46 protein-coding genes (1 of these 46 running past the window's edge) are annotated in these 57,671 nt (G+C 41.4%); 25 read left to right on the top strand and 21 right to left on the bottom strand.

Going from position 1 to position 57,671, the window contains the following annotated elements:
• Positions 1–289: the 3' portion of a VOC family protein gene (locus AABI99_RS04055; RefSeq protein WP_338363581.1), read on the top strand. 185 nt of this gene lie to the left of the window's left edge; 289 of the gene's 474 nt are visible here — the last part of the coding sequence; its start codon lies off the left edge, out of view; its stop codon occupies positions 287–289.
• A 30-nt stretch (positions 290–319) separates the two neighbouring features.
• Here AABI99_RS04055 and AABI99_RS04050 read toward each other — a convergent pair whose 3' ends face one another.
• Both AABI99_RS04050 and AABI99_RS04045 read right to left on the bottom strand, forming a co-directional pair.
• Positions 320–1,087, bottom strand: a complete 768-nt coding sequence (locus tag AABI99_RS04050; protein ID WP_338363579.1) for a DUF6515 family protein — start codon at positions 1,085–1,087, stop codon at positions 320–322.
• A gap of 287 nt (positions 1,088–1,374) precedes the next feature.
• The gene (locus AABI99_RS04045) at positions 1,375–2,670 is read right to left on the bottom strand and encodes a YHYH protein (protein ID WP_338363577.1); all 1,296 of its coding nucleotides are present in this window, start codon (positions 2,668–2,670) and stop codon (positions 1,375–1,377) included.
• A 306-nt stretch (positions 2,671–2,976) separates the two neighbouring features.
• Between AABI99_RS04045 and AABI99_RS04040 the strand changes: the two genes are divergently transcribed.
• From AABI99_RS04040 to AABI99_RS04025, 4 genes are all read left to right on the top strand, one after another.
• Complete coding sequence (locus tag AABI99_RS04040; RefSeq protein ID WP_338363575.1) at positions 2,977–3,822, top strand: enoyl-CoA hydratase/isomerase family protein; 846 nt, start codon at positions 2,977–2,979, stop codon at positions 3,820–3,822.
• Between the two features lie 94 nt (positions 3,823–3,916).
• A complete protein-coding gene (locus AABI99_RS04035; protein WP_338363573.1) occupies positions 3,917–4,525 on the top strand; it encodes an NAD(P)H-dependent oxidoreductase in 609 nt (202 codons plus the stop codon).
• Positions 4,526–4,527: 2 nt separating this feature from the next.
• Positions 4,528–6,375, top strand: coding sequence for a monovalent cation:proton antiporter-2 (CPA2) family protein (locus AABI99_RS04030; protein WP_338363571.1), 1,848 nt, complete (start codon positions 4,528–4,530; stop codon positions 6,373–6,375).
• Between the two features lie 135 nt (positions 6,376–6,510).
• Entirely contained in the window at positions 6,511–6,750 is a 240-nt protein-coding gene (locus AABI99_RS04025; protein ID WP_338363569.1) for a YdcH family protein, read from the top strand.
• A gap of 87 nt (positions 6,751–6,837) precedes the next feature.
• Here AABI99_RS04025 and AABI99_RS04020 read toward each other — a convergent pair whose 3' ends face one another.
• Positions 6,838–7,734: a LysR family transcriptional regulator gene (locus AABI99_RS04020; protein ID WP_338363567.1), complete on the bottom strand. Its 897-nt coding sequence runs from the start codon at positions 7,732–7,734 to the stop codon at positions 6,838–6,840.
• A 165-nt stretch (positions 7,735–7,899) separates the two neighbouring features.
• On the opposite strand from AABI99_RS04020, the gene AABI99_RS04015 reads away from it, so the two are divergent.
• Both AABI99_RS04015 and AABI99_RS04010 read left to right on the top strand, forming a co-directional pair.
• Positions 7,900–9,237, top strand: a complete 1,338-nt coding sequence (locus tag AABI99_RS04015) for an MATE family efflux transporter (protein ID WP_338363565.1) — start codon at positions 7,900–7,902, stop codon at positions 9,235–9,237.
• Between the two features lie 156 nt (positions 9,238–9,393).
• Complete coding sequence (locus AABI99_RS04010; protein WP_338363563.1) at positions 9,394–9,921, top strand: acyloxyacyl hydrolase; 528 nt, start codon at positions 9,394–9,396, stop codon at positions 9,919–9,921.
• A gap of 16 nt (positions 9,922–9,937) precedes the next feature.
• Here AABI99_RS04010 and AABI99_RS04005 read toward each other — a convergent pair whose 3' ends face one another.
• The 4 genes from AABI99_RS04005 to AABI99_RS03990 all read right to left on the bottom strand — a co-directional run bounded on the left by AABI99_RS04005 (position 9,938) and on the right by AABI99_RS03990 (position 17,324).
• The gene (locus AABI99_RS04005) at positions 9,938–11,005 is read right to left on the bottom strand and encodes a cytochrome c peroxidase (protein WP_338363562.1); all 1,068 of its coding nucleotides are present in this window, start codon (positions 11,003–11,005) and stop codon (positions 9,938–9,940) included.
• Positions 10,998–13,676 carry a porin gene (locus AABI99_RS04000; RefSeq protein WP_338363560.1) on the bottom strand — a complete coding sequence of 893 codons (2,679 nt, stop codon included), beginning with the start codon at positions 13,674–13,676 and terminating at the stop codon, positions 10,998–11,000. Before AABI99_RS04000 ends, AABI99_RS04005 begins: the two co-directional genes overlap by 8 nt.
• Before the next feature lie 16 nt (positions 13,677–13,692).
• On the bottom strand, positions 13,693–16,437 hold the full coding sequence (locus tag AABI99_RS03995; protein ID WP_338363559.1) for a cadherin-like domain-containing protein: 2,745 nt from the start codon (positions 16,435–16,437) through the stop codon (positions 13,693–13,695).
• Positions 16,438–16,631: 194 nt separating this feature from the next.
• Positions 16,632–17,324 (bottom strand): hypothetical protein, encoded by a 693-nt coding sequence (locus AABI99_RS03990; RefSeq protein ID WP_082422740.1) that lies wholly within the window; start codon positions 17,322–17,324, stop codon positions 16,632–16,634.
• 152 nt (positions 17,325–17,476) lie between these two features.
• On the opposite strand from AABI99_RS03990, the gene AABI99_RS03985 reads away from it, so the two are divergent.
• From AABI99_RS03985 to AABI99_RS03965, 5 genes are read left to right on the top strand one after another with little or no spacing between them, the layout of a single operon-like run.
• A complete protein-coding gene (locus AABI99_RS03985; RefSeq protein WP_338363557.1) occupies positions 17,477–18,838 on the top strand; it encodes a TolC family protein in 1,362 nt (453 codons plus the stop codon).
• Positions 18,835–19,980, top strand: coding sequence for an efflux RND transporter periplasmic adaptor subunit (locus AABI99_RS03980; RefSeq protein ID WP_338363555.1), 1,146 nt, complete (start codon positions 18,835–18,837; stop codon positions 19,978–19,980). Before AABI99_RS03985 ends, AABI99_RS03980 begins: the two co-directional genes overlap by 4 nt.
• Positions 19,980–23,165 (top strand): efflux RND transporter permease subunit, encoded by a 3,186-nt coding sequence (locus AABI99_RS03975; RefSeq protein WP_338363553.1) that lies wholly within the window; start codon positions 19,980–19,982, stop codon positions 23,163–23,165. The genes AABI99_RS03980 and AABI99_RS03975 overlap by 1 nt, the downstream gene beginning before the upstream one ends.
• Positions 23,165–23,848 (top strand): response regulator transcription factor, encoded by a 684-nt coding sequence (locus tag AABI99_RS03970; RefSeq protein WP_338363551.1) that lies wholly within the window; start codon positions 23,165–23,167, stop codon positions 23,846–23,848. Before AABI99_RS03975 ends, AABI99_RS03970 begins: the two co-directional genes overlap by 1 nt.
• Positions 23,845–25,131, top strand: a complete 1,287-nt coding sequence (locus tag AABI99_RS03965) for a HAMP domain-containing sensor histidine kinase (RefSeq protein WP_338363548.1) — start codon at positions 23,845–23,847, stop codon at positions 25,129–25,131. Before AABI99_RS03970 ends, AABI99_RS03965 begins: the two co-directional genes overlap by 4 nt.
• An 89-nt stretch (positions 25,132–25,220) precedes the next feature.
• Here AABI99_RS03965 and AABI99_RS03960 read toward each other — a convergent pair whose 3' ends face one another.
• Both AABI99_RS03960 and AABI99_RS03955 read right to left on the bottom strand, forming a co-directional pair.
• On the bottom strand, positions 25,221–26,168 hold the full coding sequence (locus AABI99_RS03960; RefSeq protein ID WP_338363547.1) for an alpha/beta fold hydrolase: 948 nt from the start codon (positions 26,166–26,168) through the stop codon (positions 25,221–25,223).
• A gap of 203 nt (positions 26,169–26,371) precedes the next feature.
• Positions 26,372–28,255 carry a propionyl-CoA synthetase gene (locus AABI99_RS03955; RefSeq protein ID WP_338363545.1) on the bottom strand — a complete coding sequence of 628 codons (1,884 nt, stop codon included), beginning with the start codon at positions 28,253–28,255 and terminating at the stop codon, positions 26,372–26,374.
• A gap of 185 nt (positions 28,256–28,440) precedes the next feature.
• Between AABI99_RS03955 and AABI99_RS03950 the strand changes: the two genes are divergently transcribed.
• Positions 28,441–28,845, top strand: coding sequence for an NUDIX hydrolase (locus AABI99_RS03950; protein WP_338363542.1), 405 nt, complete (start codon positions 28,441–28,443; stop codon positions 28,843–28,845).
• On the opposite strand, the gene AABI99_RS03945 is transcribed toward AABI99_RS03950, so the two are convergent.
• The 4 genes from AABI99_RS03945 to AABI99_RS03930 all read right to left on the bottom strand — a co-directional run bounded on the left by AABI99_RS03945 (position 28,835) and on the right by AABI99_RS03930 (position 32,907).
• Positions 28,835–29,923 carry a polysaccharide lyase family 7 protein gene (locus AABI99_RS03945; protein ID WP_338363541.1) on the bottom strand — a complete coding sequence of 363 codons (1,089 nt, stop codon included), beginning with the start codon at positions 29,921–29,923 and terminating at the stop codon, positions 28,835–28,837. The genes AABI99_RS03950 and AABI99_RS03945 overlap by 11 nt on opposite strands.
• Positions 29,924–30,050: 127 nt before the next feature.
• A complete protein-coding gene (locus AABI99_RS03940) occupies positions 30,051–31,001 on the bottom strand; it encodes an alpha/beta hydrolase (protein ID WP_338363539.1) in 951 nt (316 codons plus the stop codon).
• Positions 31,002–31,047: 46 nt separating this feature from the next.
• Positions 31,048–31,782, bottom strand: a complete 735-nt coding sequence (locus AABI99_RS03935) for a transporter substrate-binding domain-containing protein (protein ID WP_338363618.1) — start codon at positions 31,780–31,782, stop codon at positions 31,048–31,050.
• A 129-nt stretch (positions 31,783–31,911) separates the two neighbouring features.
• Complete coding sequence (locus AABI99_RS03930) at positions 31,912–32,907, bottom strand: AraC family transcriptional regulator ligand-binding domain-containing protein (protein WP_338363537.1); 996 nt, start codon at positions 32,905–32,907, stop codon at positions 31,912–31,914.
• 97 nt (positions 32,908–33,004) lie between these two features.
• Between AABI99_RS03930 and AABI99_RS03925 the strand changes: the two genes are divergently transcribed.
• Positions 33,005–33,451, top strand: a complete 447-nt coding sequence (locus AABI99_RS03925) for an SRPBCC family protein (RefSeq protein WP_338363535.1) — start codon at positions 33,005–33,007, stop codon at positions 33,449–33,451.
• Positions 33,448–34,293 carry a sterol desaturase family protein gene (locus AABI99_RS03920; protein ID WP_338363534.1) on the top strand — a complete coding sequence of 282 codons (846 nt, stop codon included), beginning with the start codon at positions 33,448–33,450 and terminating at the stop codon, positions 34,291–34,293. The genes AABI99_RS03925 and AABI99_RS03920 overlap by 4 nt, the downstream gene beginning before the upstream one ends.
• 41 nt (positions 34,294–34,334) lie before the next feature.
• On the opposite strand, the gene AABI99_RS03915 is transcribed toward AABI99_RS03920, so the two are convergent.
• The 3 genes from AABI99_RS03915 to AABI99_RS03905 form a co-directional block, all read right to left on the bottom strand.
• The gene (locus AABI99_RS03915) at positions 34,335–36,524 is read right to left on the bottom strand and encodes a fasciclin domain-containing protein (protein WP_338363532.1); all 2,190 of its coding nucleotides are present in this window, start codon (positions 36,522–36,524) and stop codon (positions 34,335–34,337) included.
• A gap of 129 nt (positions 36,525–36,653) precedes the next feature.
• Positions 36,654–37,028, bottom strand: a complete 375-nt coding sequence (locus AABI99_RS03910) for a hypothetical protein (RefSeq protein ID WP_338363530.1) — start codon at positions 37,026–37,028, stop codon at positions 36,654–36,656.
• On the bottom strand, positions 37,025–37,330 hold the full coding sequence (locus AABI99_RS03905; RefSeq protein WP_338363616.1) for a hypothetical protein: 306 nt from the start codon (positions 37,328–37,330) through the stop codon (positions 37,025–37,027). Before AABI99_RS03905 ends, AABI99_RS03910 begins: the two co-directional genes overlap by 4 nt.
• Before the next feature lie 236 nt (positions 37,331–37,566).
• Here AABI99_RS03905 and AABI99_RS03900 point away from each other — a divergent pair, with 236 nt between their 5' ends.
• Both AABI99_RS03900 and AABI99_RS03895 read left to right on the top strand, forming a co-directional pair.
• Positions 37,567–37,986, top strand: coding sequence for a VOC family protein (locus AABI99_RS03900; RefSeq protein ID WP_338363528.1), 420 nt, complete (start codon positions 37,567–37,569; stop codon positions 37,984–37,986).
• Positions 37,987–38,139: 153 nt separating this feature from the next.
• Positions 38,140–38,925, top strand: coding sequence for a hypothetical protein (locus AABI99_RS03895; RefSeq protein WP_338363526.1), 786 nt, complete (start codon positions 38,140–38,142; stop codon positions 38,923–38,925).
• Between the two features lie 25 nt (positions 38,926–38,950).
• On the opposite strand, the gene AABI99_RS03890 is transcribed toward AABI99_RS03895, so the two are convergent.
• Positions 38,951–39,481 carry a GGDEF domain-containing protein gene (locus tag AABI99_RS03890; protein ID WP_338363524.1) on the bottom strand — a complete coding sequence of 177 codons (531 nt, stop codon included), beginning with the start codon at positions 39,479–39,481 and terminating at the stop codon, positions 38,951–38,953.
• Between the two features lie 29 nt (positions 39,482–39,510).
• A complete protein-coding gene (locus tag AABI99_RS03885; protein ID WP_338363522.1) occupies positions 39,511–40,557 on the bottom strand; it encodes a 7TM-DISM domain-containing protein in 1,047 nt (348 codons plus the stop codon).
• Between the two features lie 278 nt (positions 40,558–40,835).
• Here AABI99_RS03885 and AABI99_RS03880 point away from each other — a divergent pair, with 278 nt between their 5' ends.
• Positions 40,836–41,291: a DoxX family protein gene (locus tag AABI99_RS03880; protein ID WP_338363520.1), complete on the top strand. Its 456-nt coding sequence runs from the start codon at positions 40,836–40,838 to the stop codon at positions 41,289–41,291.
• Between the two features lie 77 nt (positions 41,292–41,368).
• Here the strand turns inward: AABI99_RS03880 and AABI99_RS03875 are convergent, their stop codons facing one another.
• On the bottom strand, positions 41,369–44,467 hold the full coding sequence (locus AABI99_RS03875; RefSeq protein ID WP_338363518.1) for a beta-galactosidase: 3,099 nt from the start codon (positions 44,465–44,467) through the stop codon (positions 41,369–41,371).
• Between the two features lie 112 nt (positions 44,468–44,579).
• On the opposite strand from AABI99_RS03875, the gene AABI99_RS03870 reads away from it, so the two are divergent.
• The gene (locus AABI99_RS03870) at positions 44,580–45,407 is read left to right on the top strand and encodes a helix-turn-helix transcriptional regulator (protein WP_338363516.1); all 828 of its coding nucleotides are present in this window, start codon (positions 44,580–44,582) and stop codon (positions 45,405–45,407) included.
• Here the strand turns inward: AABI99_RS03870 and AABI99_RS03865 are convergent.
• Positions 45,404–46,372: a permease gene (locus AABI99_RS03865; protein WP_338363514.1), complete on the bottom strand. Its 969-nt coding sequence runs from the start codon at positions 46,370–46,372 to the stop codon at positions 45,404–45,406. The two genes, AABI99_RS03870 and AABI99_RS03865, sit on opposite strands and share 4 nt — an antisense overlap.
• Positions 46,373–46,614: 242 nt before the next feature.
• Here AABI99_RS03865 and AABI99_RS03860 point away from each other — a divergent pair, with 242 nt between their 5' ends.
• The 5 genes from AABI99_RS03860 to AABI99_RS03840 all read left to right on the top strand — a co-directional run bounded on the left by AABI99_RS03860 (position 46,615) and on the right by AABI99_RS03840 (position 53,131).
• Positions 46,615–46,908: a metalloregulator ArsR/SmtB family transcription factor gene (locus AABI99_RS03860; RefSeq protein ID WP_338363513.1), complete on the top strand. Its 294-nt coding sequence runs from the start codon at positions 46,615–46,617 to the stop codon at positions 46,906–46,908.
• A 116-nt stretch (positions 46,909–47,024) separates the two neighbouring features.
• Entirely contained in the window at positions 47,025–47,333 is a 309-nt protein-coding gene (locus tag AABI99_RS03855; RefSeq protein WP_338363511.1) for a hypothetical protein, read from the top strand.
• 148 nt (positions 47,334–47,481) lie between these two features.
• The gene (locus AABI99_RS03850; protein WP_338363509.1) at positions 47,482–48,738 is read left to right on the top strand and encodes a TolC family protein; all 1,257 of its coding nucleotides are present in this window, start codon (positions 47,482–47,484) and stop codon (positions 48,736–48,738) included.
• A gap of 2 nt (positions 48,739–48,740) precedes the next feature.
• Positions 48,741–49,988, top strand: coding sequence for an efflux RND transporter periplasmic adaptor subunit (locus tag AABI99_RS03845; protein WP_338363507.1), 1,248 nt, complete (start codon positions 48,741–48,743; stop codon positions 49,986–49,988).
• Between the two features lie 8 nt (positions 49,989–49,996).
• Positions 49,997–53,131 (top strand): CusA/CzcA family heavy metal efflux RND transporter, encoded by a 3,135-nt coding sequence (locus AABI99_RS03840; RefSeq protein ID WP_338363505.1) that lies wholly within the window; start codon positions 49,997–49,999, stop codon positions 53,129–53,131.
• 75 nt (positions 53,132–53,206) lie between these two features.
• Here the strand turns inward: AABI99_RS03840 and AABI99_RS03835 are convergent, their stop codons facing one another.
• On the bottom strand, positions 53,207–54,442 hold the full coding sequence (locus AABI99_RS03835; protein ID WP_338363503.1) for a TMEM143 family protein: 1,236 nt from the start codon (positions 54,440–54,442) through the stop codon (positions 53,207–53,209).
• A gap of 347 nt (positions 54,443–54,789) precedes the next feature.
• On the opposite strand from AABI99_RS03835, the gene AABI99_RS03830 reads away from it, so the two are divergent.
• A partial coding sequence (locus tag AABI99_RS03830) for an Ig-like domain-containing protein (protein ID WP_338363500.1) occupies positions 54,790–57,671 on the top strand: 2,882 nt, incomplete at its 3' end.

Raw genomic sequence — 57,671 nt, 5'->3', positions numbered from 1 at the left:
TTCGGACTCATGTCCAGATGAGTCTTTTAAAAGCCCACAAAAACTTGGTGGAACGCCGGTAAGTTTAATGCTTTATGTAGAGGATGTAGATAGCGTATTTAAAAAGGCCATTGAACTGGGCGCTACAGAAGTACGCCCAGTGCACGACCAGTTTTATGGTGATAGAGCCGGCACCCTACAAGACCCATTCGGGCATGTTTGGACCATAGGCACCCACAAAGAAGATTTAAGCGAGCAAGAAATTAACAAGAGAATGGCCGACTTAATGTCAAAAGAGCAAGATGCATAAAGCCGCTTGCTCTTTAGTTGTGGGGGCGGGTTAACCTAAATTTATCGCTAAATATTTTATTTCGTCACCATTTATTTGCGGTAAAAAATAAATATCTTGGTACTTAAAATATTGTTGCTCGTTAATCGTGACAGCCTCTGCCGAAATAGGGAGGGTGTCGTAGGTTTGGCCTAACTCATAATTTTTAGCACTGCCTACCTTTATAGCTTTGTTAACCACTATTTTAGGCTCATCAACTACTCGGTAACCGTTATTATCTGCCACGTAATATACATTTTGGTAGGTATAATAAGTGGTATTATGGCGTTTAAAGTGTGAATAATGCCTTGGTAGAGAGCGTATTCTTAAGCCTCTAGGTGGCTTAACGACGTGGTAGCCTCTTTTTGCTTTTCTGTAGTAAATACCATCACTAAAAGTAAACGTAACGCCATTAAATCTGATTGAAGCACTATTGCGTGGTAAGTGATTAAAATAATGCCCAGGCCGGTAGGTTACTACGTTGTGGCGATTATGTTTAAAATAATTACGAGTGCGTTGCTGTTGTTTGTAGTGGGCAATTTTGCGCTTTTGCTCTTTGCGGTGCTCGCGTTTGGCTTGTTTGCGCTCTTTACGGTCGTTTTTTTTATATTCTATACGCTGTTTTTTGTCATCGCGGCGCTCATCTCGTTTATATTCGATGCGTTTTGCACGCTCATTATTAAAACTTTTTGCGTGTTCTCGCTCACTGGGTGCTGCATATGCAGCGCCAGATACTGCACTTATGGCAAGTAGAGTGGGGAGTAATTGAGTTAGTTTCATACTAGTGCCTCGTGTATGTAGATACATAACTGGGTTTAATACTAGCGCTTTAAGCTGAATGGTAACTGACATGTAACCGATAACGCGGCCATGTTTACAGCTTTTTACTAACAATTACTGTTGTTGACACAAGCCAACGTTTTCTCACATTTTTGACGATTTTAGGAACTTTTATAAGGCTGTAAGCAGTGTAACTAATTGTTACGGCAAGTGCTGTTAACACTTGCCGTAATTTATGTTTAGCCAGAACTTTGGATAATAAACCTTTTAACCAAAGTTCAGGTTAATTAGCGTTTTGGTTTTTCGGGTAAGGCGGCTTTTAATTGCTCTGGTGTCACGTTAAGTGCTTTTGCTACAACTGTTAAATCGACATTAGGGCCGCCGGCATCTTGCATTGCTTGCATGAGTGCCTTTTCGCTAACGCCTAGCTTTTTAGCAGCCTCAGCAAACCCAGGTGGTGACATGCCGCCATTAGGGCCCTGCGCTTTTGGGCCACCGCCACCAGGTGGCTCATGGCGTGTTATTTTTGTACCTTCGGGCGGTTTAGCCCCTACACCCGCTTGTGCAGTAGTCATAAAGTTGTTTTGCGCAACCACGCCTTTTAAGCATTTAGGTAAGTTAGGGAATGTATTACTTGCATGGTAGTGGTAAGTAAATGTTCCGCTTTCACCTGTAGGGCCGGTGTGGCCATTACAGTTATCAAGCTCGACAGGGGTTGTACCATCAATTTCTTGGCTTCCGTAAATTGGATAACCATCAAAGGCATAACCAAATAGGGCGCTTGGCTTTTGCGTTAAATTATTACAGTTGGCGTTTACATGTTCGTGTTTATATACGCTGTCTATATCACTGGCGGTACCGTGGTAATGGTACCAACCACCTGGATCAATATGGCCTGCGCACGTATCTAGCGCGGGTAAATGCCCTGTATGTTGCACGCTTGGCGCATCCGAAAATATAGGCACGCCAGCAAGCGCTATACCCACTTTAGATACTGTGCCCAACGCTGTTGATTGCTCAGACATTACAGGGTGCAGTGGTAAAAGGGCAGTAATTTCTACGCTTTTATCTACCGATACATTAATACATGCATGATCAACGGTAGGGCGAATGGTTGCGTTATCAACAATATGTACGTTGCCGTTTTCATCGTAAAAGGTAAAACCTTGCTCGTTAAGCATGGTTAAAAACGCTTTATCTAATCTATATAGGCCTGCATCGGTGCCATCCCAATCCCAAATTCCGCCAGTGTCGTCGAGTGTTTTTGGGCAAAAAGGACCGACTTCAATATTGTCGGGCTGATATTTTAAAACCACTTGAGCGCACTGGGTTTGTATGCCGTTTTCAAGCGTGCAATCTACAGTTTGTGGCAGCTTTACCATGGCTTTAATATTAAATGTATCGGTATTAATAAGCGTGTTTTTGGCCGTTATTTCTTGAGAGGTAGCTGCCGTATCGTCGTTTTTATCGTGTTCACCACATGCAGATAAAAGTAGCGTGGCACCAAGCAAACAAAATGCGAGCTTAGTCTTTGTCGTGTTAACGCTAGGCGCTTTTAAGCGACTTCGTGTTATTGATTTCATACTTACCCCAGAACGATTTATATACGTAGGTTTTAGTATGGCAATAAATTGTGCAAATAAAATGAAAGTTTTATTTACTGGTTTAAATCAGCTCGCAAAAAAGTAGTGGTTTAAAAATTATACAGATCTAATTGCTAATGAGATGGTAGTAATACCAATTATTATCAAAAATAACAGTAAACTAATTCGTTTAATATCAATATTATCAAATTTATCTTTAGTTACTAGAATGTAAATCGTTCATTTGATTGTTGCTAACAACATTTAACGTTTATTGATTTACACAAAACAACAAAGGATAACTCTATGAAATACGAAGGGTTTACTACATTCAATACCATTGCAGATAATGGAATTTTAACGGTTACTTTTGACTATGCACCGGTAAATGTTCAAGGTTTACCAATGCTTGCAGATTTAACAATGTTGGCACAAAAGTTAGAAGCCGATAAACAAATTAAAGTGGTGGTATTTCAATCGGCTCACCCAGAAATATTTGTTTCGCATGCCGATACCGACTTTTTAAAGGACATGTCTGATAAGGCTGTTCCACGAAATGAAGTAAAACTGCTCGACCTTCAGGTTGTGCTAGAGCGCATTAGTAGATTACCGCAAGCAACCATTGCAAAAATAGAAGGCTTTGCCCGAGGCGGCGGCCATGAGTTTGCTCTTGCATGCGATATGCGCTTTGCTGCACGCGGTAAAGCTAAGTTTATGCAAATGGAAGTGGGCATGGGTATTTTACCTTGTGGTGGTGGTGCATCGCGTATGGCCCGCCAAACTGGTTTAGGCCGAGCGCTTGAAATAGTACTGAGTGCCGATGACTTTGACGCAGACCAAGCCGAATTTTACGGCACCGTTAACCGCGCACTAAACCCAGACGAAATAGGCCCATACGTTGATAAACTTGCAAAACGCATTGCGCTTTGGCCAAGCGAGTCGATTAATGCCACTAAACAAGCGGTATACGAGTCAATCGACCTACCTATTCAAGAAGCGCTACGCGCAGAAGCTTACTGGTTATACCAAGCGACAAGCCAAACACCTGCGTTAAGACGTTTTAAATACGCCGATGAGCAAGGTGCAGAGTACAGCATGGAAAACCAACGTAATTGGCCCGACATGGTGGTTTCAATTCAAGACGTTAAATAACGGCTTTAACTAAGGCGCAGTGCATAGCAGTGCGCCTTATTTTATTTAACTTCAGCTGTAGGCTTTGCTTGTACAGCGCAATAGGCGATAAACTATGAAAAAAGTACTCATTATTTTTGCTCACCCAGCAGCTGCCCGCTCAAATATAAATAAAGGGTTACGCAGCGCCGTAGAAGGCCTTGAAGGCGTTACTGTTAATGACTTATACGCACATTACCCTGATCTGATGATTGATGTGCAACGCGAGCAAGCACTGTGCGAAGCACACGACATTATTGTTTTTCAGCATCCTTTTTACTGGTACTCAAGCCCTGCCATTATTAAACAGTGGTTTGACCTAGTACTTGAGCACGATTGGGCGTACGGCTCAAAAGGAGATGCGTTAAAAAATAAATTGGCGCTACAGGCCATTACAACCGGGGGCGATGCCGACACCTACACGCCCACGGGTATAAATAAATTTACTATTGAGCAGCTCACTTCGCCTTTTAAAGCCACGGTTAATTTATGCAAAATGCAGTGCTTACCGCCGTTTGTAATTAATGGTGTGCACCGTGGTTTAGCTCCAGAGCAGGTACATAATTATGCTCAGCAATATCGCCGCGCTATTTTAGCACTGCGAGATAGCAAATTAGATGCAGTGCAGTTGGCGCACAGTGAATTTTTAAACTCTGATTTAAATAAACTTATAAGGAGGGATTAGCTATGGAAGGTTTTTTACTTCAAGTATTTATATTTTTAGCCGCTGCAGCCATTGCGGTTCCCATAGCTAAAAAATTAGGCCTAGGGTCAGTGCTGGGTTATTTAATTGCCGGTATTATTATTGGCCCTTTTGGCGCCTCGTTAATTGGTGATGTAGAAGCCATTATGCACTTTACTGAATTTGGCGTAGTAATGATGCTATTTTTAGTTGGGCTTGAACTTAAACCGTCTTTATTGTGGCAATTAAAGCTGCCTATTTTAGGTATTGGTGGCTCGCAGGTAATTGTTACAAGCATTATTATTAGTGCTATTTCGCTAATATTTTTACCGTGGCAGCAAGCATTAGCGGTTGGTTTAATCGTGTCGTTATCGTCTACCGCTATTGTGCTACAAACCCTTCAAGAAAAAGGCCAAATGAATACCGAAGCAGGACGCAGTGTGTTTGCTGTATTGTTGTTTCAAGATTTAGCGGTTATTCCTATGCTTGCAGCATTGCCGTTACTGGCAACATTTGCTATAGCGGGCGGCTCGCACCACAGCTCTGTGCTTTTTGATATAACAACGTTGCCTAATTATTTGCGAGTGATACTGACTCTTGCGGCTATTTTTGCGGTATTTTTAATTGGTAAATTTGCCAGCCAGCCTATATTTAGAGCCATAGCAAAAACCGGTATTCGCGAAGTGTTTGTTGCTGCTGCGCTTGCTTTGGTTATTGGTACCTCTTTGTTAATGCTGGCGGTAGGGTTATCGCCGGCGCTTGGGGCTTTTTTAGCTGGTGTGGTACTTGCCGACAGCGAATTTAGACACGAACTTGAAAGTGACATAGAACCCTTTAAAGGCTTGCTACTGGGTATATTTTTTATCTCCATTGGGGCGAGTTTAAACTTTGCGTTAATTGGCGCTAATCTATTACTAATCCTTGGTTTAACAACAGGCTTAATTGCCATAAAGTGGTTGGTATTAGTAATTGTTGGCAAGTTATTTAAAATTAGCTCGGGGGCGCGCTCGTTATTTGCCATTGCCTTAGCGCAAGGTGGGGAGTTTGCGTTTGTGTTATTTCAATTTGCAAAAAATAACGGTGTATTAGCTAATAACGTGATTGACCCGCTTATATCAGCGGTGGCTATTTCAATGTTTTTAGCGCCGTTGTTATTTATTTTTCATGATAAGTTTTTAGCACAAAACCAAGCAATACCGGCACAAAGCTCAGAGCCCGATACCATAGCACAGCAAAATCATCGTGTTATTTTGGCAGGCTTTGGCCGTTTAGGCACAGACCTTGGCCGCTTTTTAATATCTTCAGGTATTAAGCCCGTTATTTTAGATAACGATGCTAACAACGTTAACCTACTCAGAAAACTCGGCTTTGAGGTTTATTATGGCGATGCCACGCGATTAGATTTACTTCATGCAGCAGGGGCGGCATCGGCAGAACTACTGGTCATTACCATGAGCAATACTCAGCAAGCCAAACATTTGGCTGAGCTGGCTAAAAAGCATTTTCCGTGGCTTAAAATAGTAATTAGTGCATACAACCGCGAAGCAGAGTTTGAACTGATGGATAGCAGCCTTAATAGCATTCACCGAGAAACATTTGGTAGCGCACTAGAAATGGGGCAAGCCGCTTTAGAAGCATTAGGCGTAGAGCCCTATGAGGCTTTCCGGTTACAACGCTTGTTTAAACAAAAAGATGCCTATGTAATGCCTGAGCTTTATAAAAGTCGCAACGAGCAAGAAAGCTATATATCGGCGTATAAGCAGCATCATCAGCATCTTGAGCAAGTAATGAGTATAGATAGCGAAAACCTAAGAGCGACGGATAACGCCTGGAGGGCTAAAAATCCAACTTAGCGTTAGTTTATATCAAGCTATTATCAAATTATTCAATAAAGTAACTCTTTTATAATGGGTATTATAAAAATAAAGGTTAGTTGCTACTATTTTATATGCCCAAGGGGTTACCTATTAAAACAACGGAGCACAATTATGTTAGGCGAAAACCACTCAGTAGCGAACGAATTTCCACAGTACACAGACACACTCACATCGCTTATTAAAAGTGATGCAAAATTTGCACAGCAAGTTGAAAAATACAACGCATTGGATACACAAATTCGCGAGTTAGAACTTGAAAATGCGCCAATTGATGACGAAGCAATGCATCAGTTAAAGCATGATCGTGCAGTACTAAAAGACATCATTTATAAGCGTTTAATTAGTAAATAATCGTTTTGTTTGAAACTTGAAGATTAAAGCGCAAAACGTAAAAAGCACAAACCTAGGTTTGTGCTTTTATATTTTACGGCTAAATATTTATATTTTTTCCCAGTAGGGTTCGTCACCAAAGTAGCCACTAAAGTAGTCTATAAAGGCCCTTACTTTTGGCGCTAACAAACGCGAACTTGGGTAAACACTCCAAATAGCAGTGTCGGATGCAAGTGGGTAGTCTTGTAAAATTTGTACCAGCTCGCCGCTTTGTAATTTTTTATACGCACACCAGCTCGACATTAAGGTAATACCTAAGCCTTGCACACACGCATCGCGCACCGCTTCACCGTTGTCGGCTTGTAATACATTATTGGTTTTAATGTTTTGTGTGCCCTCGGGTGTAATGAACGACCATGTAGTTAACCCATGTAAATTAACGCAAGTATGACCTTTTAAATCTTGCGGCGTTTTTGGCGTGCCATGTTTTGCAAGGTAATTAGGCGATGCGCAAATTAAGCGTTTATCGCGGGCAACTTTTCGAGCTATAAGGGTTGAATCATTTAAGGAAGCATCGCGTATTGCTATATCAAAACCACCGCCGACCATATCAATAATGCTGTCGCTTAGGCGCAAATCAATGGTGAGGTCAGGGTATTGTTCAATAAATCCAGCCAATGCAGGAATAATATGCATGCGCCCGAACGAAGCGGGGGCGGTAATGCGTAATTTACCTTGTGGTGTTACGCTGCCAATCCCTACCGAGGCACGTGCCATTTCAATATTGGCAAGGACTTCTTCGGCGTGGGGTAAAAAAGCTTGGCCTTCTTCGGTTAACGACACTTTTCGGGTTGTACGGTGAATAAGTTTAACGCCGAGCGTTTCTTCAAGCTTATTAATTTGTGCACTCGAAACCGCAGCCGATAACCCTAACTCCTTGCCAGCTAAGCTAATATTGTGTGTTGTTGCGATTCTGACAAACAGATTTAAATGAGCAATGTTCATTATCAAATTTTTCAATAAACTGATTATTTAAATAACTATATTATCAATAATTAGTTGTGTAAATATACTAATTACTTATTCATTGTGACTTTTCCTGTGGCGCTTACCATGAGCGCCTTTTTTTTTCGATATTTTCTCGTTTTAATTTTTAAGTGAGCCTGCCTTATGAGCCGTAATACAGTATTACTTTTAAAGCATTTATTTAAGCAAACTTGGCCTATGTTGGTTGGGTTATTTTCTATTATGGGAAGCCAGCTGATCGATAGCATTTTTATAGCTAAGCTAGGCGCTGACCCACTTGCTGTTGTTGCCTTTAGTATTGCTATTTTTCAGGTTATTGTGGGAGTACAAGTCGGCTTAGGTATTGCTGCAACCGCGACTATCTCTACTGCACTAGGGGAAAATAAAGTTAACTATGCACGCTACTTAGGCAGCCTAATCGTGCTGATTGGCACTGTAATAGTAACGCTATTGTGCTTGGCGCTGTGGCTTTTTCAGCAGTCTATTATTTTAGCGCTGGGTGCAACGCCTTCTTTATTTAATTTAACCGAGCTTTACTGGCTACCTTGGCTAACAAGCTGCTGGCTTGGCGCGCTGCTTTATTTTGGTTACAGTATTTGCCGTGCCCATAACGAAACCTTATTGCCTGGGCGAATTATGGTGCTAACCAGTGTGTTAAATATAGCGCTCGACCCACTTTTTATGTTTACTTTTAATATGGGGTTAGCGGGTGCTGCGTGGGCCAGTTGTATTGCATTTGCAATAGGTTTGGTCGTTGTGTTTTACACACTTATAAAGCGAGAACTTATAACTTTTGGTGTTTTAAAAAACCGCACCGAGCAAGCAATGAAAGCCATTGCAAAAATGACGGCACCGGCTTTACTTTCTCAGTTTATTCCGCCTATTTCAGCCATGATAGTCACCGCACTTATTGCCGCGTATGGTGGGTTTGCTGTAGCAGCTTGGGGACTTGCAAACCGTATTGAATACATCGCAATTATTTTAATTTTAGCGCTTACCATGGCACTGCCGCCCATTGTGGGCAATTTAAAAGGGCGTGGCGAGCTTAAGCAAATAATGAACGTTGTAAAACTTGCTTGCGGCTTTGTGATTGGCATACAAATTTTACTCGCGGTTATTATGCTGTGTGTAGCTGACCCGCTTGCAAGTGCACTGAGTAATAACGGTGAGATTGTTGCTAACCTGGCAAACTACTTTGCATTTGTCCCCCTGAGCTACGCAGCTTTAGGAGTGTGTATGATCACGGTATCGGTATGTAACGCCTTAGGGTTTCCGACTACTGCGCTATTTATTTCAATATTGCGATTATTTTTGTGTTACTTACCACTACTTTGGTTAGGCTCGTATTTTTATGGCTTAACAGGGCTGTTTATTGGTATGGCCTGCGGTAATGTTATATCTGGTTATGTGGGCTGGCAACTATTTATGCGCCAATATAAACGATTAACAACGCAAGTTAATGCCGCTAACATCGATGTTTAGTATTATCAAAATTATAAAGAAAGTTATTCCACTATAATTGCAATTATCAAAACAGTTAAGTGCAATTAATATTCACCTTATAGAGTCATTGCTTAATATTTGCTGTGTTTAGATCAAGCAATGGCAATAAAAGTAGAGCTGCTTGAGGTGAATAACATGAAACTTTATAAATTGTTTTTAATAGCTATAACGCTACACGCAGGCGCTGCAACGGCTGCACAAGATTACTTTTCGATGAGCTATATTCAAGGTGAAGGAGACGTGCGAGGGGTTAAAGTGGCTTATCAATATGCCTTAGATTACCAAATAGAAGGCTTTGAAGAGCTCGAGATTTACCTAGAAGCCAATGCCAACTTTTTTGAATATGATGACCCAAAACGCTACGATGCTAATTTAGGCTTATCGCTCTCACCAGTTATTTTTTATCCTATTGGTAGCATTGCAGGGAACCGCGTTTTCGCCGAATTTGGGGTTGGTTTAAGCTTATTAGACGACACCAAATTTGCAGGTAAAAATATTAGCACCCATTACCAGTTTGAAGACCGCATCGGCATCACCATGAAATTTGGTGATAGTGAGCAACACAGCGTGTCGCTTAAATATTTTCATTATTCAAACGCAGGTATAAAAAAGCCCAACCCAGGCCTTGATTTTATCTCGCTAAGCTACTCACGCGCACTTTAAGTGAGTAGCCCAGCGTTTATAATATACGTAAAAATGCTACTAGGTCGGCTTGCTCTTGCTTTGTTAGATTAAGCTTTATAAGCAGGTCGGTGGTTTTGGGAAAATGTGGATCGTTTAGTTGATTTTTTCGTGGTCTGGGCCTTACTCCACCATGATTGTATAAGGCGACAATACCGGCTAAATCGTCAAATAAGCCGTTATGCATCCACGGAAATGTTTGCATTAACCCTAAAAGCGATGGCGTTCTAAATTGGCCAATATGCGCTGGATTTTGGGTAGCGTCAAAGCGCCCTTTATCTTCAAAACGGCGGCCGTAATAATGTAAACCTGTACCATGGAATTGGTTGTCGCTGAGCAAGGCTCCGTTATGGCAAGTCATACATTTGGCTTTAGTTCTAAATAAGTGAAGGCCGTTTAGTTCACTATCACTTAAGCTGCTAACAGCGTGTTGTGGGTTTTTATTAAGCTGCGTTAAAAACGTTTTATAGCGGCTATTTGGTGCGGCTAAGGTGCGCTCAAAGGCAACTAAGGCTTTTGCCATTTGCTCTGAAGTGAGGGTATTGCTATTAAAAGCGCGTTGATTTAATACACGGTAGCTTTTATCTTGATTTACCCGCGCTAAGGCTATCTCAGGGTCTAAGTCCATTTCAATTGGGTTTGCTATGGGCATGAGTGCTTGTTGCTCTGCGGTGCTTGCGCGGCCATCCCAAAAAAAGCTTTGCCACTGATCAATACCAAAAATAGCAGGGGTGTTACGTGTGCCTATTTTCCCATCAATTCCCACTGCGGTTGCGCGGCCATCATGAAAGCCTTTATCGCGTTCATGGCAGGTGGCACAGCTAACGGTATTATTACGCGAGAGCTGCACATCATGAAAAAGCTTGTCACCTAAAGCAACATGCTCAGGTTTAGGCGAGGCTACAGGCAAAAGCGACATGGGCTCTACACTTCTGCCGTCACTGGTCTGTATAGCAGGCCAATGTGCTTGGCCTTTGCTATACAGTGAACGTAAATCGTTACTACTTGTTGATTTGGCGTTTAAGCTAAATGAGCACAGTACAAAAATGCTTAATAACCTAATCATAGTTATAGCTCACTCCTAGCCAAAACATACGCCCAGGCTCAATACCCGATGCGCCTTCGTTTACTGTGTAAGTACGTGCATTCAGCAAGTTAGAAATATCTGCTCTTATTTCAACTGACTGGGTTTTTGTCAGGTTGTGGTTATAGCGCAGGCTAAGGCCTAGCATAGTTCTGGCACGAACTTCTTGTTCTTCGTATACATCAACAAGCGTTGACTCTACAGGGCAATTTGCACAGCTTTGTTCAAGGCTTATGCTTTCGCTTGCGCCAGTACTCACTGCGCTGGTGTAGCTATCACTAAAGGTTACGTTAAGGCCGGTGCTTAATGAATTGCTCCAATCAACATTCCAACCTAGCGCACCGGTTATAGGAGTGCCAAAGTTTGTACGAATTTGCTCAAGTTGTCCAAGCGCTACAAGCTCGCCGCTGCCACTTGCATTTACGTAGTAAACGAGTTCGTCAAGAGGGGTATTTTCAGCCGTGGCATTGTAGTCGTCGTTAGAGACTTTGTTTTCAGCGTAGGAGGCGTTAGCCCATAATGAATGGCTACCAAACTGCGCGCTCCACGAAATAGAATAGCGCTCTGAGCTACCATCACCTTCGTTGGTCATACGAATATATTTATAGCCATCGCTAGCAGCTTCTTCATCGGTAACCTGAGAAAATTGCTGATGCTTTTTACGTTTTACATATTTAAGCGATACATTCCCTGCTTTTTCAAATGAATGTGCAATACCTAGTGCGAGTTCGTCATCGTACGGGGTGTTTACATCATCAAAGCGGTATTTAAATGCGCCTGTATAGTTAGAAGGTAGCCACCCTTGCAGGTAACCGTTTTCAATTGGGCGATACTCTCGATATGAAAAACGCTGCTGTTCTTTGACTTTATAACCAATAATGGCAGAGTCGTAATAGCGATTAACGCCTGCGCTAATAATAGTGCGGTTATCGTTAAAAACATCGTAACCAAGTGATATACGTGGCGCAATATTATGATTTGCTAAAAAGTCATCATATTCGTAGCGCATACCTAAGTTTAGGTTTAGCTGCCCTAATGTGATGCTATCGGTTGCATAAAACGAGGCACGACTAAGTGTTACGTTAATGTATTCTGTAGGGGTGACTAAACGGCCATTAAAATACTGTGCTGTAGCGGTTACATTATTTGTATAGGCAGTAATGTGGGCTTGATTATTAAAATCAATTTCGCCGCCTAGTTGCGCTGCTAGCTCATCAATAGAAATAGTGGTTTGCAGCGCTTGGCAGTCCAGTGTGTAACCGCTGCAATTAAGTGGGGTACTCGCGCTAGACCATATAATAGGGGAGTCGTAGCTGTAGCTATTTTGAATACGCTCTCGCTCTACTTCTTGGCGAATAAGTTCAATACCGGCTTTAATGCGGTGCTCAGTGCCAGCAAACTCCAGCGTTTTAAAATCAAGGGTGTTTTTCCAGCTGGTGGTGTATTGGGTATTATCTAGGGCGCCATATCCCCCTTGGCGAGAATAACGTGTTTGAGCATCGCCTTGGTCGGCGTATTGCCCCCAATCTTTCCCTTTAGCTTGTAGCCAGCTATAAAAGTGCGCAGGGCCTTCTCGGCTGCTGTCACTCATACTAAAATTAAGATTACTGTGCCACGATGCAAAGTCAAAATGCTCGGTTAATGCCGCAACGGCGCCAATAGCACCGCCTTCTAAATGAAAGTCACTGTCTTTGGCATCTGTAATAAAATTATCAACTTCGTAGGGGGAGTACATGAGTGTTAAATCGAGTGCATCTACCCAGCCATTTCGGTAGCCATACTTCACAATCGCATTTATGTTTGTTCTGCTTTGGGTTTTTACTTCCCCTAGCGATAAATCACTGATGTCGCTGGTTAAGTAATTAACGCTCATCATTAAGCCATGGCGCTCATTAATTTGTTTATTAGCACGCAGGTTATAGCTAATTTTTTCGTACTTGGGCTCTTCAAGCGTACTTTGATCAACATTTTGCTGTGAACTGTCTTGATCGGCCTCTATAAAATGGTAACTCCCCCAGCTACTTTGATTCCCCCGCACGCCAAAACTAAAGCTGTCGTTTGCAAATACGCTTTTGGTTTTACTATCAACAATACCACCTGAAAAACCACCAAATTCAGCCGGAATGTTATGGTCGTAAACAGTAATAGATTCAACTATATCGGAGTTCACGTTCATACTTTGTACGCCACCCGACACATCGTCTGATGAAGAGCTTAATCGGCTGCTACTGGCTGGGTCTATGCGGTTATTGTAGTTTAATCCATCTAACGAAAACCCTGTTTGCCAAGGTTGCGCCCCTGAGATTGATATTTCTGGCGCGCTGATCTCAGCTAAGCTACCAATAGAGTAGGCTTCGTTACTTAGCTGTACGCCAGGGAGCAATGCAATTAGCTCATTTATATCGCCATTGCCTTTAGGTGTGGCGTTTATAAAATCACGATTTAAGTAAGAACGCCCAATAACTTCGGGTACTTCAATGCCTATGTACTGGCCTTTTACTTCAATGTGCTCAAGTGCTTCACAGCGCTCTTTTTGCTCATCTTTAAGTTCGTTACATGGCTGTGGTTTTGGCTCGGTCTGCTGTTGCTGCTCTGCGGCGTATACACCCTGAGAAAGCAAAAGCAGACACGCGAGGGTAGTCGGTGTCTGCATTTATTACGGCTCTTAGTTAAATACCTAGTGGGGTAGTGTCTTCGCTATCAATTACGCCATCGTTATCGGCGTCTTGGTCGGCAATTAACCCAGCTAAGGCTATGTCTTCATCGCTGGCGTTAGGTAAAAAGAAGTTAGGTAGGCCGTCGTGGTCGGTATCTACGCTTGCTATCGCTATGCCTTTAAAGTCATCGCGAGAGGCGACTAAGTTAGTCATGCCTATGTAAAGCTCAAGCTGATCGGCCTCGCCATTAACCCCGTTACTAATTAAGCTTTGTGCTTTGCTAATATCGTTAATTAACGTAAAACTGTTAACTAAGTCTTCCATATTGTCGGCAATAATTGTATCGGCAAAGCCCAAAATAAGAGGCTCAAGCGTATTTAAAAGCGTGCTAGCTTGTGTTTTTGCATTACTATAATTTGCTGAAAAGTCGCTAATGTTCGCTGCGTTTGAACCCATACTTGAAAGCATAGAATAACGTTCAAATTCACCTGTTTGCGCTTCTTCTAAGCCAATTACTTCGGCTTTAACAGTGGCTAAAATAGTTTCTAGCTGATCGCTTTTTAATGCATTTAGCTCAGGGGTTATTTCAGTAATCGCATCATTTAAAGTGGTATTTGCCAGTGATGTTTGGTTTGCATTAACTAAGTAACCTAAAGTTTCTAAGCGGGCTTCGAATCTGTCTTCGGTATCTTCATCTAGTGCAATGTAGCTAAGTAGTTGATTGTGTACACCAGCTACTTGCTCCGATAAGCCGCCTTTAATAAGCGATACTATTACTTGGTTATGCGCTGTAATTGATGAGTTATTACTTAGCGTGCGTATATCGCCATCATTAAGCGTACTAAGCATGCTTAAGCATTTATTAGCGGCATTTGCTGTATCGCCACCAACCTGCGCAGTTAAATCAACTAACAATTTACAGCCCTTTGAACCGGTTAAAAATGTGGTTGATGACTCTTTGCTTATGTATTCATCAGAGGCTAAAAAGTCGCCCGCATAGGTAAATATTTGCTGTGCTAAGTCGTTTCTGCCGGCTTCACTTAAAATTAGGCCTGTGCCTGGGACGTTATCAAGTTCGGTAAGTGCTCTAAAAAATTCGTTGTAATCACCATTTTCAGTAAAAAAGCTGCGAGCTTGTGCTGCGGCACTCGTTATATCTTCCCCTGCAAGTAGGCGGTTAGCTATATTAAAACCATACACTTGCTCTTGCGCGTTGTTTATATCGGTTTCGCTGTCTGACAGCGATATTGCAGGGTTTTCGTCGCTTTGGTATAAGCCTTCAATTAAGCCTGCTAAAAATTGAATCGGGTAGGTGTAGTTATCTAAAGTAGCGGCGCTATATGGCGATGCAGAATAGGCATAATTACTATCAAAACCAGTAGAGCCATACATAGCAAGTACTTGGTTAGTGTAATCTTTTGCCGCTTCAAATTCGCCAGCTCTATAAAGATATTGCGCAGCCCATGCCCCGTGCAACGTTTTGTATTGCTCGTATGGTTGGCCTTCGTATTCGCCGCTACGTACCAGCCTGTAACCCGCTTTTAGTGCAAGTTGCGCGTAGTTATTGGCAAGTAATTTAGCTTGTGTTAAATCGCTTTCATCTAGGCTTTGCGCATAGCTTTGTAGGGCATCATCTATTGATAAGCGTACGCCATTTAAAAAGTAGCCATAGCTTGATGTGTATTCGTCTTCGCGTACTTGCTCAGCGTATAACGAAATTGTGTTTAACAAATTACTTGCTTGTGAGACTTGATTAGCGCCTAGATAGCTTTTTACTAAAGAGTAAAGCGCTGATGCGTCTGATGAGGCAATATTATCGAAGCCTTTATCAGCTAAGTATTGGTTGTAGGCCGCCACCGCTTGGTCGCGGTAATCGTTTGCTTGTTCTGTTTGGCCTATTTCATCAAGTGCTTGCGCTACATCTTTTAGTGCCGAAGAACGTGCTGTTTGCTCGTTTATTAGTGCTAAATAGTCGTTAGCGGTATCTAAAAATCCTGCACGCGCATAGGCGGAAGCTTGGGTTGCGTATATATCGTAACGAGACAGTTCATCAGCAATATTGGCGCTTAGCTCATCAGCTTGTTTTAAGTGAGATAGGCTAGAGCTGTAGTAATAATTAAGTTTGTCTTCGTTAGTTACATAAGAAGGGCTTAACGAAATAATTGCAGTTAACGGCTCGCTAATTAGGCCATCGGTGTAACTAATTTCAAATTGCTCATCAATGCTGCTTAGTGTTTGTGCTTCATAGGTAAATTCACCTGTGGTGCTATTTATGCTCATTACGCCATTACTCGGTGGTGTAATTAAGCTAATAGTTACTGTGTCACCATCTAAATCTTGCGTAGTAATAATCCCTTGCGTGGTGGTTGAAGAGGTAACAAACACATTAGTGGTTAGTAGCTGCGGCGCATCATTAACATTTTCTACGCTAAAACGTACCACAACATTTGCGGTTAAGTTGCCATCGCTTGCGCTAATAGTTGCGCTATCTTCGCCATAGTAATTACTAAAAGGCGTATACGTAAATTCACCATTTGCTTCTACTGCTATAGTGCCGTTACTGGGAGCATTAGCCAGTGTGTAGCTAAGAGCATCGTCGTCGGTGGCTGTTACTTGAGCAGTAAGTGAAGTGTCTTCGTTTACAGTAAAGCTTAAATTAGGTTGTGCAAACTGCGGGGCTGTATTGCCAGAGCCGCCTCCACAGCCAGCTAAAGCAAGGGCGCATAGTATTGGGGTAAACTTAATTAGCTTGTTCATTATTGTTAATATAGAAAGTTAATGATGTTGCGAATGATAACGTATATCAATTAGGTTTAAAAGTTTAATCTCTATTTGTATTATAAATAGGTAATATTAGCTGGTGGTTTAAAATGTTCCTAAAAAGCAAAACCCTGTTATTAACAGGGCTTTATTATGAGTAAAAAAGGAGGTTAGTAAGAGAGGAATAGTTATTAGTTTAAGTCGCTAATGATAAGAAGCGGAAAATTTTTAACTGAACGAGGTTGCCAATTATTATAGCTAATATTGCTAATTCCAAAATAGTTAAGCACTTTAGGTGAGTACGTCCAACCACGAGCACGTTGCTTTATGGCAGCACTGCGTAAATTGGGTTTTAACCCAACAGTGAGTAAGTCGTGATTTACGTTTAATTTGTTGTAGAGAGCTTTTTCGCGCAGGCTTGCTTTATTAATGACCTCATCGTAATGAGCACGTAATTCTTTCCATTTTTGGCTTTTTTGAGGCTCTTTTAATTGCTTTACCATGGCATCAATATCACTATCTAACCACTTTGCTGAAGCTGCATCACCATGCCATCCAATAATTGCACCGGGCTCTATTATAGTTGGGTGCCCAGCAAGTAATACATAATTAGCACACGACGAAAAACAAAACTGCTTTATATTTACGGTTAATTTATGCGCCAAAATTAGCTCAGCTAAATCCATCCCTAAATCAATATTTCCGCCACCGCTGGTAATAGTAAAAGTATGAATAGTGGGGTTGTTTTTTAACAACTCAGCTGCCGTATTGTTATTTTGTTGGTTGATTTGACCACTATAAATAAGCGTTTTATCGTTTAAGGTGACTTTAGCCTGTAATAAAGTAGGAAGTATTAAAAAAAGAGTAAAAATTAATTTTAGCATGTGAGATGTGTATAAAGATTTTTGCCAAAGCCTACGTAAATTGGCAGAACGTGGCAAATATTAATTTATCTAAAGTAGTTAACCCCTTTTAACCCATCCTTAACCCTTGCCCTAATACACTGTGTGTAATGATGTAAATTAGGCACAGTTAAATGGTTTATTTTAAAAAGCGCTCAACGGTTTTATTGCTTGCACTTAGCTGCACGCTTGCTGCGTGTAGTAGCCAGCCAAGCTATACAGGTAATAGCACCGAGCAATCGCTAAAGCAGCATGCAAATTGGCAATACACACAAGAAGATGCAACCGAGGTAAGTTATATCACTGATTTAGTGAATATAGCGGGGCTTGATTCCCTTATTAACCAAGCCGTTGCAAATAACCCGTCGTTTAATCAAGTGCATGTGGCGCTAAAACTTGCCTATGCACAGCGCGACGTTACCGCAGCAAGCCAGTGGTTTAGCATCAATGCCGACTTTGACGCTCAGCGCAACGAAACAACTGGCACACAGTACAGCTCATCACTAGGGGTTAGCTGGGAGGTCGACGTATGGCAAAAAATTGCTGATAACGTTGCCGCGCAAGACATGACCATAGCTAGTAATCAGGCCACTTACCAAAGCGCTAAAGACACCTTAGTAGCCAGCGTGATACGCACGTATTTAAATATTATTTTACAGCAAGATTTACTCAACATAGAGCAGCAGCGTTTAACGGTTTTAGAAAATAACGAGCAAAGTATTGTTGAGCGTTACCAATACGGTTTAGGTGATTTAGAAGCCCTTGATACCGCGCGTACAAATACCGCCTCAACTAGAGCCACTATTGCCGATTACCAAGAGCAAATAGCGCAAGCAAAACGCGCTTTAGTATTATTAGTGGGCGTTGATAAACTTGAAAACTTACCATCTAGCGCTGTTTTACCTGAGGTTATGGAGCCGCTAAGTGCATTACCAGAGCAAGATTTAGCGCGTCGCCCCGACTTACAAAGTGCTTATTATAATATTCAATCTAAGCGTTATTTAGTGGATGTAGCTTATAAAGATTTACTCCCTAGCATTACGCTTTCGGCATCACTTAGTGATTTAGCAACCACACCCAGCAAAGCGTTATTAACCAGCCCAGTATGGAACTTACTAGGCAGTTTAAGTGCGCCGTTGTTTCAAGGTGGCGCATTGCGTGCACAAGTTGATATTGCAAAACTAAATGCCGAACAAGCGTTTTGGGAATACCAAGACACCTTATTAAGCGCTGTAAACGAAGTAGAAAACGCACTAGGGCAAGAGCAATCATTAACACAGCAGCAGCTTCAAATCAGTAACGCACTTGCCAGTGCTAAGCGTAGCTATAGCAACTACCAAAGCAAATACCAGCAAGGTTTGGTTGATATTTTAGACCTACTCACTGTGCAACAGCAGGTGTACGACCTACAAGCTCAGCTTAGCCAAATAAATTACACCCTTTTAACTAACCGTATAGATTTAGGCCTTGCTTTGGGCCTTGGAGCATCGTCATGAAAATTTCGCCAGTACCTGTTGTTGTAACTATCGTTGCCATTGTTTGCATAGGGCTTGCTATTTCATATAACGGCCAAAAAATGGCGCAGCAAGCAAATGGCCCTAAGCCTGAGCCGGCTAAATCTGTGGCACCCAATGTATCGGTTATTAACGCTGTGCCAAGTACGTATCAAGCCTATGTTAGCGGCCACGGTGAGGCTAAAGCACACTGGGCACTTAGCTTAAAAGCGCAAGTTAAGGGCGAAATAACGGGTATGAGTGAGCAATTTGCCACAGGTAATGTCGTTAAAAAAGGCCAAGTGCTTGCACAAATAGATAACACCGAATACTTACAAACAGTCGCGAGCGCTAAAGCCACATTGGCAGATGCCAAGCTTGCACTACAAGAGGAGCAAGACTTAGGAAACCAAGCAAAACGTGAATGGCAACGCTCGGGCGTTACCCAAGCGCCTAGCTCACCCTTAGTATTTAGAACGCTTCAGCTAGAAGCCGCTCAAGCAACGGCCGATAATGCGCAATACGCATTACAAACCGCACAGCGTGATGAAAAAAACACCCATATAAGTGCGCCGTTTGATGCTGTTATTTTATCGCGCGATATAGATCTAGGTACATATGTAAGCATTGGCGATACACTGGCTACATTAAATAGCACCGACAAAGTAGAAATTAGTGTGCCGCTTTCGTTAAGCCAGTGGCAAAACTTAGCAAGCGATAAGTCGGGTGAGGTTATTTTAAGTGATGTAACAACACAAAATCAGTGGCAAGGTTATATAGCTCGCTTTGAGCAACACCTTGATGACAGCTCGCGTCAGCGCAGTGTAGTGGTTGCGCTAGACAAACCTTTTGAGCAAGTAACACCGTTATTACCAGGTACTTTTTTAGCGGTGCAAATTGCGGGTAAAACACTTAATAACGTAATTAAATTGCCTGCATCAGCCGTATCGCAAGGTGGCTTAATTTGGTACGTAAATGAGCAAAATACGTTAGTAAGTGTTAAAGCACAAAAACTATTTGAGCGCGGTGATTACGTTTATATCTCACCTATTGAAGGGCATACCAATTTACGCGTTGTTGCACGCCCGTTAGTGAGCTACCTAAACGAAATGTTAGTAAACCCCGTTGTTGAGGAGATGCCATAATGAGCCCGCATCAAGCACCGCAATTACCTAATAATACTAACCCTTTGCACGGCATTATTAGCTGGTTTGCAAATAACTCAGTGGCCGCCAATTTATTACTCATTAGTGTAATAGTAATGGGGATAATGTCCCTCTCTACCTTGCGTAAAGAGGCGTTTCCAAGTCTTGAGCCGGATACTATTTCTGTATCGGTGGTTTACGACAGTGGTGACGCCCTGCAAGCAGAGGAAGGCATTGCGCTGAAAATAGAAGAAGCCCTTGAAACCGTACCGGGTATTAAGCGTATTACCTCTACATCAGATGCCAGCGGCAGCCATGTGAGCATAGAGAAAAAAACCGACTACTCGCTTGATGAGCTACTCACCGACGTTAAAAACCAAGTCGATGCTATAAACAACTTTCCGGCAGATGCCGAAGAGCCGGTGATCGACAAAGCCCGCAGGCAAGATCACGCATTATCTATACAATTATTTGGTGATGCCGATCGCCATACATTGCAAAGCCTTGGTGAGCAATTAAAAGCTGATTTATTAGCTAAATCAGGCATTAGCGATGTAGAGCAATCAGGCGTGCTTGCCCCTATGATGTCGATAGAAATCGACGAAGGTAAATTACAAGCCTACGGCTTAACCATTAGCGATATAAGTGAGGTGATTAACAACGAGTCATCAAGCCCGCTTTCGACTAGCTTACGCGATAGCAATAAGGTTATTCGTTTAAAGGCGGCCGACCAAGCTTATTGGCAGCGCGACTTTGCAAATATTGTGTTACTAACAACGCAAACAGGCACACAAATTAAATTAGGTGATGTAGCAACTGTTACCGACTCGTTCGCTGAAGATACCAACTCATTAAGCCGATATAATCAAAAAAATGCGGTTGGCATTGAAATTTTAATGGATGAAAACAGCGATATAACCACGATTGTTGAGCAAGCACACAGCGTAATTGACTCTTGGCACGAGCGCGGCTTGTTACCTCAAAATGTAGAGCTGGAGAGCTGGCAAGATAAAAGCACCATGATCACCGAGCGCTTATCGCTACTTACTAAAAATGCCGTGACCGGTATTATCATGGTGTTTGTAATTTTAGCGATATTTTTAAATGTACGCGTAGCTTTGTGGGTTGCGGGTGGCTTGCCATTTGTATTTTTTGGCACACTGTATTTTATGACCGACAGCTACACCGCGCTGACCATAAACGAAATGACCACCTTTGGTTTTATTATGGCACTGGGTATTGTCGTTGACGATGCCGTGGTGGTCGGTGAGAGCATTTACACGACCCGCAAAAAACATGGTGATACCCTAAATAACACGATTTTAGGCACCATGAAGGTGGCTGTACCTACCATATTTGGTGTATTGACCACGGTGGCTGCATTTGTGGCGCTTTCAAATGTATCAGGCAACCTAGGTAAAATTTACGCCCAGTTTGCAACCGTAGTGACGATTTGTTTACTGCTTTCGGTTGTTGAATCAAAACTTATTTTACCATCGCATTTAGCTCACATAAGCACTAAACGCCAGCTAAAATCGGGCATAAGCGGCTTGTGGTCAAAAGTACAGCACGGTGCCGACAGCGGTCTAAATTGGTTTAGCGCTAATGTGTATCGCCGCGTTATTGAATACTCGCTACGCTTTAGATATGCCGTAGTTGCGGCATTTATAGCCTTTTTTATATTGGTTGTTGGCATGCCTATGACCGGAGCAGTAAAGGTTGGTTTTTTCCCAAGTATTATCGGTGATACCGTGAATGCTGAGCTGGTGATGCAAAACGATGCAGCGTATGGGCAAACTAATAAAAACTTGTTGGCCCTTGAGCAAAGTGCACTTCAAGCTCAGCAAAATTTAATGGATAAGTACGACTCGCAAGAGAGCGAAATAACCAGCTTACAATTGGTTAGCAGCAGCGATACCAGTGGTACCGTTACGGTTGAATTACTGAACGAAGGCGCCTTTACAGCAAATGAATTTGCACAAGAGTGGCAACGCCTTGCTGGCATGCCTGAGGGCAGTAAAAAGCTACAAATATTGGCTACACGTAAAATGGTTGATAACTTTAAAGTAGAGCTAAAAGCATGGGATGACGAAACCGTTATAGCCGCAGGCGCATTATTTAAAGAGCGCTTGCAAAACACCGCTGGCGTTAATGGTATAGACGACAACTTAAACCCAGGTCAGCCACAGCTTAAATTTACCTTAAGCGCACAGGGGCGTGCTTTAGGTATGGATACGGCGAGCCTATCAGAGCAAGTTTTACAAGCTTTCGGTGGTGCAATTGTACAGCGCTACCAACGAGATAAAGACGAAGTAAAAGTACGTGTACGCTACCCTGAAAATGCCCGTAAAACACCGGCTGATATAATGCAGTCGCGTATTAGATTACCCGATGGCACCGTAGTGCCTTTGGTTAACGTAGCAAATATAAGCAGCGAATATCAACAAGATGAAATAACCCGTATTGATGGCCTACGTGCAATATATTTAAGTGCACAAGTTGATAAAAACGTAGTGGCTTCTAATGAACTGGTTGATAATTTAAGTCGAGATTTAGTACCTGAGATTACTAAGCAGTTCCCTAACTTAAGTATTCACTTTGCTGGTGAAGCCGAAGAGCAAGACGAAACCACAGGCTCAATGGGCACTATGTTTATAGCTGCGTTACTGGTTATTTACGTATTGCTGGCCATTCCGCTTAAATCTTACATTCAACCTATGTTGATTATGGTGGCAATTCCGTTTGGTATTGTGGGGGCTATTTTAGGTCATTGGTGGAACGACTTAACCATAAGCATACTCTCGTTAAATGGTATTTTGGCGCTAAGCGGGGTGGTAGTAAACGACAGCTTATTACTGGTTTCGCGCTTTAACGAGCTTGTAAATGACGAGGATATGAACACGCACGATGCCATTGTAGAGTCGTGTACAAGCCGTTTGCGTGCAGTAATGCTTACCTCAATTACAACGTATGCGGGCTTAGTGCCGCTATTAGGTGAGACCTCAATGCAGGCACAGTTTTTAATCCCTGCTGCGGCATCACTTGGCTATGGTATTTTGTTTGCTACGGTTATTACGTTAATACTTATTCCGGCCTTACTAATGATTCAAGTTGAGATTAAGCGCTTAATTGCCAATGTGGTAGACTTTTTAAGTGGAAAACGCATTCAAGGAGTAACCTCTTAATGATAAACGTACTACTGGTTGAAGACGATATAGACTTGGCAACAACAATTGTTGATTACCTCGATATAGAAGACATTGAGTGTGACCATGCAAGTAATGGCGTTTTGGGCTTAAATTTACTGCAAATTAATGATTATCAAATGATTATTTTAGATGTAAACATGCCCAAAATGGACGGCTTAACAATGTGCAAAACATTGCGAGAACAAGGTAAAGATATTCCGGTATTAATGTTGACCGCACGCGATAGCCTCGATAATAAACTTGAGGGCTTTGCCGCCGGTAGCGACGACTATTTAGTAAAACCCTTTGCCATGAAAGAGCTAGTAGCGCGGGTACAAGTGCTGGCAAAGCGCAAAAGTGGTGAGGCAAAACGCCTTACTTTAGCTAACTTAAATTTAGATTTAGCAAAACGCAGTGCCGATGTAGAGGGGCAAACATTAAAGTTATCGCCCATTGCATTTAAATTGCTAGAAACCCTAGTACGCCATGCGCCGCAGCCTGTTACGCGCAGTAGCATTATACAAGCTATATGGGGTGAAGAGCAGCCCGATAGCAACAGTTTAAAAGTGCATGTGCATCATTTACGTAAGCAATTAGAAGCAACCACACACCAAGTTACACTTGAAACCATTCCTAGTGTGGGCTTTGCAATAACAGCCAATGAAGGGCAGCCACAATGAAAATAAGGCCGAGTCTAAGGCTCTACTTTTTTGCCAGTATGGTGGTGCTTAGCTCTACTATGGCCACTGGCTTTTCGTTTTTAAGTGTCAATTACTTTATTGATGGTCTAGATAAAGGCTTAAACGGGGTAATGCTAAACCTTTCGCAAACTATTGATGTAAAAGCAGGAGAGCGTAAAGAGGTTGTTGGTTTTAATGTAGCGAGCCGCTGGGAAGATATGCCTGAGTCAATTCAGCAGCGTTTTAAAAAACCAACAGAGGTGGGGCTTTTACATAAAAGAAAAGATCAGTCGTCGATGTTTTCTATGCCGGAAAATTTATTTTTTGTGGTGTATTATCCAAACCCCGAAGGCGAGCCGCGTTATATATCGCGCATTATGCTCGAAAAAGACAAACCCCAATTACTCGCTAATATAGAGCCCGAACAACGCATGCTATGGATTGCCATTACAGGCATTGCTGCCATTGTGTTATTTGCGTTTTTTTTGTTTATGGTAATGAAAAAAATAGCCAAGCCAGTGGAGTCGTTAAGGGGTTGGGCTAAATCGTTAAACCAAACTAACCTGCAGCAAACACCGCCTGATTTTACCTATAACGAACTAAATACTTTAGCCACATTAATACGCAGCAGCTTACTTTCGGCGAATGAAAGCGTAGAGCGTGAGCAGCGCTTTTTAAGCTATGCCAGCCACGAGCTGCGTACGCCAATATCGGTTATTCGCAGTAACGTTGAGCTACTCAATCGGCTGAGCGAAAAAGCCCCGTTAAGTGATAAACAACAGCTTACACTTGAGCGTATAGAGCGTGCCGGTTTAACCATGAGCGATTTAACCGATACGTTATTATGGCTAAGCCGCAACGAAGATCAGCAAAGTAGTCCAGAACCTGTAAACCTGAGTGATAAAATAACGGCCCTAAGTAGTGAGCTTAATTACCTGCTTAATGCGAAGCACGTTGAGGTGGTTTTAAGCACCCAGCAAGAGAGCGTTATTACAACCGATGCTACTGCGTGCCACATTGTACTGACTAATTTAATTCGTAATGCCTACCAACATACCCAATTTGGCCAAGTACACATTACGCAGCAAGGCAGTAAAGTCACTATTGTTAATTGTAATAAGCAGGACGATGTCCCTAAAGGGATCTCGCCTTCAGCAAAACCCGCCAGTATAGGGTACGGACTAGGCCTGCAATTAAGCGAAAAAATAATTAAACGCCACGGCTGGGTTTACGATGTAAACGATATGCCAGGGCGCTACGAAGTGGTGGTTGATTTTAGTTAAGTTTGAAAGCGTATGAAAAAAATCGGCTTAACGTAATGAACGTTAAGCTGCTTTTTTGTAATTACTGATAGGATAATACTGGTAAATGATTACTCGGCCTCAGCCTGTTTGGTTTTTCTAAACATAAACTCAAGCGGAATGTGTAAGCGTTTTGCCCATGCATTTTCGGTGTGATCTTCACCCGGAAAGTACTGACTTTGCCAAAGTTTTACCGGATACTTGTGCTCCATAAATAAATCATCAATTTGTGCTTGTAACTTAGGGTACATAGCATCTAAGGTGCTGTCGCCGTAATCAAAGTATACTTTTTGGTTACTTAGATTTGCGATGTTGTTGGCAATGTAGTGCTTAAACTGGGCAAATACTTCGTCGTCGTGGCTAAAAATACCTGGCCAGTGGGTCGACATACAAATAGCGCCGGCAAATTCGTTAGGGTAATTAAGTAGTGTATACCACGATATAAGCCCACCCATGCTAGAGCCACCAATATAGCGGTGCTGCGCGCCTTTGTTTACGTTGTAGTTAGACTCTATATAAGGAATAACTTCTTTAACTAAAAAGCGTGAGTAGTTGTCTGAGTAGACGTTAGAGGCAAATAATTTGTGGCCTGGGTATTTTTCTAACTGGTATAGGGCGTTTTGCTTTTGCTTGCTTAAGGCCTCAAACGGTTGTTGTGGGTAGTATTCGCTGTGGCGGTTTTCTACGGCGTTTGGAATGCCTACCACAATAAAGGGGCGTACTTTGCCTTGCTCTATTAATGAGCCAGCTACTTCATCTACGCGCCACTCTTGCTTGTTCCATGTGCTATTGGCGTCAAACAGCATGCGGCCATCGTGCATGTAGAGCACGTCGTAAGTGGTGTGTTTGTTGTAACCTGGCGGTAGCCAAACATTTAAAAAGCGGTTTTTTACAAACTGTGATTTTATATTGTCGATTACCTCAATGTGGCCTTTGCTTACTTGCACATTGGCGGTGTTTGCATAGCTGGTATGCACTACAAATATTGATAAGCTAAACAGTAAAGCAACTAATTTCATTTTGGCGCCTTAGCATACAAAAAGTGCACTATCACAAGCTTGCGTTGTTAATTCAATGTGAATACGTATGCACGTGTTTTCAAGTACCCTATGCACCTTCATACTACTTTGTTTAATGTTCTTAGTATTGAGTAAGGAATAAATTTCAGCAAAAGTAAAAGCCATTTGATATATAAATATAAAATGGCTTTTTTAGGTTGGATTTAACGCAGGGTGAGCTGTTGATTTATTTCGTCAAAAATACCGGCATCGTCTATGGTGGATGGTATTTGTAGTTCATCGCCATCGACTAATTGGCGCAAATTTTTACGTAGTATTTTACCTGAACGTGTTTTTGGTAATCGCTCTACGCTGACTATTGTTTTAAGGCAGGCTATAGCGCCTATTTGGTTGCGTACTGTTTGCACAAGCGCTTGCTCTACATCGGTAGGGGAGCCGGTAAAGTCGTTTTTAAGTACAATCATGGCCATCGGTAGTTGGCCTTTTAGACTATCAGTAACGCCAAACACGGCACACTCAGCAACGGCGGGGTGCGAGGCGACTATTTCTTCCATTTCGCCGGTTGAAAGCCGATGACCCGCTACGTTTATTACATCATCGGTGCGGCCCATAATAAAAAGATAGCCATCGTCATCTATATAGCCACCATCACCTGATAAGTAATAGCCTGGATATTCGGATAAGTAACCGGCTTTAAAGCGTGCTGTATTTTGCCAAATGGTGGGTAAGCAGCCAGGCGGTAGCGGCAATTTTATAGCTACTACGCCTTGCTCGTTTGGTGCGCATTGCTCGCCTTGCATATTCAATATTTGCACATCAAACCCTGGGGTTGGCACGGTAGAGCTGCCAGGTTTTGTTACTAATTCTTCTATGCCTACGGGGTTGCAGGCTATGGCCCAGCCGGTTTCTGTTTGCCACCAATGATCGAGTATTGGCAAGTTAGTTTTTTCTTTTAGCCAATTGTACGTTGGTGGGTCGAGTCGCTCGCCTGCTAAAAATATGCGTTTTAAACTACTCGTGTTGTATTGTTTAAAGCCCTCGGCGTCTGGGTCTTCTTTTTTGATGGCTCTAAAGGCAGTGGGTGCTGTAAATAATGCATTGACTTGGTATTGTTCTACTACGCGCCAAAATGTACTGGCATCAGGTGTGCGCACTGGTTTGCCTTCAAACAACACGGTTGTACAGCGATAAATTAGCGGGGCATACACTATGTATGAATGCCCAACTACCCAGCCTATGTCTGAGGCTGCCCAGAATACCTCGCCGGGTTTCATGCCATAAACGGTTTCCATACTGTAGTGCATCGCAACGCCATGGCCGCCGTTTTCGCGCACTACGCCTTTGGGCGTACCTGTGGTGCCAGAGGTATACAAAATATAAAGTGGGTCACTGCCACTCACCGGTACGGGGTCTACGGCAATGGCTGTTTGCATTGCCTCATCCCAATTAATATCTCTTGTGGGGATAAGCGTGGCAGCTGTTTGTTCACGCTGGTAAATAATACAGTGATCTATTTTATGATTGGCAAGATCTATAGCATGATCAATCAGTGGTTTATATTCTATGACACTATCTACCTCTACACCACATGAAGCACTGAGGATAAGTTTAGGTTTAGCGTCGTCTATACGTACGGCAAGTTCATGAGCGGCAAAACCACCAAATACCACAGAGTGTATAGCGCCTAATCGAGCACAGGCGAGCATGCCTATGACAGCTTGAGGGATCATAGGCATGTAGATGACCACGCGATCGCCTTTTTGAATACCGAGTGATTGCATAACGCCAGCAAATTTAGCAACTTCTTGCTGTAACTCAAGGTAGTTATAGGTTTGTTGTGTGTTGGTAACGGGGGAGTCGTAAATAAGCGCGGTTTGCTCGCCAAAGCCTGCAATAATGTGTTGATCGAGCGCTAAAAAACAAGTATTTAGTTGGCCGTCATCAAACCAATGGTAAAGGCCGTCAGTGTCTTGTGAGTAGGCGTTTTCGGGCTTTTTATACCAAGGTATGCGCTTTGCTTGCTCAAGCCAAAATTGTGCAGGATTTTGTTTAAAGTTTTCGTATTGTTGTTTATATGGGCCTAACATAATGGGCTCCTAATACTAAATGTGTGTGAGAGACCTTACAAAAGGTAGGCTTTTTTTTAACCGATAGGTATTCGACTATGGTCGGCTAAAAGTTAATCAACACTTTGGATGTTTAAAATACAAAATTGACAATACAAAGCGTGTGGCTCAGCATGGCGAGCAATTAAAATAAGAGAAAACACAATATGAGTAACGTAGTAAGAGTAGGGGTTGCGGTTATTATAATGCGCCAAAACACTATTTTATTAGGTGAGCGAATAGGGTCGCATGGTGCAAATACATGGGCAACGCCTGGCGGACATTTAGAGTTTGGCGAAAGTTTAGAGCAGTGCGCAATACGTGAGGTATTAGAAGAAACGGGGTTAAACGTAAGTAAAATTACTAAGCTTGATTTTACTAATGATATTTTTAGCGCTGACAATAAACACTACATTACTTTATACGTAAAAGCCGATTACGAGGGCGGTGAGCCTGTACTAAACGAGCCTGATAAATGTATGCAGTGGCGTTGGTGCGATATTAATAATTTGCCCTCGCCACTGTTTACATCACTTAAAAACTACTTAACTACAACAACGCTTATGGCTTAGTTGATGGACTTAGCACTAGCTTTTTAAAACTCACTTGGGCGTAATCACCATTTTGTTTGTCGGTTGCCCAATCGCCCGTGCCTAAACAACCTGGGTACCAAATACCTTTAGCGCTTTTGGTGCTACATTGGTTATACGCACCCGCTTTAAAGTAGTGCCAATCGGCAGCATAGCCATTAGGGTGATCTTTTTCATCTACTTCGCCATAGGCATCTACGTTATTACCTAAGTTTATAGCGTAGTTAACGTCTTTTTTTCCTTGGGCGCTAAAGGTTAAGTACATCATGTTTTTATGCACGTTTACTGTGTAGCTAAAGTCTTCACCAAGCGCTATGCCCGCCACACCGGGATCGTCTGGGTTTTCCCAGGTGTTACCCCAAACAGGGTAAGTAATGTCGGTACGGTTAGGATCTTTTTTTGGTAAGTTACGTTCGTAGTTCCAAAATACTGATCCGGTTTTATGCCCAGGCCATTTTTTGTAATAAATTTTAAGCGGTTCGTTGCCCCAGCCAAAACCCAGTTTTGTGTCGATTAAGGCTTGATCTTTACCTGCATGAATTTGCCCAACCACCACAGAATATGCGGCTTTTTTACTCGGATCGTTTGCACGAAGTGCTACATGATCAACTTTGAGTGTGGCTTCCATTTTTCCGCCTACCGAGCCAAAACGCTCCGATAGCGGATGCACGGCTAAGGCAAAGTTATTTTTTGAATTTTTAGTTTTTATTTTGGTATTTGTGCCGCGGATCATTTGTCTCAACTCACTGCGGGTATTAGTAGAGTTGGCGCTGGTAAGTGCCTTATTTGGCGAGGTAAATACCATATAGCCTTGATCATCAAGATAGAAAAAATCAGGGTGAGCGTAAGTTTGAATTTCTTCGACGTCAATTGTATCTATTTTTCCATCGTTATTAAGATCGACAGGTACGTTAATTTTCCATTGTGATAAATCAAATTTTGACGCAGGTACTACGACATTACTATCAACAAGTGTGTTTGTGCTAGCACAGCCCATAAATAGCAAAGGGGTAATAGCAGCCAGTGCTGTGAGTTTAAAAGTAGATGTTAGATTTTTCATTGTTGTCTCTGTGTGATGATTTTAAAATAAACGATATTAACGTCGCTTAACTTTAATCTAACATACCAATTTTAAATATCAATATTACCAATTTTTTTGTTTGTATAATTTTTTAAGTGTTTTTTGGTTATACCAATGTGGTTTTTTGTTGCTGTTGTTTTTTGCGTTTTTTATTAAGGTGTTTACGCTGCGCCTTTTTTACATGCTTAACTATCCACTTTGTCATAAGGGGCATTAGCTCTGGTGCAAAATTATGGCCCATCCCCGGGACTACTCTTAACTTGGCTTTTTTTATTAGGCTTGCCGTTTTTTTACCAGCACTGACGGGGATTACCACATCATCGCTGCCATGAATTACTAATGTGGGCGTTTTAATTTTACGAATTAAATGTTGCCTGTTTTTGCTTGCGGCCATGGCAACAAGTTGACGTTTATACCCATCTGGATTGTGTGAGCGTGTTACCATTTGGGTTGCATGATGCCGCAGTGCATCTTCTGATTGCGGGTAGGCGGGGCTGCCAATAAGTTGATTTAATTTAATATTGTAATTTATAGCCTCATCAAGGTTGGCGGTTTTGGGCTTTAATTTGGCGAGCTTTATAAATACGCCAATGCTTTTTGCACTAAGGCGGGGCAAGCTTGAACTTGACATAATTGTGGTTAAACTGAGCACCTTTTTTTTATGCTGAGCTGCAATGAGTTGAGCAATCATACCGCCCATAGAAGCACCAACAAAATGCGCTTTTTTTATTTTTAGCGCCGCCATAAGCGCTAATACATCGTTTGCCATATCATCAAGTAAATAGGGCGTTTGCGCACGTATGGGCAGGCGTTTACTTAACCATGATTTAAATAAACTCGGGCTAGGGTGATGCTCTAAGTAGGTAGAAAGGCCCGTGTCGCGGTTATCAAAGCGTATAACCCTAAAGCCTTTTTTTACTAAGGTGTAGTAAAGCGAGTCGGGCCACACGGTCATTTGGGCGCCTAAACCCATAATAAGTATGATTGCGGGTGCTTTTTTATCGCCTTCGTCTTGGTAACTGAGTTTTATACCCTGAGGGGTTGTGATAGATCGCATAGCAAAGTAGCAGTGTTTGCGTTGCTAAAATTATAACCCCTATTTATTACAACTTGTTGGCAGTACTTGGTAAGGGCAGTTGCCACTTTTGTAAAATAGCTTGGTATTCGCCGGTTTCTTTTAGGGTGTTAAGTGCTTGAGTGATGGTGCTCGCGCTGTCTTTATCTATATTTATATTAGCGCCAAAATACAATTTTGAAGGGTAGCCGCTTAAATGAATCCGCTTAGTTATTAAATCTGGGTTTAGGCCTGATTGTTTTAATTCATTGTTTAGCGTAAGTGTGTTGGTTAGTACAAAGTCGATACGTTTTTTATAAAGCATTTGCCATAGCTGTTGATAGTAGCTTACAAGAACTAGATTTTTACCTTCTACAAAGCCCGCATTTTTTAAATATGTGGCACTTGAATAGCCGCGTATTGTAGCTACTTGGTAAAATTTTGCGTGGTTGAGGTGGCTTACCTCGTCAGTGTGGCTTTTTAGGCTGACTAGGTAAGCATCAGCAAAGTAAGACTCACCTAACCAGGTAAACTGTTTTGCTCTTATTGGGGTTTTTAACAACGAAAGGGCTACTGCATTTGGATTGCTTTTGAGTAAGCTAAAAATTCGCGCCATGGGAATTATTTCAAACTTGGCGGTTAGTTTTGTGTTTTTAAGGGTGGCTTTGGCTAAATCGACTAATGCGCCATCGGGTTCATTGTTTTGATTTATAAAATGATAAGGTGGTAGATCTTCAGCTACAAAGGTAATGGTCTGTGCGTTGCACATGGCGCTATAAAGCATAAAAACACAAATACTTAATACTATACGCACAAATTTAGCCTATTTTTTAATTATTATGCGCTCTAGTTTAAAGAGTGTTGTTTAAAAGGTATACCATAAATGTTTATTTAATGTGAATAATACAACGGTTCATTTACGTTTTAAAAATTGTGTGGGTGTGCAATTGTGCCATCGTAAAAAAGCGCGATTAAACGAGCTCTGATCTTTAAAGCCTAACAGGTTAGCGAGTTCGCTAAGCGGGAGCATGCCAATTAACGTGTGGGAGCGGTTTTTTCTTTCTTGCTCGAGTAATTGCGCAAAAGTTACATGTTGCTTTTTTAAATGCCGCTGTAGCGTGCGTGGTGTTACGTTTAAAGCGCTTGCCACACTAATAAGCTGACAGTTTTGCAAGCTTGGTTTGGCAATAAGCAACTGCTTAACTTTTTCTGTAAGGCACCGCTGGCTTTTAAATTGCGATAGCTGCTGTTGTGAAAGCTGCTTAAATGTAGCATTTACAATGGCGTTGTCGGTTTTAAAGGCAAGCCTTAAAAAACTGCTCGGAAAATTTATTTGGTTGTGTGCTGCGCCGCTTATAACGGGGCACTTAAACCACGCCTCTAACTGTTGTGTGTGCCTTTTAGGCCAATTATGTATAAAGCTGATACTGCTTGGGCAAAGCGATGCGTTTATTAACTGGCGAATAACGCTTACCCAGGCCGTCATGTTTCGTAATACAACATGCTCATTACAATGCGGATGAGCATGCCAGCGCACCGCAGCTTTGTCTGCAGTTTGCAAAAACTGCGCTTTACCAATATCTGCCACTAAGCTGTCATAATTTAACAGTGCCTCTATAGCACTACTTAGGGTATCGCTCGATTCTATTAAATAGCCCAATATACCGTAATCTGCGGGGCGAATGTGCATACCTAAAGTAAAACCAAACAGCGCATCGTTTAGCGCTTTTTGACCATACACAAGCAGCGCATTGTAACTTTGTAAACTAATTCGGGGTGCAAATTGCTTTGTATGCTGGTGACTATATTCAGTGAACCCGATTGCTTCAAGCGCTGTATTAGAATCAATATCTTGGGTTTGCAAGTAATCTAAAATACTCGAAAAGTAATGATCAGCCAGTGTGTGCATTTGTCGTCTAAAGCTAAAAAATGGTCGTGTATGAGCAAGCTTGCCATGTTCAATTTTTATATGCTAGTTACATGAGTAATTATCTTCGCTGTAAGCAATGATCTTTATATCAATAAAACAAACGCTTAATGCAGAACCTTTGCAAATAATAACCACCTTGTTGGATCATCAGCAGTTAGATCGTTTTTTTAATGCCAAGTTTGAGCTAATACAAACACAAAATAGTGGTGAGCTAAAAGGCGGTAAAGGCGCCATTAGGCAAGTGAAAATGGCAAATGCTACGTTTAATGAGCGCATAGTCATGGCTAATCCAGGGCATATTTGCTATCAAATAATCGGTGATAAGCCTGTGGCACACCATCAAGGTGATATTTATTTAGTTGCTAATGCAGGCGCTAAAAGCAGCACTACCGAGCTTACTTATTGTATACGCTGTAAAGCGCCGTGGTGGCTGCCAAATGCTTTGCTAAAACACCTAATTAGTAAAGATATAATCCAGGCATTAATTAAACTGCAGCATTACTTTATGGCAAGCAAAGTATGAACTCAGAAATTATTTTACTTGCTCTAAGCCCACTATTTCTGGTGTTTGTATGCGTTGAGTTTGTGAAATTTAAACGTTACTACGATATAAAAGACAGCCTAGCAAATACCATATTAGCGCTTCTTCATCAAGGTGCAGACGCGCTTGCCCTATTATTGCTAATGCCATTTTTTTATTGGCTGTATGAATACCGCTTCTTTGATATAAACTTAAGCGCTGTGAGTATTGCTTTTGCATTTTTGCTACAAGATTTTTTGTACTATTGGTTTCATCGTGCATCGCACCATATTCATTGGTTGTGGGCGGCCCATGTGGTGCACCACAGCTCCACTAAAATGAATTTCACTACGGCATTTAGGCAAAGCATAATGTACCCAGTAGCCGGCATGTGGGTATTTTGGCTGCCTATGATACTGCTTGGCTTTGACCCTTTAACCGTATTTAGCGTAGTGGCCCTTAATTTGGCGTATCAATTTTTTGTGCATACACAAATAGTCGGTAAATTAGGCTGGTTTGAATGTGTATTTAATACGCCGTCGCACCACCGGGTTCATCATGCAATAAATCAAGACTACCTCGATAAAAACTTTGCCGGCGTCCTTATTATTTGGGATAAGCTGTTTGGCACCTTTGTAGAGGAGGATAAAAATCAGCCCTGCAAATATGGCATAGTAGGGCAGTTAAATAGTAATAATCCAATCACGATTACTTTTCATCAATGGCGGTACTTAATTAGGCTAACTTACGTAACTAAAGGACTAAAAGCTAAGTTAAAAGTTTTGTTTGGTTACCCAACTAGCGCGCAAAATAAGAATGATAATAGCGTGAAATATAAAAGTTAAGAGCGGTTATCCACTCTTAACTTTTTGTCTAAGGAAAGAAATTATTGTGCAGTAGTAATAACCGTATCAATTAAATGGACTACGCCATTACTTGTGTATATATCGGTGGTTATTACATTGCTTCCTGCAACTTGTAATGAAGTTGCCGGTAAACTCACCTGCCACCAAGTATTGCCAACACTTTGGCCGTTTTCATCACCAGGGGCAGTATCACCAGAGTAGGTATACAGTGGACGGCCTAGGTACGCTACCTGCATAGTGCTATCTGAGCGAGCAATAAGTGATAAACCTGGGATGTTTTCGATGGAATCAGCGTTGCCAAGCACTGGTGGCCACGTTGTTGCACAGGTATCTTCGCATACACTCATCGACTCGCCTAAGTCGTTGTCGAAAACGTAAACTGTTTTACCCGGTGTGGTATCTGCCATGCCTGTTACTAAACGCGCATTGTCGGCATCGTATGCAACACTGTCTGTTTCAGTGTTTGTGGTGTTAGTAAAATCGACAATATTCACACTTAGCATATTTTCGGCAAGGGTGGTGACCATTTTACCATTCGCTGCAAATGCATTCGTACTGCCTACTTGAGCGCCTAATACGTGTTGAGTTAAAACTGCTGTTAATGCGTTTTTATCTGCTAGTAGCGCGTTTAATGTGTCGGTTGGAATTTTATTAAAAGCGGCATTTGTCGGTGCAAATACAGTGAATGTTTTGGTTGTGTCGTTGAAGGTATCAACCAAGTCAGCCGCTTGTAATGCGGTAACTAATGTTGAAAGAGCGTCGGTTTCAGTGGCAACGGTGGCAATTGTTTTTGTAGGTGTGCCTACTTCAGTTGGCGGCATAATTACCTTGTTGAGCACATGAATTACACCATTATCAGCTGTTACATTAGCTGTGGTCACTGCCGAGTCGTTGATGAATAATGCGCTATCTACATATGAAAGGGCTGCCATATCGCCATTTGCCATTTCAACTTTGTTGTCTTCGCTGTTTGCTATAGTTACTGCAGCGTCAGACAAAACACTTGCATCAGCTATGACATGGTAGAGTAAAATATTGCGAAGGGTATCAGTGTCTGCAAGTAACGCATCAATGGTGTCTTGCCCAAGCGCTGCAAAAGCGTCATCGGTAGGAGCAAATACCGTAAAAGTATTGGTAGGATCTGCAATTAACGTATCTAAACCAGTTGCACCTAATGCAGCAAGTAATGTGTCAAAATTACCATTGTCGCTGGCAACGTCGGCAATAGTGCCAAAGCTTTCAGGCAGTGTTACATCAGCTACAATGACCGAGTCTATTACATGAATCACTCCGTTGGTGGTTGCTATATCCTTAACCACAATATTGGCACCACCAAACATAAGCATATCTGTTTCGGTGTTAATGGTAATGGGTAATGAGTTTCCTAATAACGTTTCTGCTGACTGACCATTGAGTGACATAGCGGTTACCGAATCTACCGCCCCTGATAAAACGTGCTGTTTTAACACATCTGCTAACACATCTGGGTTTGCTAAAAGTGTGTTTACCATTTTGCTACCAATAGCTTCAAATGCTGCATCGGTGGGGGCAAAAACAGTAAACTCGCTAGACTCATCGCTCAATGCTGATGTTAAGTTTGCTGCATCTAATGCCGCAAGTAAAGTCGTAAAATCACCCGCTTGGCTGGCTGTTTCTATAATATTTGCCGTTGGAGCTGCCTCTGGAGATTTAATAGGCATCAATACCGCATCGATTACATGAATGATGCCATTGTCTGTTTCAATGTCTGTCGTGGTTACTGTACTCGTGTTTATTAGTAAATTGTCACCATTTAAAGATAGCGCAACTTTTCCGCCGTTCACTGTATCTACAGTTGTCCCTGATAGGCCAATTGCGGTTTCAGCGTCAACGGCTCCCGAAATCACATGGTAGGTTAGGATTGAGCTTAATGTATCAGTGTCTGCTAGTAGGTTGTTTATTGTTTCATCACCGAGGAGTGCAAAGGCATCATCTGTTGGGGCAAAAACAGTAAATTCTTGATTCGTATCAGAAAGCGTTTCATCTAAGCCGGTCGCTTCTAAGGCTGCAACTAATGTTGCAAAATTGCCATCTCCTTTAGCAACATCAACGATGGTCGAGGATGTTTGTGGTTCAACTTGCGCCTGTGTATTGTCATCGTCATCATTGCTACACCCTTGAAGTAGTATCAAGGGGAACGTAATAAAACATACCTTTAATAGCTTATTCATAACCTGGTCCTTTTGTGTGATGTTTATTTAACATTTAGATAGAGCACGGGCTATTTTTTATAAGGGATCAAAGGTGGGTGGCTGTTTTTTGAACGAGTGAGGTTTTTTAATATTGAGATGAATTAATAATTATTTTTTACTTCTTGGCGCGCCCAATAAAATACACATATGGCAAATACATACAGATAAAAATGCACTGACTCCTAACGCACCGCCATAGCCATCGAGTTTTGGTACTAAGTATTCAAATAAAAACGAAAACAAAATAGATGAGCTGGCCACGGTATAAATACCAAACCTATGAGGGGCGCTCATACCTATAAACGTGCCTCCAAAAAATATAATTGAGTATAAATCAGGGTTTATGTTTAAAGCGCTTAATAGTAAATAAGCAATGATAGAAAGTGACGCTGAGGCGCGTATGCCGTCAAAGCGATTATGCTTAGCTAAATAAAATGTTAAAAATGCCCCCAATAGAGCTATGAACGGGTATTGTAAATTCATAAAACCATTCCCTTAGCCAATATAAAAATAGCCACACTTGCAAAGGCTACACTGCCAAGCTTACCGCCAAAACCTGTAAACATATTCAGGGTAAGTGTATATAAGCTGGCGCCAATAATAGAAATAATGGCTATTTCCCAATAACTTGTGATTAATGACTTGGAGCACATACCGGCAAAGCTGCCAGCATAAATTGCAGCATACGGGTGATTTTTATAACTCGCAGGAAAAGGAATAAATGTGCCTATAAGACCTGTTAATGCCGCAGAAATAACCAAGGGCAATGCAAACGTAGTGTGCATGGCAAAGCAGGCGACAAAGCCTAAAAAAAAGGTGATGAACTTTAAAAATAAGAATTTAATCATAGCGCGCGTATTTTAAAGTAACCCTTTTAACTTTAATAGGACTATCAAAGCATAAATGAAGAGTTTTCAGGTGGATTAACTATGCTTAAACATTGTTGTTAATGTTTTATAAATTATTTTTTATGTATAATGAAGGTTATTAATACACAAAAATATAAGATTAAAGGTAATTTATGTCTAACTGTTTGCATTTGGCTATACCCGCTGGCGATTTAAAAGTAGCTAAAACGTTTTACTGTGATGTGCTTGGCTGCAAAACAGGCAATAGCGAAGAAGGCCGCTGGGTAGACATAGACTTTTGGGGTAACGAGCTTACATTACACCAAAGCGAAGAGCGTTTACCTACTGTGCGTCACGATGTAGATATGGGAGCGGTGGCAGTCCCTCATTTTGGTATTCATTTATCTGAAAGCGAATTTAACGATTTAAAACAGCGAATAGAAGAGGCTGGCCTTGAATATTTAGACAAGCCGTATCGTCGTTTTGTTGATGATGAGTTTGAACAAGAAACCTTTTTTATTGAAGACCCAAACGGCAATGTGCTTGAAATGAAAACCATGGTAAACCCAGAGGTTTTATTTAAAAAAGCGTAAGCAATATTTATTAAACAGTAGGCCACTTCTATAGTGGCCTTTTTTGTACCTATAGGTGAAAAAAATTAAACTGTATGAGTGATATTTATTCACTCTACAGCCAGAGATTTAAAACGTAGACTAATCAGTAAACCTCATACTTTATGGTTGTTTATGTTGCTTTTAAAACTGACGATTGCGCCATTACTCTTATTATTAATTCATTATGCTCAAAAACGCTTTGGCAGTTTTGTGAGCGGAATTATTCCGGGTTTACCTATTACGTCAGGCCCTATTTCGTATTTTATTGCGCTTGAGCAAGGGAAGTTATTCGCGAGCAATTCGGCTGTGGCATCGCTGTATGGTATGAGTGGTATTGGCTTATTTTGTTTTTGTTATGCTGCCATGCTTGCAAAATATGGGGTGGTTAAAGCGCTGTTTGCTGCATTAACATTATGGTGCGCTTTTAGTGCATTTACCTTGTTGTTACCTATTAATATTGCACTAGCATGTGTTATTTCACTTAGCGTTTTAGCTGTTTTGGCGCTGGCATCTAGCAAGTTACAATTTGCACCCGACGCCAAACCTTTTACCGCTGCTTGGGAGTTACCGGTAAAAATACTCATGGTGAGTAGTTTTATTGTGTTGGTTACGTTTTTATCGGCAAATATAGGTGCTATGTGGAGTGGGTTGCTTTCAACTTTTCCAGTAATTTTGGCGGTTATGGGCAGTATTGCGCATGCTAGTGAGAAAAAGTACTCAGCGTATAAAGTACTTAACGGTGGCATTATTGGCTCGTTAGGTGGTTGCGTATTTTTTGTTGTAATTGCTTTTGCAGTTAAGTTTGATATAGCTATTTGGCAGGTATATGCAGTTGCGGCAGCCTGTTCAACTTTATTTACCATTATTACAAGTCACTATGTAAACCGTAAACAGTTTGCTCAACCGGTTACGGTTTAATAGTAATAAGTAGCATCACTTAAATTTAGCCATCTACTAATGTGAGTGGTTTTACTTTACGTTGTAACTTTTCATGGTACATGGCAGTGTCGCCAGCTTTTAAAATTTCATCAATCGAGTGGGGCGGATCACTAAATACGGTAGTACCCATACTGGCTTTAATGGCTATAGGGTTGTTGTTATGATTGATAGTCAGCCTATTTAAGACGGTTTTTATATGATGAGTTTTTGGATTTACCTGCGCTTTTGTATAAAAATGAGCAAGCACTACAAATTCATCGCCACCTAGGCGCCCAACAGCATCACTGCTGCGTACATTATCTTTTAAGCTGCTGGCTACTTTGCATAAAGCGTCATCTCCTGCGGCATGGCCATAAGTGTCGTTTATTTGTTTAAAATCATCTAAATCGATATACATCAAGCACAATACACCGCCTTTTTTAGCGTGCATACCTATAAGTTGCGATGATTTTTTAGCCCACCCCCTGCGATTTAAAATACCACACAAATGGTCAAAGTCGGCTTCTGTCTCGGCGCGTTTTTGTGCTATTCGCATTCGGCTAATACGCCTTGATACGGCAACGGCTAATAAAATGACTCAATCGCAAAGGCTAATACAAACCCATAGCGCTGCATAAATGGGCTGTGATCGATAAGCAAAACTCTAAAAATCATACTTACTAATACAAAACTAAGTGCTACAAATACAAGTGTTGCTTCGTGTACACCTTTACGAGCCTGCATTGCAGCTAAAGTAAAAATAACAGCCACAATAAACAACGAAGAATACGCCATTACATGCCCTGCTATTGTCCAAACTAATAAGTGATTCACGAGCATTTTTAGTACTGCGCATAGCATGACAATGCATGCGAGTATTTTGAGTAAATTAGTTGCTAAAGGCCAGCGTTTAGCTGTTTCTAATAGCGTGAGCATAAACCATGTAGCACTCAGAACGGTTAAACCAATACTTAGTAGGTATAAGTTAAAAATAACGCCAGATACATGCTGTGGTATAAATAAATATAGTTGTCCTTCCTGAAGTAAAATAAAGCTACCAATGCAAAAAATATAAATACTGTAGAGCTTAAAAACACTTTGGTTGAGCCTGGAGCCCATAATTAATACGTAAAAAATTAGCGTAATACACAGTCCATAAAACGATCCCATAATCAGCGAGTGCTGTTGTGCTTTTTCAAAATAAGTATGGGTTGCCTGCCATTTAAACCGTGGTGTGTAGTTAAGTTTTGACTCTAAAGTGATTGTGGCTATATATGAGCCAGGTTCCATCATGTAGGCTAGCTGCCCTGATCTTAATGGTGTTTTTATTGTATTATTTTGCTGCAAACTAAAGCTATCAAGGCCTGGGCGTAAAAAACTGAGTACGCCACCATTTTTAACAAAACAGTTTACTTGGAATTGATTAACTCCGCGTTTAGCTTTAAGCGTAGAAGTGGAATTTATTTTAAGTAGTTCGACAGGGGTCGATGTGTTTAAGTGCTTTATTTTACATATATCGTCAGCATGAGAATCAAAAGTAGAAAATAGTGTAAATAAAGCAATGAGAATATAAAAAAGGCGTCCTTTGCTATTTAAAGGATGAAACATCATTCTAATACTTTTACAGCTCATATGCGGATCCAATTTTTACTACTTTTTTTATACTAGCAGAGGCAAACTATTTAGCTATTAGATTAGAGCGTAATAGCTGTTAAAACTAAGCTCTAAAAACGACATCTTTATATTTAAGTGCATTTTGTCTAACCCTCCTTAACGTTGCCATTTTATTAAAAACACAGTGTTTATAATTAACCAACAATATTGATATTAATGTTTTTAAATGATGATAGTAAACTGTGTTCATCGGGTAGCAAAACTAACACCTTAAAAATTTACACAGGATAAAACACATGAAACTTTTACAAAAAATATTAAATTCAAATGCAGGCGCAGCAGCACTTATTTTACGTGTACCAGTTGGCTTAATTTTAGCTGCGCACGGCGCGCAAAAATTATTTGCATGGTTTGGTGGTTATGGCCTTGAAGGCACAGGGCAGTGGATGGCAAGCATTGGCCTAGAGCCGGGGTATTGGTTAGCAATGATGGCAGGCAGTGCTGAGTTTTTTGGTGGTATTGCATTAGCACTGGGCTTACTAACGCGTCCTGCGGCTGTGGTCAGCGCGTTTACAATGCTAGTTGCGATCTTTAGTGTACACATTAACAATGGTTTGTTTATGAGTAATAACGGTTATGAATACGCACTTACTTTGTTAGTTGCAACGGCTGCAATGGCTGTACAAGGTGCAGGTAGCTTATCGGTTGATAACGCAATTGCTAAAAAGTTAGCGAATAAATCGCTGCCTTAGTAGTAATAAATAACAATTCAGTGTTAAAAAAATAGCGGCTAATTTAGCCGCTATTTTTGTTAGAGTTAAGTGCTATGTTATTTAGCCAAAAAAGTTAAAGAGTAGTTGTACTGTGTTTGCTCAAGTAAATATTCTTTATGGGTACTTGGGCTCCACGAATCATCGCCGCCCACCCCCATATGTTGATGATCAATATGAATATGTAAGCAATCACCTACTATCAACTCATTGGTGTGCTTTGCTTGCGTTAGCATGCTTTGAGAATATTCACTGGCGGCAAATAAAAACGCACCGGTTACGGTTAAGTTATTAACGCTAAGGAATTGGCAGTCACTACGGACGCCGTTATCGGTAGGGAAGATATACGGTGTATGTAGCTCATTATGTTGCGCGCTGTAATACCCAAAACGTGCAGCCGCTTTGCGGTCTGGGTAGTTTTCAAATGGCCCTAAACCAAGCCAATTTACGTGTGTATCGCTTTGTTTATTTAGCGTTGTGCTTAACCCTATGCGTGGCATGGGTGGCAAAGTGTCGTTTAGCTGTACATCAACATTTAAGGTAATCTCACCTGAATTATTAATGGTATATAGCCATGTTGTTTTTGCCTGGACTGCGTTATTAAATTCATAACTAAATACACAGGTAATACGTATATCTTTGTTTGACTGGACAACTTCAAATGAGCGACACGTACGCTGCCACTGGCCAATACCGGCTCTTATCCAGCGTGCTTCCCACGCGTTAGGGTCTAGATTGTCTACTTCGCTTACACCTATATCGTTATCGAGTGGGGCACGGTAAAAGTTATCAACTAATGGGCTTTTAATAACTTGGGTTTGATTGTGTAGCCACTGTTCAATAAGGCCTGATTGACTATTAAACACAAGTTTAAAGGTATCGCCTTTAATACTTAGCGTTGCATCTGTTTCGCTAATAGTAAGTGAGCCGTTTTTTGAGTTGTTTAACAAAGCGGGCTTAAATGCATCAAGGCTTAAACTTTGGTTATTAATAAGCTTAAATTGCTCGGAGTTTAATACATGCTCGGCACTAGCAAAACTGCAGTCGTTAATCAGTGCTACATCTAAATTAAGATGATATTGCGCACCAGCTTTAAACAGCGTTTTTGTATTAATAGTTAGCGTTTGCGTACTTTGCGGAGCAATGTTAATAACTTGCTCGCCTTGCTCTACACATTGGCCATTTTCTATTAACTGCCAAATTAGCTTTTCGTTATCGGTTGCTCTAAATACATAATCGCTAAATACATCAAGAGTGTATTGGTGTGGTGCTTGCTCGCGCAGCGTAAATTGTAAATGTTGTTGGCTGTATTTAGCTTCAAACAGGCTAGGGTGTGGTGTGCGATCAGGGAATAATAAGCCGTTTATACAAAATTGACGATCGTTTAGCTCATCACCAAAGTCGCCACCGTAAGCCCAGTAATGTTTACCGTTTTCGTCTGTTTTAGATAAGCCTTGATCTACCCAATCCCAAATAAAGCCACCTTGTAAGCGTGGGTACTCTCTAAATGCTTGCCAGTAATCGTCAAAGCTACCTAGGCTGTTACCCATTGCATGGGCGTACTCACATAAAATAAGCGGACGCGTTTCACCCGGTAGGCTCAGCCACTTTTTAATAGAGTATTTAGGCACGGCGTCATCGGCAACATGGGTATCTACACGGGCATACATAGGGCAGATAATATCGGTTGCGGTGGTATTTGCGCCGCCACCTTCGTATTGCACTGGGCGCGACGGGTCAAAGTTTTTTGACCAACCATACATAGCATCGTGGTTGGCACCGTGCCCGCACTCATTACCTAATGACCAAATAATAATTGAGGCGTGGTTTTTATCGCGCTCAACCATTTGTGTATAACGCGACATAAATGCGCCAGCCCACTGTGGATCGCTGGCTAAACGCCCCATAGGGAACATGCCATGGGTCTCTATATTCGCTTCGTCCACTACGTATAAACCTAGCTCGTCACACAGCTCGTAAAAGCGCGGGTGATTAGGGTAGTGAGCGGTACGTACAGCATTAAAGTTATTTTGCTTCATCAGCTTAATATCTTCAATCATGTCGGCGGTGCTTACAGTGTGACCGTTTTCGGGGTGGTGCTCATGGCGGTTAACCCCGCGAATTAATAGCGGTTTGCCATTTAAACAAAGCTGGCCGTTAATTATTTCTACTTTTCTAAAGCCAATGTTATAGGCTTCTGCATCTACTGTGTTGCCTTGATCATCAAGCAAACTTACAACACAGCGGTATAAATAAGGGGTTTCAGCGGTCCACTTTTTTGGGTTTTGTATATCAATTGTTTGAAATACAACATCGCTCCAGCCACCTTTTTCATCAACGCGCTTATTATTTGTGGATTGAATGTGAGGCTCACACAATGCGTGATCACCATCAAAAAGTTGTATCGCTACTTGATAGTTAGCGGGTGCGTCTATCGCGGTTTTTACATGCAAAGTGGCATCGCGGTAGCAGGCGTCTAAATCGGGGGTTATAAATACATCGCGTATTTGGTGTTGTGGTTTGGTAAGTAAATTAACATCGCGGAATATACCGCTTAGCCACCACATGTCTTGATCTTCTAAGTAGCTGCCATCGCTCCAGCGAATAACCATAACCGCAATGCGATTGGTGCCCGCAACTAACAGCGCGCTTAAATCAAATTCGCTTGGTAAGCGGCTATCTTGTGAGTAGCCCACCCATTGACCGTTACACCAAAGGTGAAATGCCGAGTTTACACCTTCAAAAATAATATGGTTTCGCTGCGCTAATTGATCTTCCGTAATAGTAAACTCAGTGCGGTAGCAACCTGTTGGGTTATCGCTTGGTACAAATGGCGGGTTTACGGCAAACGGGTATTTAACGTTACAATAAATAGGTTTATCAAAGCCATTTAATTGCCAGTTAGAAGGCACTGGAATACTTTGCCAATCATTACTTAGGGTTTCACTGAGTAATGATTCATCAACCGCTTCGGGCTTATCAAATAATTTAAAATCCCATTGGCCGTTTAAACTTTGTTTTTGTGATTGTGTGTTGGTACGGGCATGGTCAACGCTTTTAAAACCATTGAGTGGGCTGTGCGCTTTTACTTGATTAACTTGCACCGAAATAGGGTTTTCCCAATCGCGGCGGTTAATTATGTGCTGTAGTGAGTTCATTAGTATCCCATTGCATGTGTGGCAATTATAGTGGCTTAAATATAGCTAAAATAATGCGTTGAGGTTATGCTTAAAGCTCTCTTTTATTTATCCAAAACTATCATTTTAAATTATGCGTAACACCATTGTAGATGTACTCGATATTGGCCCAGAGTGTACAGAGCGGTTTATTGATCTAAGTACACTCTCGCAAATGCCAAATCTCGAAATAGAGTTGGCAGGTTGCTCTAATCTAATGGGTGAGTATTGTGTTGCACGTACTAATCCGCTTGAGCACACGCTTTTTTATACTTTGGGTGGTCAAGGCACGCTAAAAACCACTAATAACCAATATACATTGGTTGAAAATAGCTTAGCTATATTGCCTGCACGGCAAAGTTTTGAGGTAAAAATTGCAACCGATAAATGGGATGTAATTTGGCTAAACCTTGCAAATACTAAACGCTGGCAACATTTAAATTTAGCACACGCTAAGGTATTAACTAATCAGCAGTTAGGGCCATTACATTTAGCTATGGAGCTTTTATACAGCGAGGCAAACGCTACTTTGCGTGAAGGCGTAATGCCTATTTTAAGCCACTACTTAAACACTACGCTGCAAAGTGAGCCGCAAATAGGCGGGCAAAATAGATTAACCAGCTTATTTTTAGAGGTAGAAGAGCGCCTGCAATTTGATTGGACAATAGAGGCTATGTGCGAACAAGTTCATTACTCAGCAGCGCATTTACACAGATTATGCCAGGCACAATTTGGTAAAAGCCCTATGCAGCAGCTTATTTATTTACGTATTAAGCGGGCTAAAAATTTGCTTTTAAATACCCGCTGGCCAGTTGCCCATATTGCCGCTTACGTGGGGTATCCTAATATATTTAATTTTTCTAAACGGTTTAAAAAATCAGTGGGCGTTTCACCCACTGAATTTAGAAAAATAAACCCCTAAAAAATAGCTTGATACAAAAAACCTGCACCAATTGCCATGCTAATAATGACAAACAAGAAGGCCGCTATCATTTGGTTTTTGAAAATAGATTTTAGTAAAATAACTTCTGTTAAGCTTGCGCCTGCACTGCCAATAATTAATGCCATTACCGAACCAAGCGCCATGCCTTTTTTAACTAATGCCGCACTTAGCGGAATAACAGCTTCGGCTCTAATATAAAGTGGAATACCAATAATGGCTGCAATAGGTATGGCGTACCACATACCGTTGCCCGCGTATTTAGCAATCAGCTCGGTAGGGATAAAGCCATAAATAAATGAGCCTATTGCGACCCCCAACATCAAGTACGGAAACACTTGTTTAAAGTCTTTAAATGTTGCGTGCCACACTTTTACCCAACGATTAGGTTGTGCAGTTTTTGGCTCGCTACAGCTACCGGTTGCACAGTTTACCTCTGCTTTTTTAGGTTCACTACAGCTTGGCTCTGCACAGCTGCTTGAAGGGGAAAAACTGTAAGCTTCTGGCTTTACGTACTTTTCAAAACTAAGTTTTTCAAGTGTGTAGCCTGCTACAACCGACACCACCATAGCCACTAAAAAGTAAAATAAAGCAACCTGCCAGCCGAAGGTAATAACAAATAGCCCAATGATCACAGGGTTAAGCAATGGACTGCCAAATAAAAACACCATCATAGGACCAAACCCTGCTTTTGCTCTTAACAACCCTTTTAAAAACGGGATGGTAGAGCACGAACAAAATGGTGTTATAGCACCCATTAAAGCAGCAACAACGTAACCTTTACCATTTTTTGAACTCAAAATAGATTGAATTTTCTCAGGTGTTATAAACAACTGCAAAATACCTACTAAGTAACTAATAACAATAAATAAAATTGTTAACTCGGTGGCTAAAAAGGCAAACATGCCTAACGCCTCTTTTGCCATAACTAGCATTTCATTACTCATAACGCACTCCAAAGTACACAAGGTATAACTTACGTTAAGTAAGTTATATTTCGAATTTTATGGAAGTATATTGATGAGCAATAATATCGTCAATACTTTATTTCTAGATATATGGAAGTGATTTTTATACCCTTGTTTTTAAATATTTTATTTTTTAGCTTTTAAGGTTACTTGCTAATAAAGCTGTATTTAAAGATTCAAATTGTTATTATTTCTAATAATTTAGAAATTACGAGGTTGTAATGGAAATTATCGACGTTGCAAAGGCACTCAAAGAATTAGGCCATCCAACACGTTTAACTATATACAAGCGTGTAGTTAAAGCAGGGCACACCGGAATTAGTGTTGGCAATATACAAGAGGAGCTCAATATGGCGGGCTCTACACTTTCGCACCATATATCGGGCTTAGTTAACGCTGGGCTAATTAGTCAAAGGCGCGAAGGGCGCACGCTTTATTGCGTGGCTATGTACCAGCGCTTAGACGATGTAATTGGTTTTTTACAAAATGAATGTTGTGTAGACGAAGGCCAGTAAACTTTTATCAACGGTTTTGCGCGTTGTTTATTGACCTCAAGACGCGTGCGGGTTTAATATGCCGCTGTTCCTACTTTGTAAAATAGGAACCTACTTCAAATTTAATTAGGTAATGGATGCGCTCAAACTACTTTTTAGTCGTGATACTTTTGGTGCTTGTACACAGCTTTATTAGCTGTGATGCTGCTGCGTATCATTTACAAGAAGAAGTTGATCATGCCTCGCATATTCACGCTCATAGCGATACCAATGACGACGACGCACAATCACCTAGTGAAATTCATGCCCATCAGCATTGCCACTGTGGTTATTACAGTTCGCTAAATCACCCTATAAGCCCTGAGCAAAGCCAAGCAGCTCAGCCAGCTTGCTATAGCGGTTTAAATTATCCGCCAGATGTTCCGCCACCCAATTTTTATAGCTAGTTTTTAATTTTAAACACGTTGTAAATAACTGCCTGCGCTTGTGCGCTATTGGGCTAGTTAAGTACATATTTAGGTTGCTTAATTGCGCTTGTTTTTAAAATAGGCATAGTGATTAAGCCAACTCTGTTTGTTAAAACGGACATGCTATATGAACAAAAAACCACTTATGCTGGTGGCGCTACTGTGTGCATTACCAACACTAAGCGCTCTGGCAAAAAGCGAGCCGCAAAACGTATTAACGCTAAAGCAAGCGCTTAAAAATACCGAGCAGCAAAACATACAACTTAAGCGCTACCCGTATCATCAAAAAATTTTATCGGCGCTGAAAAACCAAGCCATGCTTTCACCTAACCCTGAGTTGAGTTTTGAAGCTGAAAATTTTTTAGGAACTCATCGCTCCCATGCGTTTTCGGGGGCGCAATATACCCTGGCTTTAAGCCAATTAATTGAGTTGGGCGGTAAACGTGAAAACCGTATTAATTACGCGACTGAAAATATAAAAGCGCAAACAATTGAGTATAAAAATACCCGGTTAGCACTTTTAGCAACCACCGCTGAGCGTTATTACCAAGTACTTAAATTTCAGGCGTTAATTGCATTAAATAGCGAGCGTAAAAACACGGTTAAGCAGGCACTTAATGCAATTGAAAAACGCGCTAAAGCGGGGGCGGTCTCAAGTGCCGATGTAACCCGCATGCGCTATGCATTAAGCCAAGTAGAGCTAGATACAGCTATGTTAGAAAGCGAGTTTAAACGTTCCCGCTTAGCGCTTAATGAGCTTTGGCAAGAGGTACAAGTGAGTGATTACTATGCTGGCGATTTGTCGCAGTTAGCCGCTATTAAAAGTGAAGCTGAGTTGCTCGATGCGGTAAATACAGCGCCTGAATTTGCACTGTTACAACAGCAATATATTCAGCAAACCGCTAACTTATCGCTGCAACGCTCAAATGGTCAGAGTGATTTAACCCTAGGTGGAGGTGTGCGATATAACCAGCAAACAGATTCTAGCTCGTTTGTATTTTCGTTTTCTATGCCACTGCAATTAAGTAATGCTAATGGCGGTAATATTGAGGCAGCGCAGCATCAACTTACGTTACTTAACGAGCAGCAAGGGCAGCTACGTATACAGTTGCGCCAACAAATACGCACGCTCTATGCGTATTACCAGGGTAAAACTTTACAGGCTCAGCTGTTATCTCAGCAAGTTATTCCACAAGCGCAAACACTTATACAGCAAAGTTTAAAAAGCTATCAGCAGGGGCAAATATCAGTATTACAATTGCTCGACGCACAGCAGGCTTTATTTGATTCCAAACGCGCACTTATCAACACCCATAGCGAGCTTTACCAAGTATTACTGACGCTTGAACGCTTAACAGGTCAATCTTTAATTGAGACACATTAATTATGAATAAAATATTTTTCGCGTTAGTAACAGCGCAGCTACTTACATTGCCTTTATTTAGCAGCACAGCAATGGCGTCAGCTAATCATCATTCGGGTGGTCACGAAGAAGGGCATGAAGACGAACATCAAGAAAAAGGCCCGCACGGCGGCTTTTTATTAAAAAATAACCAGCTTAATTTAGAGCTTAAGTTAACCCCTTTTGCTAATAACACTGAGCTGAGGATATATGCCTTTGAAAACGAAAAAGCTATTGATATCAGCCAGCTCGATGTCACCATACATGTGCAGCGCTTAGGTGAAAAGCCAGAGCTTATAAACTTTGTAGCTGAGGGCAACTATTTAGTTAGTACCGCCAGTGTAAACGAACCGCATTCTTTTAAGCTTGATATAATGGCACGCTATAAAGGACAAAAAATTAACTACCACCACGAACAAGAAGAAGGGCGCACAACACTAAGCGAAGCAGCAATTGAACGCGCTGGTATTAAAACTGATATTGCAAAATCGGGCAGTATTGAGCTGACCGATACGCTATTTGGTGTGATTGCGCCCACTGCCGACGGCACTGTAGAAGTTATGGCCCCTTACACAGGTTTAGTGAATGATATTTTTGTAAGCATTGGTCAACACGTTAAAAAGGGCGAAAAGCTTGCAAGCATTACCAATCGCGAAACGCTGCAAAACTACACCATAAAAAGCCCAATAACAGGTGTTATTAGTGAGCAATATTTAAAGCGCGGCGAGCTTGCAACTAGCGCTTTATTGCAAATAGTCAACCTTGAAACCGTATGGGTTGAGCTGTCGGCCTTCCCTGAAAACATAGAAAAACTGGCTGTAGGGCAAAACGCCACAGTGTACGACTTACACCACCATTTAAGCGCTCAAGGTGAAGTGTTTTACATAGCGCCCATGATGACTGGCGGTCATATTGCGCGTGCGCGTATTGAGCTTAAAAACCCTGATGGCCATTGGCGCCCCGGTATGCATGTTAATAGTGATATTAGCACGGCTAACTTACACGCTGCAGTGCGAGTAAAAGCTACTGCTATACAAGAGTTTAACGGTGCTCCAAGTGTGTTTATTAAAAGCGGCAATATGTTTGAAGTACGCCCTGTAAAACTAGGTGCTAAAAACAGCGAGTGGGTAGAGGTGCTTGAGGGGCTTTCCCCAAACAGTGAATACGTAACTGAGAACAGTTATGTAATTAAGGCCGATATATTAAAAAGCGGCGCAAGTCACTCGCACTAGGAGAGAGCATGATTAACTCGATAGTTACGTTTGCGGTTAAACGCCGCTGGATGGTGCTTGCGCTTACGTTTTTATTTGCAGGTTTTGGCGTATACAACACACAAAACTTAGCCGTAGATGCAGTACCCGATATAACTAATGTGCAAGTGCAAATAAACACTAAAGCAGCAGGGTTTACCCCGCTTGAAGCCGAGCAGCGCATTACGTATTTGATTGAAACCGCGATGGCGGGTATTCCAAAGCTTGATTACACCCGTTCAATTTCGCGTTATGGGCTTTCTCAAGTAACCGTTATTTTTAACGAAGGTACTGATATTTACTGGGCTCGCCAGCAAATATCAGAGCGCATTCAAAGTATTCGTTCTGACTTGCCAGCCAATATTGAACCAAACTTAGGGCCAATTGCCAGCGGGCTTGGTGAGATTTTTACTTACTCTGTACATGCCAAAAAAGGCGCGTTAAAAGAGGACGGCACGCCCTTTAACGCAGAAGACTTACGGACCCTGCAAGACTGGGTGATTCGCCCGCAGCTTTTAAAGGTGAAAGGCGTTACCGAGATCAATAGCCAAGGGGGCTTTGAGCGTCAATACCAAGTAGCGCCCATATCTGAAAAATTACTCGCCTATAAACTCACGCTCAGCGATGTGATTACTGCACTTAAATTAAACAACAGTAACCAAGGTGCAGGCTTTATTGAGCGTTTTGATGGCCAGTACTTAGTGCGCTCGCCAGGGCAATTAAAAACTATTAATGATATAGCCAATACTGTGGTTGCTAAGCGTGATGATGCACCTGTACGCATAAAAGATGTAGCCAATGTTCGCTTTGGTAAAGAGCTTAGAACAGGGGCTGCAACTTATAATGGCGAAGAAACGGTTTTGGGTACCGCTATGATGCTCATTGGTGAAAACAGCCGCATAGTGGCAAAAGCGATGGCTGATAAACTCAAAGACGTACAGCTGAGTTTACCTGTAGGTGTTGTTGTTGAGCCTGTTTACGATAGAACCTCGCTTGTTGATAAAACCATCGAAACTGTAAAAACCAACCTGTTCGAAGGGGCTGTACTGGTTATTGTTATTTTATTGCTGCTACTTGGCAATGTAACGGGTGCATTAATTACCGCCATGGTGATTCCACTTAGTATGTTATTTGCCATTACCGGTATGGTAAGTAATAGGGTATCAGGTAATTTAATGAGCTTAGGTGCAATCGATTTTGGTTTAATTGTTGATGGCGCAGTGATCGTGGTTGAAAACTGTTTAAGGCAACTGGGGCTGGCTCAGCATAAACAAGGTCGCTTGCTTACATTAAACGAGCGCTTAAATGTGGTAACCGCTGCCACTAAAGAAGTATTTAGCCCCGCGGTATTTGGTATTTTAATTATTATGCTGGTGTATTTACCGCTGTTTGCATTAAGTGGTGTAGAGGGCAAAATGTTTCAGCCTATGGCATTTACTGTTGTTGCTGCATTAGTAGGTGCACTTATTTTTGCCGTTACCTTTGTACCTGCGGCAATAGCTGTATTTGTTCGTGGCAAAATAAATGAGAGCGAAAATACCGTTATGCGCGGTATCAAAAAAAGCTACAAGCCATTACTTGGTTTATCGCTTAAATTACCATGGGTTATGGTTAGTATTGCGGCGGTGCTTGTAATTATACTTGGCTTTAAAGTTAAAAATATGGGCGCTGAGTTTTTACCACAGCTTGATGAGGGCGATATAGCCATGCATGCGCTGCGTATAACCGGCACGGGTATTGAACAATCGGTAAAAATGCAAAAAGAGCTTGAGCAAGCCATTTTAGCTAAGCCTGAGGTGGCCAATGTATTTTCAAAAATTGGTACGCCTGATGTCGCAAACGATCCTATGCCACCTAACGTTGCCGATACATTCTTAATGTTAAAGCCGCGGGAGCAATGGCCTAATCCCGCTTTACCTAAAGAAGAGTTGGTTAAACAAATTCGTCATTTAGTAAACGAAGTGCCTGGTAATAACTATGAGTTTACCCAACCAATAGAAATGCGCTTCAACGAGCTAATAGCTGGTGTACGCGCCGATGTGGCTGTGCGTATTTATGGCGATGATTTATCAACATTAAAACAATATGGTGAAAGAGCCACAGCCTTGGTACAAAACCTCACCGGTGCGACAGATGTGCGCCTTGAGCAAATGGAAGGCTTACCAACGCTTTCGGTAACGCCGCTTCGCGATCACATGGCGCTTTTAGGCTTAACCGTAACCGATATACAGCAAAGTGTTAGCGCTGCGGTAGGTGGTGTGCAAACCGGACTGATTTATGAAGGCGATAAGCGCTTTTCGTTATTAGTACGTTTAGATGAGCGTTGGTCAAACGATGTAACACAGCTTGCGCGTTTGCCTGTAGCGGTACCAAAAAGTGTCAACCCCGACCTTGCGTTTGTACCGCTTGGTGAAGTGGCAAGTATTAGTATTGATAAAGGGCCCAATCAAATAAACCGTGAAAGTGGTAAGCGTAATGTTGTAGTCACTGCAAACGTAGAAGGACGTGATTTAGCAAGTTTTGTAAGTGATGCGCAAACGGCTTTAAATTCAGACCTTAATTTACCTAGTGGATATTGGATTGAGTACGGCGGCACGTTTGAGCAACTAGAATCGGCAAGTAAGCGGTTATCGCTGGTGGTGCCGGTTACTTTGTTACTTATATTTGGACTGCTTTATAGCGCGTTTAATTCACTGCGTGATTCGTTAATTATATTTAGCGGTGTGCCACTTGCGCTTAGTGGTGGCGTGCTTGCGTTACTTTTACGGGATATGCCGCTGTCAATATCAGCAGGTGTGGGGTTTATCGCGCTAAGTGGTGTAGCAGTTTTAAATGGCGTGGTTATGCTGTCGTTTATTAAACAATTAAGAGCCGATGGCCTTGGTTTAATAGACGCGATACAAACCGGTGCGCTTTCGCGCCTGCGCCCAGTACTAATGACGGCTTTAGTGGCAAGTTTAGGGTTTATTCCTATGGCGCTCAATACCGGCACTGGCGCTGAGCTACAAAGGCCTTTGGCTACGGTTGTGGTTGGTGGGATAATTTCATCAACTCTGCTGACGCTAGTAATATTACCTGCACTTTATAAATTAGTGCATGCAAAGTTTAACAAGCCACTTAGTTAATTGATTGTTTAATATATAACGTAAAAAGCAGCTGACATTAAAGCTGCTTTTTTATTGTTAAGTAAACTTAGCAGGTTAATTATATTGAAAAAGATTGTCCCAGCGCTCATCCAAAACGGTTTTTGCTTGCGCTAAACTGATTGCGTTATACACCTCATTACTGCAAGTGACTAAATGCATATGTTCCAACTTTTCAAGGGCATCGCTAATTTCAAAGTCGAGTTCGCATTTATACTTTGTTTTAAACCACGCCTCTATTTGCTCATCAAGTATTTGTACGCTTAGGCCGTTTTTAGATTTTAGTAAAAACGTATAGGCAAGTAGGGCTTCTTTTATATCTTCTTCTTCGGCGGCGTCTATAAGGGTATGAAAAACACCGGCGTTATTATCGAGGTTTTTAAAGTAAAGATTATCGCTGAGCGCTTTCATAAATTTAATTTTACGGTTTTTAAACTTACTCCACTCTTTAAAAATAAAGCTGCCAAATACTCCCATACCAATTGCAAAGGTAATAAAGTGTTGCTGGGTCATTTCTACGGCTTCGCTTCTAAAGCCGCCCCAAAAAGCCAAAAGCGCAATTAATAACAAAATAGATGCGCCAAGCTTTGTTACTAAAACCACGGCACCGCCAATTAAAGCTGATGAGCCAATGATCACTTTATCAATTGGGCGCATACGCACTTCGCTATTAGGGAATAGCATCTCAAGATCGGCTTTGGGTACATTTTGAAACAGTTTAACTATGGTCGAACTTGGCTCAAATCCTAAAGGCGTTTTGTTTTTAGCCTCAAAGTAGGCTTTATCTTTAAAACGAATAAACACCGCAACACGGTCGTAATTAGTAAAGTGCAGCTTTTTTTTGCGAAGCCCCCAAAAGCTAGTTAGGGTTTCAGTGAGTTGTGACTCGCCACGGCGATAAAAAACCACTTCTTCAAAGTCGTCAAACTCCATCTCAAGACGAACTTTAAATAGTGACTCTTCGTTTAATGCATCTTGTAAATCTTGATTGGTTATTACTTCAAAATTTGCGGCGTTTAACACCTTAGCAAAGTCTTTTGCAAACTCGCGTTGGCACTGCGCTTTTTGATCTTTCGATACGGGTGCTAAAGAGCGTGTATCACTATTAGGATCAAAGGGTGCGTAGTTATTTTTAAGTGACTCAAGAGTTGCGTGATAATCGTAATGGATAAGACTTGCTAATAAATCACAAAATTGTTTAAACGACGTTTGCTCTGAGCCGTTGGCCAACTCATCACTACACATATCAACAATATCTTGTTTTCGAAAGGGAATAAAACGCGCACTTTGCATTTGCTTGACTAATTCACAGGAGTAACTACTTTTATCAATATTAAATTATTACTAACAAAATTGCTAACTTAGAGATTTCATCATAAATAAACCAATTTTTTTGAATCCAATTCACAACCGAGATCGTTATGTATATGTAACGATTACAATTTTATAGTTGTTTAGTTTGATTTATTTGCTATGTTATTAATAATAAATTATTGGTTTTGGTTTTGGTTTATACCAAGGTCAATAATAAGTATTGTTTTTTGTTGATTTTTTGTTGCAAAAAATAGATCGTATAGCTATCTAGCCCCTTTCTAGGGGCATCTCGCATTTATACTCATTAATTATTTAGGATATTCACTTTGGAAAATATAAGTAAAGCTGTTGTTATTGTCGAACTACTAAGTGATGTTTGGGTTGTTATGGATAATGGCGATTGGGTCAAGGTAGACTCTATACCAGAACAGCTTGCCGACTTACCTGTACTAAACAGTAGCGATGTTACCCTTGAAGGGGATGAGCTAGTTTTTTCTGAAGCGAGTGAGCAGATTACTGTACCTCAGGATATTATTACACAAATTGCATCCGATTTAAGTCAAAACAGTACTTTTGACCCTTTGAGCAATACTAACAGTGTTACCTCTTTATCATCAACCGATGCAAATGATACTCAAGCAGTTTTTCAGCTTATAGCCCGCCAGGGTCAAGAGCTTGTACCTGAGTCTGGTTACGAAACCACACCTGTTGCAGATGGCCAGGAAGAAGATCCGGATTTTCTTGAGTTTACCCCTGATCCTATTTTCACCGTAGGTCAGCTTGGTGGTGACGGTATCTTTATCAATAAATACGATGCGGTGGCTTTGGAGTTTTCGGGCACCGTCGAAAATGTACCTGATGGGTCGTTGGTGCAAATAATTTTAAGCGATTCAGACGGTAATGAAATTATAGTCACTACTGAAGTTCAAGATGGCATATGGTCTGTTACTAATATTGACATAACTGCATTAAACGATGGTGAAGTGACTGCAACAGTATCGCTTGTTGGTGGTAACGAAGATGACGCAGCCAGTGAAACTAAAGTAAAAGATACTCAAGCAGATATTTTTATTGATTTTGAAGATGGCTTAAATACAAATCAACCTATCGATTTTGAAGGTGAAGTAGTTGATGTTCAAGATGGGCAGCTGGTAACAGTAACCATTTTTGATGCGCAAGGTAACCCCGTTGCAACGTATGAGGCTACAGTAACAAATGGTCAGTGGAGCGTTGGCCCTGAACCTTTTGCTGATTTACCTGATGGAAATTACATTATACAAGTCAGTACTATTGATATTGCAGGTAATGATACTCAAACGCAAAAGTCGTTCTCTAAAGATACAACTGCAACAATCACAATTGAAGTAAATGAAACCGAAGACGGCGTAATTAATAACTCAGAAAACATAGTGCGGGTAAGCGGAACAGTTGAAGGTATTGAAGGCGGTCAGACAGTTTTAGTTACCCTAACAGATGTTGATGGTAATGAAGTGACCGTTGAGGCTGTTGTTGAAAATAGCCAGTACCAACTAGAAGTTGATATTTCTTCGTTAAGTGATGGGGAGATCACCGCAACAGCGCAAGCACAAGACTTATTAGGTAATGAAAGTACCGCTTCCCAAGTAATTTCACATGATAAAACCGCACAGCTCACCGTCGAAATAGACTCAACACAAGATGGTGTTATAAACAGTGAAGAACAAAATAATGTGACGGTTCGAGGTGTAGTAACCGGTATTGAAGATGGGCAAACAGTTACTGTTGTATTGAGTGACGGTGTTAACCCTCCAATTACATTAACGGCAATTGTTGTTAATGGAAGTTATGAAATAACCGGCGTTGATATTTCATCGTTAAATGATGGCACTATTAGCGCAAATGCAACTGCTCAAGATATTTCAGGAAACCCAGCAAGCGCTAGTGATGAAGCCCAATATGACAGCTCAGTTGCTACAACCTTAGTAACACAAGATATTGACGGGGTTATTAATAGCGCCGAGCAAAGTAATGTACAGCTTAGTGGTTCGGTTACAGATATTGAACCAGGCCAATTAGTTACCGTTACTTTTACGGATAGTAATAATCAGCAAGTAGTTGTAGCTACAGAGGTTGATGCTGATGGCAATTGGCAAATTAGCAGCGATATTGAATCGTTAGCAGATGGCGAAATTTCAGCGCAAATAAGCATTTTTGATGCAGCTGGGAACGAGGCCACTCAAGAGGTTACTTTTTCAAAAGACACACAAAGCACGTTAACTCTTAATATCGATAAAACCGAAGATGGCATTATAAATGGCAGTTCTGAAAATACCGACATTTCGCTCAGTGGCTTAGTAAATGATGTAGAAGATGGCCAAGAAGTTACCATCGTATTTACAGACTCTGTAGGCAATGAAGTGGTTGTTACCGCAATTGTTGAAAATGGTAGTTATGCGCTCTCAGGTGTGGATATTTCAGCACTTAATGATGGTGATATTTCGGTAGTAGCAAGTGTGTTAGATACGCCAGGCAATACCGCAATAGCAGAAGATAGTTTTGAATTAGATAATAGCGCAATAATCACCGCGTCAATAGATAAAACAGATGATGGAGTCATTAACGGTCAAGACGATGATCTTCGAGATAATGTAAATTCAGCAGAAAATGCAGGTGTGGTTGTACGCGGTACTGTAGAAGATGTGGAAGATGGCCAAATAGTTACTGTTACATTGAGCGATGGCATCAATCCTCCTGTAATTACTCAAGCTGTAGTTCAAAATGGGCAATATGTTACTGAACCAATAGACGCAACTGGCCTAAATGATGGCACGATGATCGCTACTGCAGAGGTTACTGATGCAGCCGGTAATCCAATTAGTGCACAAGATAATGTTGAAATAGACACAACGGCTGCAATAACAACGAGTATTGATAAAACGGCTGATTCGGTTATTAATGGCAGTAACGAAAACCAAGAAGTTGTAGTGCGTGGTACAGTAACTGGTATTGAAGATGGCCAGGTTGTAACAATTAGCCTAAGAGACGGTATAAATCCAGACGTAGTAGTTCAAGCAATTGTTGAAAATGGTGAATATGTTACTGCGCCTATTGATGCAAGCTCTTTAAACGATGGTGATATAGTTGCCAACGCTGAGGTGTCTGATCTCGCAGGTAATGAAGCAACAGCAAGAGACACTGTTGAAATAGATAAGTCAGCAGAAATCACAAC

This window comes from uncultured Pseudoalteromonas sp. (assembly GCF_963922945.1).
Classification (GTDB): domain Bacteria; phylum Pseudomonadota; class Gammaproteobacteria; order Enterobacterales; family Alteromonadaceae; genus Pseudoalteromonas.
The sequence above is the reverse complement of the archived record's forward strand: the minus strand, read 5'-3'. Positions and strand labels throughout refer to the sequence as shown.

Excerpts from the sequence above, each read along its gene's own strand:
- AABI99_RS03995 (WP_338363559.1), bottom strand. The coding sequence starts at position 16,437 with ATGAACAAGCTAATTAAGTTTACCCCAATACTATGCGCCCTTGCTTTA.
- AABI99_RS03975 (WP_338363553.1), top strand. The coding sequence starts at position 19,980 with ATGAGCCCGCATCAAGCACCGCAATTACCTAATAATACTAACCCTTTG.
- AABI99_RS03945 (WP_338363541.1), bottom strand. The coding sequence starts at position 29,923 with ATGAAAAATCTAACATCTACTTTTAAACTCACAGCACTGGCTGCTATT.
- AABI99_RS03900 (WP_338363528.1), top strand. The coding sequence starts at position 37,567 with ATGTCTAACTGTTTGCATTTGGCTATACCCGCTGGCGATTTAAAAGTA.
- AABI99_RS04010 (WP_338363563.1), top strand. The coding sequence starts at position 9,394 with ATGAAACTTTATAAATTGTTTTTAATAGCTATAACGCTACACGCAGGC.
- AABI99_RS03965 (WP_338363548.1), top strand. The coding sequence starts at position 23,845 with ATGAAAATAAGGCCGAGTCTAAGGCTCTACTTTTTTGCCAGTATGGTG.
- AABI99_RS04040 (WP_338363575.1), top strand. The coding sequence starts at position 2,977 with ATGAAATACGAAGGGTTTACTACATTCAATACCATTGCAGATAATGGA.
- AABI99_RS03840 (WP_338363505.1), top strand. The coding sequence starts at position 49,997 with ATGATTAACTCGATAGTTACGTTTGCGGTTAAACGCCGCTGGATGGTG.
- AABI99_RS03855 (WP_338363511.1), top strand. The coding sequence starts at position 47,025 with ATGCGCTCAAACTACTTTTTAGTCGTGATACTTTTGGTGCTTGTACAC.
- AABI99_RS03925 (WP_338363535.1), top strand. The coding sequence starts at position 33,005 with ATGATCTTTATATCAATAAAACAAACGCTTAATGCAGAACCTTTGCAA.
- AABI99_RS04045 (WP_338363577.1), bottom strand. The coding sequence starts at position 2,670 with ATGAAATCAATAACACGAAGTCGCTTAAAAGCGCCTAGCGTTAACACG.
- AABI99_RS03850 (WP_338363509.1), top strand. The coding sequence starts at position 47,482 with ATGAACAAAAAACCACTTATGCTGGTGGCGCTACTGTGTGCATTACCA.
- AABI99_RS03920 (WP_338363534.1), top strand. The coding sequence starts at position 33,448 with ATGAACTCAGAAATTATTTTACTTGCTCTAAGCCCACTATTTCTGGTG.
- AABI99_RS03835 (WP_338363503.1), bottom strand. The coding sequence starts at position 54,442 with ATGCAAAGTGCGCGTTTTATTCCCTTTCGAAAACAAGATATTGTTGAT.
- AABI99_RS03895 (WP_338363526.1), top strand. The coding sequence starts at position 38,140 with ATGTTGCTTTTAAAACTGACGATTGCGCCATTACTCTTATTATTAATT.
- AABI99_RS03950 (WP_338363542.1), top strand. The coding sequence starts at position 28,441 with ATGAGTAACGTAGTAAGAGTAGGGGTTGCGGTTATTATAATGCGCCAA.
- AABI99_RS03915 (WP_338363532.1), bottom strand. The coding sequence starts at position 36,524 with ATGAATAAGCTATTAAAGGTATGTTTTATTACGTTCCCCTTGATACTA.
- AABI99_RS03985 (WP_338363557.1), top strand. The coding sequence starts at position 17,477 with ATGGTTTATTTTAAAAAGCGCTCAACGGTTTTATTGCTTGCACTTAGC.
- AABI99_RS04025 (WP_338363569.1), top strand. The coding sequence starts at position 6,511 with ATGTTAGGCGAAAACCACTCAGTAGCGAACGAATTTCCACAGTACACA.
- AABI99_RS03990 (WP_082422740.1), bottom strand. The coding sequence starts at position 17,324 with ATGCTAAAATTAATTTTTACTCTTTTTTTAATACTTCCTACTTTATTA.
- AABI99_RS03910 (WP_338363530.1), bottom strand. The coding sequence starts at position 37,028 with ATGAATTTACAATACCCGTTCATAGCTCTATTGGGGGCATTTTTAACA.
- AABI99_RS04015 (WP_338363565.1), top strand. The coding sequence starts at position 7,900 with ATGAGCCGTAATACAGTATTACTTTTAAAGCATTTATTTAAGCAAACT.
- AABI99_RS03905 (WP_338363616.1), bottom strand. The coding sequence starts at position 37,330 with ATGCACACTACGTTTGCATTGCCCTTGGTTATTTCTGCGGCATTAACA.
- AABI99_RS03860 (WP_338363513.1), top strand. The coding sequence starts at position 46,615 with ATGGAAATTATCGACGTTGCAAAGGCACTCAAAGAATTAGGCCATCCA.
- AABI99_RS03935 (WP_338363618.1), bottom strand. The coding sequence starts at position 31,782 with ATGCTTTATAGCGCCATGTGCAACGCACAGACCATTACCTTTGTAGCT.
- AABI99_RS03940 (WP_338363539.1), bottom strand. The coding sequence starts at position 31,001 with ATGCGATCTATCACAACCCCTCAGGGTATAAAACTCAGTTACCAAGAC.
- AABI99_RS03930 (WP_338363537.1), bottom strand. The coding sequence starts at position 32,907 with ATGCACACACTGGCTGATCATTACTTTTCGAGTATTTTAGATTACTTG.
- AABI99_RS04005 (WP_338363562.1), bottom strand. The coding sequence starts at position 11,005 with ATGATTAGGTTATTAAGCATTTTTGTACTGTGCTCATTTAGCTTAAAC.
- AABI99_RS03870 (WP_338363516.1), top strand. The coding sequence starts at position 44,580 with ATGCGTAACACCATTGTAGATGTACTCGATATTGGCCCAGAGTGTACA.
- AABI99_RS03955 (WP_338363545.1), bottom strand. The coding sequence starts at position 28,255 with ATGTTAGGCCCATATAAACAACAATACGAAAACTTTAAACAAAATCCT.
- AABI99_RS04020 (WP_338363567.1), bottom strand. The coding sequence starts at position 7,734 with ATGAACATTGCTCATTTAAATCTGTTTGTCAGAATCGCAACAACACAC.
- AABI99_RS04035 (WP_338363573.1), top strand. The coding sequence starts at position 3,917 with ATGAAAAAAGTACTCATTATTTTTGCTCACCCAGCAGCTGCCCGCTCA.
- AABI99_RS03865 (WP_338363514.1), bottom strand. The coding sequence starts at position 46,372 with ATGAGTAATGAAATGCTAGTTATGGCAAAAGAGGCGTTAGGCATGTTT.
- AABI99_RS03980 (WP_338363555.1), top strand. The coding sequence starts at position 18,835 with ATGAAAATTTCGCCAGTACCTGTTGTTGTAACTATCGTTGCCATTGTT.
- AABI99_RS03885 (WP_338363522.1), bottom strand. The coding sequence starts at position 40,557 with ATGAGCTGTAAAAGTATTAGAATGATGTTTCATCCTTTAAATAGCAAA.
- AABI99_RS04050 (WP_338363579.1), bottom strand. The coding sequence starts at position 1,087 with ATGAAACTAACTCAATTACTCCCCACTCTACTTGCCATAAGTGCAGTA.
- AABI99_RS04000 (WP_338363560.1), bottom strand. The coding sequence starts at position 13,676 with ATGCAGACACCGACTACCCTCGCGTGTCTGCTTTTGCTTTCTCAGGGT.
- AABI99_RS03875 (WP_338363518.1), bottom strand. The coding sequence starts at position 44,467 with ATGAACTCACTACAGCACATAATTAACCGCCGCGATTGGGAAAACCCT.
- AABI99_RS03845 (WP_338363507.1), top strand. The coding sequence starts at position 48,741 with ATGAATAAAATATTTTTCGCGTTAGTAACAGCGCAGCTACTTACATTG.
- AABI99_RS04030 (WP_338363571.1), top strand. The coding sequence starts at position 4,528 with ATGGAAGGTTTTTTACTTCAAGTATTTATATTTTTAGCCGCTGCAGCC.
- AABI99_RS03880 (WP_338363520.1), top strand. The coding sequence starts at position 40,836 with ATGAAACTTTTACAAAAAATATTAAATTCAAATGCAGGCGCAGCAGCA.
- AABI99_RS03960 (WP_338363547.1), bottom strand. The coding sequence starts at position 26,168 with ATGAAATTAGTTGCTTTACTGTTTAGCTTATCAATATTTGTAGTGCAT.
- AABI99_RS03970 (WP_338363551.1), top strand. The coding sequence starts at position 23,165 with ATGATAAACGTACTACTGGTTGAAGACGATATAGACTTGGCAACAACA.
- AABI99_RS03890 (WP_338363524.1), bottom strand. The coding sequence starts at position 39,481 with ATGCGAATAGCACAAAAACGCGCCGAGACAGAAGCCGACTTTGACCAT.